The sequence below is a fragment of the Methylorubrum subtropicum genome (assembly GCF_038442325.1).
GTDB lineage: Bacteria > Pseudomonadota > Alphaproteobacteria > Rhizobiales > Beijerinckiaceae > Methylobacterium > Methylobacterium subtropicum.
Genome location: NZ_JBBXMW010000004.1, coordinates 227,313 through 283,836 on the forward strand (window position 1 = coordinate 227,313; position 56,524 = coordinate 283,836).

Sequence of the window (56,524 nt, forward strand, 5' to 3'; positions counted from 1 at the left end):
GGCCTGATCCAGCAGACGCTGCTGCCGACGCCGGTGCCGCTCGCGGGCTCGGGCGAGCACCGGCTGCCGGGCTCGCGCGCGGCAGCGGTCGCGCGGCTGAACGCGGCCCTCCACGACATGGCGGCGGGGGAGGGGATCGACGTGCTGGCGCTCGACGCCGCGGTCCAGCGCCACGGCCTCCCGGCCTGGCACGACAGCGTGTGGTGGTGGCGCGCCAAGCAGGAGGTCGCGCCCTCCGCCGCGCCCTTCTACGGCGACCTCGTCTCCCGGATGCTCGCCGCGCGCCGCGGCCTGTCGCGCAAGGCGCTGGTGCTCGATCTCGACAACACCCTGTGGGGCGGCATCGTCGGCGACGACGGCCCGGCCGCCCTCGTGCTCGGGCCGGGCAGCGCCGAGGGCGAGGCCTTCGCCGCGTTCCAGGCTTACACCCGCGACCTGTCGCGGCGCGGCATCGTGCTGGCGGTAGTCTCGAAGAACGACGAGGCCAACGCGCTGGAGGCGTTCGAGCGCCATCCCGAGATGGTCTTGAAGCGCGGCGACATCGCCGCCTTCCTGGCCAACTGGGACGACAAGGCGGAGAACCTGCGCCGGGTCGCCGCGCAGCTGAACCTCGGCCTCGACGCCCTCGTCTTCGCCGACGACAACCCGTTCGAGCGCGACCGGGTGCGCACGGCGCTCCCCGAGGTGGCGGTGCCCGAACTCCCGCCCGATCCGAGCGGCTACGCCGACCGGATCGCCGGGGCCGGCTATTTCGAGGCGCTGTCCGTCACCGCCGAGGACCGCGCCCGCGGCCGTCACTACGCCGTTCGCCAGGAGGTCGCGGCGCAGGGCGGCGATCTGCCGGCCTACCTCGCGGGCCTCGACATGCGGCTCTCGTGGCGGCGCTTCACCGCGCCGGACCTTCCCCGCATCGTCCAGCTCGTCAACAAGACCAACCAGTTCAACCTGACGACCCGGCGCATCACGGAAGGTGAGGCGCAGGCGCTCCTCACCGATCCCGACGCCCTGGCTTTGCGCTTCCGCCTCACTGACCGGCTGGCCGACAACGGCATCGTCGGCATCGTCATCGGGCGTAGATCGGGCCGCGACCTCGTCCTCGACACGTGGCTGATGAGCTGCCGGGTGATCGGCCGCGGCGCGGAAGCGGCGATGCGCGACGCCGTGGTCGCGGCGGCGCGGGATTTCGGCGCGGCCCAGCTCGTCGGCGTGTATCGGCCGAGCCCGAAGAACGGGATGGTGCGCGATCTGTATCCGCGGCTGGGGTTTAAGGAGGTCGAGGGCGAGGAGGCGGAAGAGCGGCGGTTCGTGCTTCCGTTGGATGGGGCGGAGCCGCAGGCCGTCTCGATCCGTATCGAGGCGGAGGCGTAGCGGCCCGACAGGATCGCCTCGGACTCGCACCGTCATGGCGAGGCGGAACTGACGCAATCCAGCGCTCCGCAGGTTCAGAAGACGACGCTTCTTCGATCCTCGTCCACCCCTGACCCTCATCCTGAGGTGCCGGAGCGCAGCGGAGGCCTCGAAGGAGGGCTCCAGGGATCGCGGAGACTTCTGGAGCCCTCCTTCGAGGCTGAGCTGACGCTCAGCACCTCAGGATGAGGGGGATGGGGTGGATGCGCACTGGTGAGAAAGCTGCGGCGCTTCTTTCATCAGTGTCGCGCCCTGGATTGCGTCAGTTCCGCCTCGCAATGACGGGGTTGGAGCGGAAGCCAAGAAGCGCGACCGGAATCCCAAAAAAATCAGCCCGCCGTCACCGGCTTCTGCGGGGCGGGCGAGCGGGTGAGGCTCTCGATCTCGCGGGGCGGGCGGCCGGCCTTCTGGGCGATCTCGGCCTCCTGCTCGGCGATGAGCTGGTGGGCCGGGAGGTCGCCGTCGAGGCCGCCGAGGATCTCCATCGGGACGCGCCGGTTCGAGGCGCGGGAGCCGTCGGCGAAGACGACGTCGAAACTCACGAACCCGCGTTGCTGCGGCAGAGACTTGATGCGCTTGGCCATGCGCGCTGATAGACGCGGGGCCTCATGCAGGGCAATCGTCGGCGACGCGGCCGGGGTTGCATCCAGCGCAAGCTTCAAAAGGTCACGATGAACGGCTGGGTCCATCTCGGCACCGGGCCCGTGCCCGGCGGCGGCAAGAGTCTCGACCTGATGCAGCGGGGACGCGAGTTCTCGATCGTGGTCGAGAACAAGGAGCTGATGAATTCCACGCGCGGCCACTCGGAGGAGGCTCTGGCCTCGCTCGCCTGCGCGCATCTCGCCGACCGGCCCGATGCCAGGGTGCTCGTCGGCGGCCTCGGCATGGGCTTTACCCTGCGCGCGGCTTTGCGGGCGCTCGGGCCTCACGCAAGGATCGTCGTGGCCGAACTGGTGCCCGCGGTGGCGGCCTGGGCCCGCGGGCCGCTCGCCGAGGTGTTTCGCGGCTGCCTCGACGATCCCCGCGTCGAGCTGCGCGAGATCGACGTGAACCGGCTGGTGCAGGCCGGCGCCGAGGCCTGGGACGCGATCCTGCTCGATGTCGACAACGGTCCCGAGGGGCTGATGCGGCGCGCCAACGACCGGCTCTACGACGAATGGGGCCTCAAGCGGGCGCAATGGGCGCTCAAGCCCGGCGGCGTGCTCGGCGTCTGGTCCGGCACGCCGGACCGCAAGTTCAAGGCCCGGCTCCAGCGGATGGGTTTTGCGGTGGAGGAAACCCGCATCCCGGCCAGCGGCACCAGCGGCCCGCGCCATGTGGTGTGGATCGCGACCCGGGGCTGAGGCCCTCTGCACGAAACCTGCACGAAACGCCTGAACCTCTGCGCAGAACCTCCGAACCGGCTGCCGGGCGCCGGGGCAATCTCATGAGACGGACGCCGCAGCCCAGACCGGGTGCGAGCGGCGCCGCGACCGAGGTTTCCCGATGCTCGCTTCACCCACCCTCTCCCTCGCGCTGCCATCCTTGAGGCCGGCGCGGTGGCTGCTGCTGCCCGCCCTGGTCGTGCTCGGCGACCGGCTGTTCTACGGCCACGCAATCGGCATATCGCTCGCCCTGTTCCTGGCCGCGCTCGCCGTCACCGTGCCGCTCGCCAACCCGGTGCGGCGGGATGCGCGCAGCTTAGGGCTCGCGTCGATCCTGCTCGTGCTGGGGCTGCTGCCGCTCATCGAGGATGCCGGCTTCCTCGCCGTCCTTTTCGGTGTCAGTGGCCTCGTCGCCTTCGCCGTGATCGTCACCGGCGGGCTCGCGCCGGGCTGGGCGGCGACGCTCGCGGCCATGCGGCGGATGCTGCTGGCCGGCCCGTTGCAGATCGGCTTCGATGCCGCCGCAGGGCTGCACCGTCCGGTCGCGACGGTGCGAGGCTGGCGGGACGCCTCGGTCGTCGGCTGGATCCTGCCGGTGATTCTCACCGGGCTGTTCGGCGCGCTGTTCGCCTCGGCCAACCCGCTGATCGACGCGTGGCTCCGCGACCTCCCGCGCCTGTCGCTTGATCCGAAGATCGCGACTGGGCGGCTCTTCGCCTGGGGCCTGCTGGCCGCGCTCGCGTGGCCGTTCGTGGCCGTCCGGCTGCGCCACCGCGCCCCCAAGATGGCCATCACGGCGACGCCCGCCCCCGCGACGCCGGCCCCGGTCGCCTTGCTCGGTCCGGCGGTGATCGGGCGCTGCCTCGTGCTGTTCAACCTGCTGTTCGCGGTCCAGAGCGGGCTCGATCTGCTCTATCTCTGGGGCGGCCTCGCCCTGCCCGAGGGGCTGACCTATGCGGCCTATGCCCATCGCGGCGCCTATCCGCTGATCGCGACCGCCCTGCTCGCCGCCGCCTTCGTCCTGATCGCGATGGGGCCGTGCTGGGCCGGGGAGCGCTCAGGCTCGATCCGCCGGCTGGTCTATCTCTGGATCGGCCAGAACGTCCTGCTCGTGGTCTCGGCGATCCTGCGGCTCGACCTCTACGTCGCGGTCTACTCGCTGACGCTGGTGCGCGCCGCCGCCTTCGTCTGGATGGGGCTCGTCGCCATCGGCCTGCTGCTCATCGTCGCCCGCATCGCCCTGCGGCGCTCGAACCGCTGGCTCGTCGCGATGAACGGGATCGTGCTCCTCGTCACGCTGTACGGCTGCGCGCTCGCCAACTTCTCCGCGATCGTCAGCAGCTACAACGTCGCGCACAGCCGCGAACTCGGCGGCACGGGCGAGCCGTTCGACCTCCGCTATGCGATGCAGCTCGGGCCGGAGGCGATCCCGGCGGTCGATCGGTTCTTCCCCGTCGCCTTCGGACGCGATTTCGACTGCCCGACGAAGTGGCGCGCAGCCCAGGTCGAGCGGGCCAAGGAGCCGGCGGACTGGCGCGGCTGGAGCTTCCGCCGGTACCGCCTGGAGCGCTACCTGGAGCGCCGCCCGTTCGCGCCGCTGACGCTGCACCCGATGTTCAAGGCGCCTAGCATCCGCTGAGCATCGGCCCGAAAGGTGGCCGCCGGCTTTCGGAAAGAGCCGATGCAACAAGAGAACCGATCGCATCGTCCGGGATGCGATATCCAGGACAATGCGATAGGGCGAGCCATGTCAGGTCCGATCCTCATCGTCGACGACGACCCGCATATCCGCGACGTGATCGGCTTCGCGCTGACCAAGGCCGGCTACGCTACGACGACCGCCCGCGACGGGCTGGAGGCGCTGGCCCGGATCGCGGCCCAGCCGCCGCGCCTCATCGTCCTCGATGTCGGCATGCCGGGCATGGACGGGCTGGAGCTGTGCCGACAGGTGCGGCGCACCTCGGAGGTGCCGATCCTGTTCCTCTCGGCCCGCGACGAGGAGATCGACCGGGTGCTCGGGCTGGAGATCGGCGGCGACGACTACGTCACCAAGCCGTTCAGCCCGCGCGAGCTGGTGGCGCGGGTCGGCATCATCCTGCGCCGCAGCGCCCCGCGCCTTCCGGCGGCGCCCGACCCGGTGCTGGCCCATGGCGGCCTCACCCTCGATCCGCGGCGGCACGAGGCGCGCTTCGGCGGAGAGGCGATGACGCTCACCGCCATCGAGTTCGCGATCCTGGCGGCACTCGCCGCGCGGCCCGGCCTCGTGCTGAGCCGCGACCAGCTGATGGACGCGGCCTATTCCGGCCGCGTCCACGTCTCGGACCGGACCATCGACAGCCACGTGCGCAACATCCGGGCGAAGCTCGCAGGCGTCGGCTGCCAGGACGGCGTCGCGACGGTCCACGGCATCGGCTTCCGGCTCGGCGCCTGCGAGACGCGGCCGTGACGGCCGACAAGTGGCGCCCGAGCCTCGGCCTCGTGGTGCTGGGCGTGCTCGCGATCGTCGCGACGCTGCCGCTGTTCGGCCTGTTCCTGATCCGGGTCTACGAGAACGGGCCGATCCGCGAGGCCGAGGCCGAGCTGATCGCGCAGAGCGCCGTGCTCGCCGCGGTGACGGCCCGCGCGATCGAGGCCTTGCCCGAGCCCGAACGCGTCCTCGGCGCCGCCGCGCCGCCGCCCGTGGAAAACGAGCGTTACCAGCCGATCCAGCCGAGCCTCGACCTCGCGACCGCCGACATCCTCGGCCGCCGCCCGGACGCGACCGATCCGGGCACGCCGCCCGATCCCGCCCTGCTGGCCATCGGGGCCGGCCTGCTGCCGGTGCTGGAACGGACCCAAGGCGTGACGCTGGCCGGCTTCCGCATCCTCGACCGGGACGGCACCGTGATCGCCGGCCGCAACGAGGTCGGTCGCTCGCTGGCCGACCTGCCGGAGGTCGCCGCCGCACTGAAGGGCACGTTCCGCTCGGTGCTGCGGCAGCGCGTCTCCGACGAGCCGGCGCCCGCGCTGACCTCGATCAGCCGCGGCACCCGCGTGCGCCTGTTCACCGCGATGCCGATCCGGGTCGGCGAGCGGGTCGCGGGCGTGGTCTACGCCTCGCGCACGCCGAGCAACCTCGTGCGCCATCTCTACGGCGAGCGGGTGAAGCTGGCGCTCGCCGCCGCCGCGGTGCTGGCGGCGGTGCTCGCTATCGCGGCCCTGTTCTCGCGGGCGATCACCCGGCCGATCCACGCGCTCGTCGCCCGCAGTCACGCCATCGCCCGCGGCGACCGCGCCGTCCTGGCCGAGCCCGGCCCGCTCGGCACCCGCGAGATCGCGCGGCTGTCGCGCGGGCTCGACCGCATGGCGCACGAGCTGCGCGAGCGCTCGGACTACATCGCCACCTTCGCGGCCCACGTCTCGCACGAGCTGAAGACGCCGCTGACCGCGATCCAGGGCGCGGCCGAGCTGATGCGCGACGCGCAAGCGAGCCCCGCCGACGCCATGAGCCCGGCGGAGCAGACCCGCTTCCTCGATAACATCCTGGCCGATACCGGCCGCCTCACGGCGCTGCTCGGGCGGCTGCGCGAACTCGCCCGCGCCGACAATCCCGACATCCGCGGCACGACCCGCCTCGACGCGGTGTGGGCGGGGCTGCGGCGCGCCCATCCGGGGCTGATCGTGGAGGCGGACGGGAATGACCGCACCGTCGCGATCTCGGCGGAGAATGCCGGCATCGTCTTCGCGCATCTGGCCGACAACGCGCGGCGCCACGGCGCCTCCCGCTTGCGGATCACGGCGCAGGCTTCGGGCGAAACCGTCGTGGTCCATGTCGCGGACGACGGCGAGGGCATCCCGGAGCGCAACCGGGCGCAGGTGTTCGAGACGTTCTTCACCACCCGCCGCGAGGCCGGAGGCACCGGCATGGGCCTCGGCATCGTCCGGGCGATGCTGCGGGCGCATAGCGGGACGATCGAATTGCTGCCCGCGGGCGAGAGAGGCGCGGCGTTCGCGGTCACGCTGCCGGCGGCAGGCGCGGTTTGAAGGTCCGTTTCACCGGCTCATCCCCCCTCATCCTGAGGTGCCGCGAAGCGGCCTCGAAGGAGGGCTCCAGGGATCGCTGAGCGAACTGGAGCCCTCCTTCGAGGCTTCGCTTCGCGAAGCACCTCAGGATGAGGGTGTGGGTGGGACGGGCAAAGGTTCAGGCGGCGTCGGCGGGCTTGTCCTTGGCCGCATCCGGCTTGGGGCCGCCCTTCGATACGCCGACGAGGGCGGGGCGGAGCGTCCGGTCGCCGATGACGTAACCGGTCTGCACCACCTGCACGACGGTGCCGTTGGGGACTTCCGTATTCGGCACCTCGAACATCGCCTGATGGCGGTTCGGGTCGAAGCGCTGGCCTTGGGGCTCCACCACCTTCACGCCGTGGCGCTCCAGGGTCTTGGCGAGATCGCGCTCGGTCAGCTCGATGCCCTCGATCAGGCCCTTGAACGCGCCCTCGGCGGAGCCGCGGGCGTCGGCCGGCACGCTTTCGAGCGCGCGGCGGATGTTGTCGGCGGCGTTGAGCATGTCGCGGGCGAAGTTGGTGACCGCGTAGGTGCGGGCGTCGGCGACCTCGCGCTCGGTGCGGCGGCGCAGGTTCTCCATCTCGGCCATGGTGCGCAGCAGCCGGTCCTTGAACTCGTCGCGCTCGGCGATGGCGCCGGCCAGGGCCTCGGCGTCGGCTCCCGCGTTCTGGACATCCGCCTTGGCCGCATCGGGGCTCGCCTCGGCGCCGTTCGTCCGGTTCTGGTGTTCCGTGTCGTCAGCCATCATCGTGCGATCGGTTGCGCTCTCGTGTCGGGATGGGCGGTGATATCATTCGGCGAAATGCCGAAATCAAGCTTTGGTGGAGCTTTGGGGGCTCGGTCACGGCTTGGGCCGACCCACCACCCCGTCATTCCGGGGCCGCGCAGCGGAACCCGGAATCCACCCGTGATGCGCGGCCAACCATACCGTCGCGGCCAGTCGTGGATTCCGGGTTCTCGCCTGCGACGAGCCCCGGAATGACGGGGGTGGGTTAGCGGCCCAAAGAACCTACTGCTCCCGCGGCGGCGGTGAATCTACCAGCGCGTCCAGCCCCTCCGCCCTGAGCGCCGCCACGTCGCTGGCAAACACCTCCATCACCGCGGCGCGGATCGTGGCCAGCCGGTCGGGCTGCATCACGCGGGTGCCGGTGAGGTCGGTCACGTAGAACACGTCCACCGCCCGCTCGCCGAAGGTCGCCACATGCGCCGAGGTGATGTTGAGGCTCAGGCGGTTAAGCGCCGTGGTCAGCTCGTAGAGCAGGCCCGGCCGGTCGAGGCCGGTGATTTCCACCACGGTCTCGCGGCTGGAGAGCGCGTTGTCAATCGACACGTCGGGCGGCACGAGGAAGGTCTTGGGCGGCTCCTTCGGGTGCTTGTCGGCCACGAGTTCGGCGATCTTGATCTCGCCCTTCAACGCGCGCTCGATCGCGGTGGCGATGCGCTTGGCGCGGCGCAGCTCGTCCTCGTCTCGCTCGAAGGCGCGGGAGATGAAGATCGAATCGAGGGCGAAACCGTCCGAGGTCGTGAAGATCTGCGCATCGACGATGTTGCCGCCCGCCGTGGCGCAGGCGCCGGTGATGATCGCCAAGAGCCGCGGATGGTCGGGCGAGTAAACCGTCAGCTCGGTCACGCCGCGCACCGGGTCTGTCTCGTAGGTGGTGGCGCTGGTGCGGTTCTCCTCCACGACGGTGCGCAGGAAGCGGGCGTTCTTGTACTGGCGCGTGCCGTCGACCTTAAGCCAGTAGGCCTGCCCGTGGCGCGCCGCGTAGGCGTCGAAGGTCTCGGCGTCCCAGTCGCCAAGCTGTTCGCGCAGCGCCATCTGGATGAGGCGCACCCGGTCGGTGCGGGCGATCTCGGAATGGCCGCCGGAGAGCACGACCTCGGTCTCATCGTAGAGGGTGCGCATCAGCGTGCCCTTCCACGCGGTCCAGACGCCGGGGCCGACCGCCTTGATGTCGGCGACCGTCAGGATCGCCAAGAGCTTCAGCCGCTCCAGGCTCTGGACGGTGCTGGCGAATTTCTCGATGGTCTTGCGGTCCGACAGGTCGCGGCTCTGGGCCGTCATCGACATCAGCAGGTGATGCTCGACGAGCCACGCAACCGTCTCGGTCTCGGCCTGGGAGAGGCCGAAGCGGGGCCCGAGCTTGCGGGCGATGGCCGCGCCCGCGATCGAGTGGTCCTCCGGCCGGCCCTTGGCGATGTCGTGCAGCAGGATCGCGACGTAGAGGGCGCGGCGGTTGTGGATCGTGTCGATCAGGCGGGAGGCCAGTGGATGCTCCTCGCGCACCCGGCCGGAATCGATCGCCGAGAGCACGCCGAGCGTGCGCAGCAGGTGCTCGTCCACCGTGTAGTGGTGGTACATATTGAACTGCATCATCGCGACGATGCGGCCGAAATCCGGGATGAACCGGCCGAGCACGCCGGCCTCGTTCATCAGGCGCAGGATCGTCTCGGGGGCGTTCTTCGAGGTGAGGATGTCGAGGAACAGGCGGTTGGCTTCCCCGTCGTTGCGCACCCCGTGGGTAATGAGCCGGAGCGAGCGGTTGGCGAGCCGGGTCGCGTCGGGATGGACCGGGAGGTTGTGCCGGTCGGCGAGCCAGAACATCCGGATCAGGTTGACCGGATCGCGCTCGAACGCGTCCTCGCCGCGCAGGTTCACCCGGCCGTTGTCGATCCAGAAATCCTCCGCCTCCATCGCGGTGGCGCGGAAGCGGTCGCGGAAGCGGCCGATCCAGCGGTCGAGCACCGGGGTGCGCTTGGCGTGGCGCGCCTCCAGCTCGGCGCAGACGATGGCCGTGAGGTCGCCGACATCTTTCGCGATGAGGAAGTAGGCCTTCATGAAGCGCTCGACGCCCGACAGCCCGCCGCGGGCGCCGTAGCCGAGGCGCTCGGCGATCTTCGGCTGGAGTCCGAACGACAGGCGCTCCTCCGGGCGCCCGGTGACGAAGTGCATGTGGCAGCGCACCCGCCACAGGAACTCGTCGCAGCGCTCGAACAATTTGTATTCGTCGGCGGTGAACAGGCCGGCATGGACCAGCTCGATCTGGTCGCGGACCCGGTAGGCGTATTTCGCGATCCAGAACAGGGTGTTGAGGTCGCGCAGGCCCCCCTTGCCGTCCTTGACGTTGGGCTCGACGAGGTAGCGCGAGGCGCCGGCCTTGCTGACCCGCCCATCGCGCTCGCGCAGCTTGGCATCGACGAATTCCGGCGCCGTGCCGATGACGAGCTCGGAATCGAAGCGCGTCACCAGCTCCTCGAACAGGGCGCGCGAGCCGAACAGGAAGCGCGATTCGAGGAGCGCGGTGCGGATCGTCATGTCGGCGCGGCCCTCGCGCAGGCATTCCTCGACCGAGCGGGTGGCGTGGCCGACCTTCAATTTCAGGTCCCACAGCACGTAGAGCATCGCCTCCACGACGCTCTCCGACCACGCGGTCTGCTTGTAGGGCAGCAGGAACAGCAGATCGATGTCCGAGCCCGGCGCCATCGTACCCCGGCCGTAGCCGCCGGTGGCGATCACCGAGAGCTGTTCGCCGGTGGAGGGGTTGTCGTTCGGGTAGAGCCGCCAGACCACCGCGTCGTAAATCGCGCGGACCACCGCGTCGGTGAGGCGTCTGATGCGTTTGGCGCAGGCGAGCCCGTCGCGCTCCTTCAGCAGGAGCCGCTCCGCGTCCTTGTGGCCGGCCTCCAGCACCTCACGGAGTTCGGGCACGAGCAGGCTTCGCAGCTTGGTCGGCTCGCGCGCATCGCGATCGAGGCCGTCGACGACCTTTTCCAGAGCGGTCACAGGATCGAACATGGCCGTTCCGTTAGCATGTTACGGGGCGTTCGGCAGCGGCGGGTTGTGCGCAGGGAACGCGTTCTGTTTTGCGAATTTTCGTTTGACGAAACGAACGCGGCTGTTCTAGCCATGCCGCGAGGGGCGCCGGCACGAACCGCGCCAGACCGTCAGGGAGAGAGCCGTATGCTGCACCGCCGCACCCTTCTGTCCGCATTCGCGGGCGTTCTCGGGCTGACGCTGGCGGCGCCCGCGGCCCGCGCTGCGGACCCGGCCGAGATCCGGCTCGACTGGGCGACCTACAATCCGGTCAGCCTCGTGCTGAAGGAGAAGGGCTTTCTCGAAGAGGCGCTGAAGCCCCGCGGCATCAAGGTGCGCTGGACCCAGTCGCTCGGCTCCAACAAGGCGCTGGAATTCCTCAACGGCGGCGCGATCGATTTCGGCTCCTCCGCCGGCGCGGCGGCTCTGCTCGCGCGCATCAACGGCAACCCGATCAAGGTGGTCTACGCCTTCTCGCGCCCCGAATGGACCGCCCTCGTCACCCGCAAGGACACGGGGATTTCCAAGCCCGCCGACCTCAAGGGCAAGCGCGTGGCGGTCACCCGCGGCACCGATCCGCACATCTTCCTGATCCGCGCGCTCCAGGGCGCGGGCCTGACCGAGAAGGACGCCAAGCTCGTCCTGCTCCAGCACGCCGACGGCCGCACCGCGCTGGAGCGCGGCGACGTGGACGCCTGGGCCGGCCTCGACCCGATGATGGCGGCCTCCGAGATCGAGGGCGGCGCCGTACTGTTCCATCGGAACGCGGCGGCCAACACCTGGGGCGTGCTCGACGTGCGCGAGGACTTCCTGAAGGAGCACCCCGATCTGGTGAAGACGGTGATCGCCGCCTACGAACAGGCCCGCACCTTCGCCCTCGCCAACCCGGATGCGCTCAAGAGCGCGCTGGTCAACGCCACGAAGCTGCCCGACGCGGTGATCGCCAAGCAGATCGAGCGCACCGACCTCAGCCAGCCGTCCGTCGGCCCGGCCCAGGCCGAGAGCATCAAGGCGGCGGGCGTGGCCCTTCAGCAGGCCGGCGTCGTGCCCGCCGGCACCGACGTGGCGGCGGCGGTGGATGGGTTGATCGACCCGCAGTTCAACCCGGCGCCGGGGCGCTGAGCCGATGCCCGACGCCGCCCATCTCGCCGCCTTCGCCCTGATCGCGCTCGGGATGGTGCTGACGCCGGGCCCGAACATGGTCTACCTCGTCTCGCGCACCCTGGTTCAGGGCAGGGCGGCCGGGCTGGTCTCGCTGCTCGGCGTCGCGGCGGGCTTCCTCGTCTACCTGCTCTGCGCGGCGCTCGGCCTCACCGCGCTCCTCGTCGCCGTGCCCTTCGCCTACGACGCGCTTCGGCTCGCGGGCGCGGGCTATCTGCTGTACCTCGCATGGCAGGCCGTGCGGCCGGGCGGCACCTCGCCCTTCGCCCCGCGCCGGCTCGCGCCCGACGGGCCGGGCCGGCTGTTCGCGATGGGGCTTCTGACGAACCTCCTCAATCCGAAGATCGCGGTGATGTATCTGTCGCTGCTGCCGCAATTCATCGCGCCGGAGCGGGGCGACGTGCTGGCGCAATCCCTGGCGCTCGGCTTCGTGCAGATCGCGACGAGCCTCGCGGTCAATGCCGGGATCGTGCTGGCGGCGGGTTCGGTCGCCGCCTTCCTCACCGGGCGCCCGCTCTGGCTGCGGGCGCAACGCTGGCTGATGGGCACGGTGCTGGCGGCGCTGGCGCTGCGGATGGCGACCGACGCCCGGCGCTGAGCCGTTTCGCGGCCCCGCTCCGGTGTGATAGCCCGCCCCGATGCCCGTTCTCCCCGACAGACTTGCATGAGCGGCCCCGCCCTCCTCACCGACGCCACCGCCGCACCCCGCCGCTCCGCTCTGCTGGGCGGGGGAGGGCGGGCCGTGCTCGGCCTTCTCCTGCCCGTGGTGCTCGCTGGCGCCTGGGAGATCGCGGTGGCGAGCGGGTTCGCCACCGGGCGCCTGCTGCCGCCGCCGAGCCGGATCGGGGCCGCGCTCTGGTCACTCGCGGCGTCCGGCGAATTGTGGATGCATGTCGAGGCGACGCTGATCCGCGTCGGGCTCGGCTTCGCCTTCGGGGCGGGCGCCGGCATCCTGATCGGCGCGCTCACAGCGACGCTCCCCCCGTTGCGCTGGCTGATCGATCCAAGCCTCCAGGCGCTGCGTGCGGTGCCCTCGCTCGCCTGGGTGCCGCTGTTCATCCTGTGGTTCGGCATCCTCGAGACGCCGAAGGTGGCGCTGATCGCGGTCGGCGTGTTCTTCCCGGTCTATGTCGGGGTCGCGGGCGCCATCGCCTCGGTTGATCGCAAGCTGGTCGAGGTCGGGCGCATCTTCCGCCTGTCGCGCCTCGCGCTGGCGCGGCGCATCCTGCTCCCCGCGGTGCTGCCCGCGACGCTGACGGCGCTGCGCACCGGGCTCGGCCTCGGCTTCCTGTTCGTGGTCGCCGCCGAGCTGATGGGCGCCTCGGAAGGCCTCGGCTACCTGCTGGTCGACGGTCAGCAGTTCAGCAAGCCCGACCAGATTCTGGCGGCGATCATCAGCTTCGCCGTCGTCGGCAAGCTCGCCGACACCGCGCTCGTCGCGCTGACGAACCCGCTGGTGCGCTGGCAGGACACGGCGCGCGACAGCCTTTGAAGGGGGTCCTCGCGTTCGCTCGGACCCTCCTCGTCATTGCGAGGCGAAGCCGAAGCAATCCAGGGCTCCGCACGCGCCGGAGGAGGCGCGCCCGTCACCGTTCCGTCGGCACGGTCTCGCCCTTTCCGAAGAGGTCGCGCCCTGGATTGCTTCGGCTCCGCCTCGCAATGACGGCGTGATCGACCCGGAATCGAAAAAACCCCGGCCGATGGACCGGGGCTTTCGAAGACCGAGGGTGCGCCGCTCACGCCGCTCGGATGGCCTCAAGGAAACCGTCCACCTCGCGCTTCACGCTCAGCGACTGCATCGACAGGTCGGCCGCCGCCGACAGCACCTGACCGGCGGCGTCGCCGGTCTGGACCGAGGAGGTGCGCACCCGCTCGATATGGGCGCTCACGTCCTGGGTGCCGCGGGCGGCCTCGGCGGCGTTGCGCGAGATCTCGTTCGTGGCCGCCGTCTGCTCGGCCACGGTGGAATGGATCACCCCGGCGATCTCGTTGATTGAGGCGATGGTGCCGCCGATCTGGCGCATCGCCGCCGCCGCCTTGGCGGTGGCCGACTGGATCGCCGCGATCTGACCCGAGATCTCGTCGGTCGCCCGGGCGGTCTGGCCGGCGAGTTCCTTCACCTCGGACGCCACCACCGCGAAGCCGCGACCGGCGTCGCCCGCGCGGGCGGCCTCGATCGTGGCGTTGAGGGCGAGCAGATTGGTCTGCGCGGCGATGCCAGAGATCAGCGTCACCGCGTCGCCGATGCGGCTCGCCGCCGCGTCGAGCTGGCTCATCGCGGCATCCGTCGCCTGCGCCTCGCGGCTCGCGCCGCCCGCGACCTCGCTGGAGCGCAGCACCTGCCGCTCGATCTCGCGCAGCGACGCCACCATCTCCTCGGCGGCCGCCGCGACCATCTCGACATTGCCCGCGGTCTCGCCCGCGGCCCCGCTCGACGCGTCGGCCTGATGGCTGGTGGCGTCGGCCACGCTCGTCATCGAGCGGGCGGTGGCGTCGAGTTCGGTCGCCGCCGCGGTCACGATGTCGAGCGAGCCGCTGATCGAGCGCTGGAACCCCTGGACCAGGGCATCGACGCGGTCGGCGCGGCGCTGGCGGTCGGATTGCTCGGCGACCTGCAGCGCTTCCAGTTCGATCCGGGCGAGCGCGTTCTGGCGGAAGACCTCCACGGCGCGGGCCATCTCGCCGATCTCGTCGGCGCCGCCGCGGCCCGGGACGACGATCTCGGTCTCGCCCGCGGCGAGCCGGTTCATCGCGCCGGTCATGCCGGCGAGCGGACGCACGATGCTGCGGGCGATGAGAACGGCGAGGCCGGCGCCGAGCGCCAGCACCAGCGCGATCAGGCCGAGTTGGACCGTCGCGGCGGTGTCGACGCTGGCCCGCGTCTCGGTGAGGATCTCGGCCATCCGGGCCTCGGCGATCTCGCGGGAGCGGCGGCCGACCGCCTTGATCTGGTCGGCCTTGGCCTTCACGCCGTCGGCGAAGGCGACGCGCCCGTCCTCGATCGCCGCGGAGGCGGCCTGGAAGGCGGCATCGTAGGCCGCGAGTGCGCCCTCGGCGGCCTTCAGCGCGGCAGCGAACTGCCCTTCCGAATCCGAGGCCCGCACGACCTTCAGGGCAGCTTGAGCCTTGGCGACGTTGTCCGCGAAGGTCTTGGGGCCCTTCGGATCGAGGGTGGCGAGGAAGCGCCAGTTGGCCACCCGCACCAGCAGCACGGCGGCCTCCGCCGACTGCACCTGGCTGAGCTGAGTCTGGCTGCCGTCCACGCGCACCTCGCGCACGAGGGCGCCGGTGAGCTTCGTCAGCTCGTCGCCGCCGGAGAACAGCCGCGCCCGCGTCTCGGCGATGGCGGTGCCGCTGCGGCCGAGCCGGTCGAGGTCGCCCTTCATCGTCTCGGCCAGCACGGTGATCTGGCCGTAGAGCTTGCGCCGCTCCTCGTTGATCGTGTTGCGCACCACCTCGCCGCTCAGCGTCAGGAGCTGTCCGCGGGTCGTCTCCATCGCCTGGAGCGTCTCGGGCTTGGGGTCGGCCCGGAAGTCGAGGGCCTCGGCCATGAAGCGCTCGGCCAGCCCGTTCACCGTGAACAGCTTGCGGGTGTTCTCCTCGATCCGCCCGCGGTTGTCGTACTGCTCCACCACGCGGCCGAGCCCGTGATAGGAGAACGCGCCGAGCGCGGCGCCCATCAGCATGAGGCTGCCGAAACCGGCGTAGAGACGATGGCGAAGGCCGAGCTTCATGGCAGGGGAACCGTCAAACCCGAAACGGGCATCGACTTAACCCATGACAAGTCCGGCATAAGGAGCGGTTAAAGCGGCGAACCACCGCGTGGTATCGCGGACACTATGGCCGTTTCGTCACTCCGTATCCCGGGCCTTGCCCCTGATAGGCTTCCGTGCATCGTCCTCCCGCCATGCTGAGCCTCCAGAGCCTGTCCAAGACCTATGCCGACGGCACCCGCGCCCTCGAATCGATCGATCTCGCCGTGCCGAACGCCGAGATCGTCGCGCTGATCGGCGGCTCCGGCTGCGGCAAGACCACGTTGCTGCGCCTGATCGCCGGGCTCGACCGGCCGAGCGCGGGCCGCATCGCCCTCGACGGCGAGCCGATCACCGGCCCTCATCCCGGCGTCGGGCTGGTGTTCCAGGAGCCGCGGCTGCTGCCCTGGCTCGATGTCGCCGGCAATGTCGGCTTCGGCATCTCCGATCTGCCCCGGCGCGAGCGGGGGAGCCGCGTCGCCCACGCCCTGGAGCGGGTGGGCCTCTCCGAGCATGCCGGGCGCTGGCCGCGGGAACTCTCCGGCGGGCAGCAGCAGCGGGTCTCGATCGCCCGCGCGTTCGTGGCCAACCCGCGGGTGCTGCTCCTCGACGAGCCGTTCTCGGCGCTCGACGCCTTCACCCGCAAGGACCTGCACCGGCATCTCCTGGCCCTGTGGGAGGAGGTGCGCCCGACGGTGCTCATCGTCACCCACGACGTCGGCGAGGCGGTGGCGCTCGCCGACCGGGCCATCGTGATGCGCCCCAAGCCCGGTCGCCTCGACGAGAGCGTGGCCCTCGACCTCGCCCGCCCGCGCGAGCCGTCCGCCCCCACGAGCGAAGCCGCCACGCGAAAGATCCTGGGGGCGCTCGACCGCTCGCTGCGCCCGCGCGACGCCGCGCGCACGCCGGAACTGGCCGGCGGCTCCTCGTTCTGAGCTGTCGCGCCCGCGCGAAACCCGTTAAGCGCAGCGCATCAAGAAACGAATGAGGAAAACCCCATGGACGCCAACGCCCTGCGCGCACTCCAGGCCCCGCTGAAGGGCCAGTACCGCGAGAACCCGGATTCCGCCGTCATCACCCTGAAGGCCAGGGGCGCGCTCGACGACGCCAACATCGCTTGCAAGGTCGAGACCGGCCGCGCGCTCGCGGTGGCGGGCCTGCACCCGGCGACCGGCGGCTCCGGCGCCGAACTCTGCTCGGGCGACATGCTGCTCGAGGCGCTGGTCGCCTGCGCGGGCGTGACCGTGAAGGCGGTGGCGACCGCGCTCGAAATCCCGATCAAGGCCGGCACCGTCAGCGCCGAGGGCGACCTCGACTTCCGCGGCACGCTCGGCGTGGACAAGGAGGCGCCGGTCGGCTTCCGGGCGATCCGCCTGAAGTTCGACCTCGACACCGACGCCCCGCAGGAGAAGCTCGACCAGCTCCTCAAGCTCACCGAGCGCTACTGCGTCGTGTTCCAGACCCTCAATCACAAGCCCGAGCTGACGGTCGGCGCCTCCCGCTCCTGAGCGCGCCACATTACATCGTAAGGCAACGGACTTGGTCCGTTGCCTTACGCCCGCGCGACGGCGCGGCGGCGGGCGTCCGCCGGACGCGCCGATCCCGACCCACGGTCGGGTTCGGCGCACATCATTGACCGAATCCCCATGCGCCTGCTCATCATCGAGGACGACCGCGAGGCCGCCGCCTACCTCACCAAGGCCTTTCGCGAGGCCGGCCACACCGTCGATCACGCGGACGACGGCCTCGACGGCTACGCGCTCGCCCGCGAGGGCGCTTACGACGTGCTCATCGTGGACCGGATGCTGCCCAAGCTCGACGGGCTCTCGCTGGTGCGCTCCCTGCGCGAGCAGGCCATCGCCACGCCGGTGCTGATTCTTTCCGCCTTGGGCCAAGTCGATGACCGGGTGAAGGGCCTGCGCGCGGGCGGAGACGACTACCTCCCGAAACCCTATGCCTTCTCTGAACTGCTCGCCCGCACCGAGGTGCTGGCCCGCCGCCAAGCCGGCCCCGCGGGCACGGCCGAGCCCACCGCCTACCGCGTAGGCGAACTCGAACTCGACCGCCTGTCCCACCGGGTCAGCCGGGCCGGCCGTGAGATCCCGCTCCAGCCGCGCGAGTTCCGCCTGCTCGAATACCTGATGCGCCATGCCGGCCAGGTCGTGACCCGGACGATGCTGCTCGAAAACGTCTGGGATTACCACTTCGACCCGCAGACCAACGTGATAGACGTCCACGTCTCCCGCCTGCGCGGCAAGATCGACCGCGGGTTCGAGCGGCCGATGATCCACACCGTGCGCGGTGCCGGCTACGTGGTGCGGACGGAAGAGCCGTGACGGCTCGGACCGAACCGCCCCGCGAAAGCCTGCGCGCCCGCCTCCAAAAGATCTTCCGCACGACGGCGTTCAAGCTGTCGCTCGCCTATCTCGTGCTGTTCGCGCTGCTCGCCAGCGTCGGCCTCGGCTACGTCGCCTGGAATGCGCGTCGCGTCCTCGACGACCAGATCGTCTCGACCATCGAGGCGGAGATCAACGGGTTGTCGGAGCAGTACACGGCGGGGGGCCTGCGCCGCCTCATCGCCGTGGTCGAGCGCCGCGCCAAGGAGCCCGGCGCCTCGCTCTACCTCGTCACCACGCCGGCCGGCGAACACATCGTCGGCAATGTCAGCCGCGTGCCCGTCGGTGTGCTGTCTTCGCCCGGCCAGTACGAGGGGCCCTACGGTCGCGGCGCGGAATCCGACCATGCCGAGCACCGGGCGATCATGCGGGTCTACACGCTCGCGGGCGGCTTCCGTCTGCTGGTCGGCCGCGACACCGAGGAGCGCGACCGCCTGCGCGACGCGATCGGCAACACCTTCGGCTCCTCGCTGGCGCTCGTCCTGGTGCTCGGCGTCGTCGGCGGCTGGTTCGTGGCGAGCCGGGTGCTCAAGCGCGTGGACGACATGACCGAGACCACCCGCACCATCATGGCGGGCGACCTCGACGGGCGCCTCAAGGTTTCGGGCAGCGGCGACGAGCTGGATCGGTTGGCGCAGAACCTCAACCTGATGCTGGAGCGCATCGGCGAGCTGATGCGCGGCATGCGCGAGGTTTCGGACAACATCGCCCACGACCTCAAGACCCCGCTGACCCGCCTGCGCAACCGCGCCGACGAGGCCCTGCGCACCGCGCGGACGCCCGACGACCTGCGCGCCGCGATCGAGGGCATCGTCGAGGACGGCGACGGGCTGATCCGGGTGTTCAACGCACTCCTCACCATCGCCCGGCTGGAGGCCGGCAGTACGCCTGAGCAGGCGGGCACGACCTTCGACGCGGGCGAGGTCGCGGGCGAGATGGCCGAGCTCTACGAGGCGCTGGCCGAGGAGCGCGGCCTGCATCTCCGCTTCACGGCCGAGCCGAACCTGCCGCTGCGGGGCAACCGTGAGCTGGTGGGTCAGGCGCTCGCCAACCTCATCGACAACGCCATCAAGTACGGCGAGGGCGGCGCCCCCGAGATCACGGTCGCGGCCCGGCGCGAGGGCGACCACGTGACCTTACGCGTCGCCGACCACGGCCCCGGCGTGCCGGAGGCCGAGCGCGCCCGCGTCCTCGACCGCTTCGTGCGCCTCGACGCCGCCCGCACCCGCCCCGGATTCGGGCTCGGCCTCAGCCTCGTCGCCGCTGTGGCGCGGATGCACGGCGGCCACTTGAGCCTCGGCGACAACGCGACGGGATTGATCGTCACCCTGACGTTGCCGGCGGCCGAAGTCTGAGAATTTTTTTCGCCCGGTCGATCCCCCCAAATCCCCTCATCCTGAGTGAGCGTCAGCTCAGCCTCGAAGGAGCCCTCCAGGGATCGCGCGACTTCTGGAGCCCTCCTTCGAGGCTGCTTCGCAGCACCTCAGGATGAGGGGTTTTGATGGGATCAGCCAGTCAAGCGAGCTCCGGCTGCGAAAAGCATACCGTCTGTCAACCGGCTGAAACTTCAAAAGTTTTCGGAAGACACCTTTGCAGCACCTGGCACGACGGCTTGGACCGCGCCCGACGACTGTCCGAAAGCGGACACAGCAGTAACGAAGCCTTAAGAAACCGGGCGAATAAAATATCTCATGCTGCGTTTCCGGCGGAACCTTTGCCGGATTGTGTCCTCGACTTGAGCCTGGGCCATGCCCGCACCCGTCGCCCCCCCTGAGCCCGCGCCCTGGCTGCTGCCGGGTGCCCTGCTCGCGGCCAGCCTGATGGCCTCCGTCTGGCTCGGCCTGCCGGCGGCGAAGGCGGGCGAGCCGGTCGCGGCGATCTTTCCGCCGTGGTGGAGCGCCGCCGAGCGCCTGTCCGCCGCCGTCGCGGCGGGCGGGGCCGTGCTCCGGGCCGGCCCGTCCGGCCTCGTCGTCGCGCAATCCGCAAGCCCCGGCTTCGAGGCCCGCCTGCACGCGGCGGGCGCGTGGCTCCTGTTCGATCCGAGAGGCCTCGGCCTCTGCACCCCCGCCGGAACTCGCCGACCATGACGACAGCCTCGCGCGATCTCGACAGCCTGCGCCGCGCGGCGAGCCGCGGGCTGATCGCCCTGATCTGGCTCCACGTGCCGCTGATCGCCGGCATCGCCCTGTGGCGCGGCGGCGGGGTGATGGCCGAGGCGCTGATGGCGCTCGGCCTCGCGGCGGTGGCGACCGCGACGTGGCGGATGCGCGGCGAGGTGCTCGCTACCCGCCTGACGGTCGCGGTGGCGCTGATCGGCATGGTCGCCCTGCTGCTCCAGGCGATGGCCGGCCATCCCTGGCAGCTCGACCTGCATATGTACTTCTTCGCCGCGCTCGCCGTGCTGTCGGTCTATTGCGACTGGCGCGTGCTGCTCGCGGCCGCCGGGGCCACGGCGCTGCACCACCTGACGCTGAACCTGCTGCTGCCGGCGGCGGTCTATCCCGACGGGGCCGATCTCGGCCGCGTGGTGCTGCACGCGGTCATCGTCGTGCTGGAAACCGCGGTGCTGGCGTGGCTCGCCGCCCAGCTCGTCGGGCTGTTCGCCCTCTCGGCCCGCTCGATCGCGGAAGCCGACGCCGCGCGCACCGCCGAGACCGAGGCCCATGCCCGCGAGATCGCGGGCGAGGCCGAGGCGCTGACCGAGCGCCGCCGCACCGCCGACGCGCTGGCCGAGCGGTTCGAGGGCAGCGTCGATCACCTCGTCCGGCAGGCCGCCGAGGCGGCCGCCCGCGTCCGCCTCTCCTCGCAGGATCTCTCGAACGCCGCGAGCGACACCGCGCAGCGGACGGCGGCCCTGTCGGCCGCCTCGCAGGAGACCGCCGACGACGTGCGCAGCGTCGCCGCCGCCGCGGGCACGCTCTCGGCCTCGGTGCGGGCGATCGGCGCCCACATGGCGCAGGCCGCCGAGGTGGCCGGCCGGGCGACCGGCGAGGCGGGCCAGACCGACGAGACCGTGCGCTCGCTGGCCGACGCCGCCCAGCGCATCGAGCAGATCGTGACGCTGATCGGCACCATCGCCGAGCAGACCAACCTGCTGGCCTTGAACGCCACCATCGAGGCCTCCCGCGCGGGCGCGGCGGGCCGGGGCTTCGCCGTGGTGGCGGGCGAGGTGAAGGCGCTCGCGGGCAAGACCGCGCGGGCGACCCAGGACATCGAGGCGCAGATCCGCGCGATCCAGGGCCAGACCGATCAGGCGGTGGCGGCGATCGCCCGCATCGGCGGCACCATCGGCGAACTCGACGCCATCACCCGCTCCGTCGCCGACGCGGTCGAAGGGCAGGGCGCGGCCACCCGCGCCATCGCCGAGAACGCCGAGCGCGCGGCGCGGCGCAGCGGCGAGGTCTTCTCCACCCTCGACGGCCTGACCCGCTCCGCCGACCTCACCGGCACCGCCGCGGCGTCCGGCCTCGACGCCTCCTCGCGGCTGGCCGGCGAGTGCGAGACCCTGGCCGACACGGTCCGCCGGTTCGTGGCGACCCTGCGGGCGGCGTGAGCGTCGTACCCCTCCGTCGAGACGCGGATCAGCCGGCGGCCTCCGCGAGAACCTTCTGAAGCTGCGCGTCCAGATCGCGGGCGACCGCATCGACCTCCGGCCGTCCGAACTGGCCGAAGGTGCTGGCCGGGCGGTCGTACTCGAACGCGACGCCGCCCGCTTCGTCCTCGCGCAGCAGCACCCGGATCGGCGCGTAGAGGGCGGCCGAGAGGACGTGCCGAGTCGTCCGCGCCGCCGTCAGCGGGTTGCCGATGTCGTACTGGACGGCCTTGCGCGTCAGCCCGGCGGTGAGCAGGAGGCCGCCATGGTCGCGGCTGCCGAAAATCGAGAGCGGCGCCTGCCGTTCGAGCAGATCGCGCGCCGCGTCCACGTTCCCGTCCCGCAGCAGTTCGGCATAGGCATGGTCGAGGGGCGGCACCGCAGCCTCCAGGGCGGCACGCACCGCCTCGAAGGACTTTTGCGACCGCAGCGTCACGTGCTCGACCGTGATGGGGGTCGAGGTCATCGGTTCGGACATGGATTCGACCTCTCTTCTCCGGGGGATGTCGCGCGGGCCGTCAGCCGACGGCCGAGAGCTTCGGCTTCACCGTCCGGGCGAGGATGATGTCGGCCCAGGCCTGGGGACGCTCCAGGGCGCTGAAATGCCCCGTCCGGTCGAGGGTCACGACCTCGGGCGAGGGCAGGGCGGCCGCCACGCCGGCGCGGTCGCGCAGGTTCGCCCAATCTCCGTCGCCCCAGACCAGCGTGACGGGCGCGGTGACGGAAGCGTAGCGGGCGCGGGCCGCGACGAAGCTCGGCAGCGCCTTGAGCAGCGCCCGAGCCGCCCTGCTGTAACCGGACCGCGCGCCGACCCGGGCGTACTCGTCCAACAGGTCGGCGGGCAGGCTGCGGGGATCGTGAAAACCGCCCTTCATGATGCCGCCGGTGATGGCCCGGTTCTCCAGAGCGGCGAAGACCGGTCCGACGACCGGCGCCCGCACGCTCTTGATGATGATGGAGGCCAGAAGGTTCGAGCGTTCCAGGCCCGGCAGATAATCGTAGGTGTTGAAGGCGAAGACCCGCTCGACCGCGTCGCCGAGTTCGGCGGCGAGCGAGAGCGAGAGCGTCGCCCCGATCGATTCGCCCGCCAGGATCGGACGCTCGATGCCGAGGGCGGCGATGAACTCTCTCAAGGCGGCCCGCAGGGTCGGCTCGTCCTTCGGGGCGTCGGGCTTCAGGTCCGACCAGCCGAAGCCGGTCAGATCGAGGGCGTAGACCGTGAAGTGCGGCGCCAGCAGCGGGATCACCCGCTGGAACAGGTCGAGCTGCGTGCGCACGGTGTGGGTCAGGACGAGGTTCGGCCCGCGTCCCGCCCGGACGTAGCGGAGGCGGGTCCCGTCCCGCAGGGTCGCGACGGCGATCTCCCCGGAGCCGAACCAGCGGCGCGTGTAATCCTGGGCCTCCTGGCCGAGTGCGGCGATGCTGGGCGTGGTCATGGGTACGGCTCCGGGGCGAGTGGTCCGGCGCGGGGTGTCGCCCACGCCTGTCGTGATCGAACCTAGACGCGCCCCGCCCTATCCCATATGTCGAACATCCAACGTTTTCGGACATTCGAGCCAGGGGTCTGCCGTGCCGTCCATCGGTGTCGTCCTGTTCCCCGGATTCCAAGTGATGAACCTCGCCCCCCTGACGGCGTTCGAGTTCGCCAACCTGGAACTCGGCCGCGACTTCTACGACGTGACGTTCCTGTCGGAAGGCGGCGGGCCGATCAGGACCTCCATCGGGATGGTCATCGACACCGAGCCCTTCTCGGGCCGGCGCTTCGACACGGTCCTCGTCGTCGGCTCGGTCAGGGTCGATGCCTCGCCCCCCGGCCTGATCGAGCGGTTGCGCGAGACGGCCTCGACCGCGCGGCGCGTGGCCGCGACCTGCACCGGGGCGTTCCTGCTGGCCGAGGCGGGCCTGCTCGACGGCCGGAGGGCCGCGACCCACTGGGCCCATGCCCGCGACCTGCAGCGGCTGCACCCGTCGATCAAGGTCGATGACGACCGCATCTTCGTCGCCGACGGCAACGTCTGGACCTCGGCCGGCATGACCGCCGGGATCGACCTGACGCTGGCGCTGGTCGAGGACGATCTCGGCCCCGAGATGTCGAAGGGCATCGCCCGGATGCTCGTCGTCTACCACCGCAGGACGGGGGGCCAGTCGCAGTTCTCCGCCCTGCTGGAGCTTCAGCCGCGCTCCGACCGGGTGCAGAAGGTCCTGGCCTATGCGCGGGCCAACCTGAGGAACGAACTTTCCGTCGAGGAACTGGCCGAGGCCGCCCGCCTCAGCCCGCGCCAGTTCAGCCGCATCTTCCGGGAGGAGACCGGCCAGTCGCCGGCGAAGGCCGTCGAGAACCTGCGCCTCGACGCCGCCCGGACCATGCTGGAAGACGGGCGGCATTCGCTGGACATGGTCGCGCAGGAGACGGGCTTCGCCGACCGGGAGCGGATGCGGCGGGCCTTTCTCCGGGCGTTCGGCCAGCCGCCGCAGGTCATCCGGCGCAACCTGCGCCACCACGCGGCGCCGGAGCCCGCCGTTTGAGCCGATGCGACCGTCAAGCTTGAGCTGCGATCCCGGCGCCGCCTGTGCTATGGCGGCCGGAGGGGTCGTATCGTCGCCAGGGCGACGGTCCCCCAAAAGGCGAGGCGAAAGCGAATTCGGTGCGTGACCTCCTGACCGCGCTCGCGGGCGTCGTCGTGCTGATCCTCGTGGCGGCGCTCGCGGTGCCGCCCTTCATCGACTGGTCGGGCCAGCGCGCGCTGATCGACCGGGCGATCACGCAATCCCTCGGCACCCCGGCCCGCAGCGAGGGCGCGGTCGATCTGCGGCTGCTGCCCTCGCCGCATCTGCGCCTCGACCGGCTGATCCTCGGCGCGGAGGACGGGCCGGCGCTCGACGCCCATGCGGTCGATGCCGAGGTCGCGCTGTCGCCGCTGCTCAAGGGCGAGGTGCGCTTCACCGCCACGATGATCGAGCGCGCCCGGATCACCCTGCCGGTGGCGCAGGACGCGCTGCTGCTGCCGCGCTCCGGCGAGGCGCCCCGCCGGGACGTGGTGATCGAGGCGTTGACCGTGCGCCGCCTCTCCGTCGCCACCGTCCACGACGGCGCCGCGCCGAGCGAGATCCTTGCCGCCGACGACGTGCGGCTGAAGGCGCCCGCGCTCGCCGGGCCGTGGCTCGCCGAAGGGATGGTGGCGGGCAGCCCGTTCCATCTGGCCACCGGCACCGTGAGCCCGGAGGGCGCGCTCGCCCTCAAGCTCACCGGCGGCGGCGACGCGCTGCCGCGGCTGGAGGCCGACGCGCGCCTCTCGTTCAAGCCGGAATCCATCGAGTCCCGCCGCGGTCTCGTGCCGGAGGCGGAGGGTTCGGCCCGGCTCACCGTCGGCCCGCCGGTCCAGGCCGCGGGCGATTACCTGCCGCTGACGCTCTCGGCCAAGTTCGAGGCCCGTGGCACCCACGTCACCGCCAAGACCGTCGAACTCGAACTCGACCCCGGCGGCAAGGCGGTGCGCCTCTCGGGCACCGGCCGGATCGACCTGCGCACGCCGCGTGCCGGGCTGGAGCTTCGCACCCGCCGGCTCGATCTCGACGGGCTGCTGCTGACGCCCGGCGGCCGGGCGCTGCTCTCGCGCGGCACGGGAAGCCTCGCGCCCTCGCTGCCGATGATGCTCGACCTCGATCTGCGGGCCGAGAGCGTGGCGCTCGGCCTCGACGACTGGTCGGAGGTGACCTTCCGCGGCACCTTCGACCGATCCGGCGGGCTGGTGCTGCGCCGCTTTTCCGGCACCGCGCCGGGCGCCGCCACGATCGCGGCGACCGGCGAGATCGACCTTTCGACGGCGGCCCGCTTCAACGGCCATATCGACGTCGCGGCGCGCAATTCCGAGGGGCTGGGGCGCTATCTCGGGCGGCTCGGGGCCGAGGAGGCGGTCGCCGCCCTGCTCGACGGACGGGCGCTGGAACTCGGCGCCGACGTGTCCTCCACCGCCGCCGACCTGTCGCTGCGCAACCTGCGCCTCGGGCTCGGATCGCTGAAGGTCACCGGCAACGCCGCCTACACCCGCCCGCAAGGCGACCGGCGCGGGCGGCTGGAGGCGCAGATCGCGGCGAGCGGCCTCGACATCGCCGAACTGCCGCCCGCGAGCCGCCTGATGGAGGGGCTCGACCGGCACGATCTCGGCCTGACCTTGAGCGCCCGCGACGTGCGCTACGGCGCCACCTCGGGGGCCGGCGGCACCATCACGGTGCGGCTGCAATCGGACGGGGCGAGCCTCGTCGTCGACAGCCTCGACATCGAGAACCTCGCGGGCGCCAGCGCGCGCCTCGCGGGCCGAATCGCCCCGGACGGCTCGGGCCGGATCGAGGGCCGGGTCTCGGCGCCGCGGGCCGCCCCGCTGCTGGCGCTGCTGGAGCGCGGCTACCTCGCCGAGGCGCGCCTCGTGCCGCCCGCCTTCCGCGAGGCCGGCCTCGACCTCGCCCTGACCCTGGAGCGCGAATCCGGCGAGGCCGATGCGCTGCGCGCCCAGGCCCGCGGCAAGGCGGGAGGGGGCGAGATCGAACTGTCGGCGCTCACCCGCGCGGGCCGGATCGACAACCTTTCGGCCAGCCTCGACACCCCGCGCGCCGGCCTGTGGTTCGGCCGCGACGACATCGCCGGGCTCCGCCAGCCCGCCCGCCTGCGCCTGACCGGCACGCGGGCCGCGGACGCCTGGACACCGGAGCGCGGCGCGCCGCCGCTCGCGGTCACGGCGGACGGCACGTTTCCGGGTTTCGGCCTCGCCACGCGCAAGCCGATCCTGATCGATTCCGCCGACCGGCCGCCGCTCGGCGGCGAGGTTACAATCGAGGGCGCCGACCTCGGCCCCGCCCTCGCGCTCGCCGGCGTGCCTGTCTCCGCACCCCTTCCGGCCGCGCTGACGCTCGCGCTGTCGCGCCGCACTGACGCTCCGCATCTCGACCTATCGGGTCGGGTCGCGAGCACCGATCTCACCGCGGGGCTCGACCACGGCCTGGACGGCGCGTGGTCGGGCTCCGCCACCCTCGGACAACTCGCGCTGCCGACGCTGACCGCGGCGCTGATCCTGCCGACCGACGCCCGCGGCACGCGCTTTACCCCGGCGCCGAGCCTGCCGCTGGCGGGCCTCGATCTGCGGGTCGGGCGGCTCGATCTCGGCCGCGGCTTCGTCGCCGAGGCCGCGACCTTCCGGCTCCAGCGCGAGGGCGACGCCCTGAAGATCGCCGACCTCGCGGCCGGCCTCGGCGGCGGGCGCATCGGCGCGAGCCTCACCCTGACGCGACCGGCCGGCGGAGCCGCCGTCGCGGGCGAGGCGCGGCTCGAGGGCGTGAGCCTGTCCCGCCTCCTCGACGGCGGACGCGTCGCCGCCACGATCTCGGGCGCTCTGCGCTTTAGCGCGTCGGGCGCGAACCCGGCCGCGCTCGCCGACGACCTTTCGGGCAACGGCGACATCCGCCTGTCCGACATCCGCCTGCCCGAGGCCGATCCCGCCGCCCTCGACCGGGCGCTGAACCGCGCGCTCGCCGAGGACGATCCGCTTCGCGACGGTCGCCCCCAGGCCCTGGTGACGGAAGAGTTTTCCGCCGCCCCGCTCATCGCCAAGGGGCCGGTGAGCGCCGCCGTGACGCTGGTCGGCGGCGTGCTGCGCTCCGCGCCGCTCACCCTCGATCTCGGCCCCGGCCGCTGGACCGGCACGGTCGCGGTCGATCTGCGCCATGGCAGCCTCGACGCCCGCGGCACGCTGACCGGCACGACCGCGCCCAAGGGCTGGTCCGGCGCGCCGCCCGCCGTACAGCTGGGTTTTTCCGGCCCGCTCGCCTCCCCCGAGCGCCGGGTCGATGCCGCGCCGCTGACGACCGGCCTCGCCGCCCTGGTGCTGCAACGGGAACTCGAAAAAATCGAGCTGTTCGACGCCGATGGCGCCGAGCGCCAGCGCCGCCGCGCCCGCATCGAGATGGACCGCACCCGCGCCGCCGCGGAAGAGGCCGCGCGACAGGCCAGGATCAAGGCGCAACAGGCCGCCGAGGAAGCGGCCAAGCGCCAGCGCGAGGCGGAAGAGGCAGCCCGCCGCCAACGCGAAGCGGAGGACGCCGCCCGCCGTGCGCGGCAGGAGGCGGAACCGACGCCGGAGGCACCCGCGCCGCCGCTCGACATCACGCCGCCAGGCGTGCGGCCGTAGTTTTTCGGGCGTTGGCTCGGCGCCTTTTTCGCCCCTTCCTCCCACCCAACCCCCTCATCCTGAGGTGCTGAGCGTCAGCTCAGCACCTCAGGATGAGGGGGTTGGGTGGGAGGGGCCGATGGGTGGCTCCCTCACGCCGCCGCTACGCCCTTCACCCGCACCGGCCCGACCGTGGCATCGCCGATACGCAGGCGCAGGCGTTCCACGTCGTCGGGGTTGTTGGAGATCAGATCGGTGATGTCGCCGTCCACCAGCGCGTCGACGTGGCGGCAGCGGCGGCGGTGGGTGCCGGCGGGGCAGGAGCAGCGCAGGTAGGGGCCGCCGGTGCTCTCCTCCAAGACGACGACGTAGCGGTTGCCGGTGCTGCCGCGCAGCGAGAAGCGCAGCTCCGCCGGGGCGGCGGCGACGCCCGCCACGCGCAGCGCGCGGGCCGAGGTCGAGCGCACGAGGTCGCGGCGCGGGGCGTTCACCGCGCGGATCGGCGTCAGCCCGAGGCCGCTCACGAGGTCGGGCACGTCGCGGGCGCCGGTCTCGCGTACGGCCGCGAGCGCGATCTCGGCGCAGGCATAGGCGTCCTCGCCCGCGTCGTGGTGCTCGAAGCGGATGCCGAGCCGGCCCGCGACCTTCGACAACCCGCAGCCCGCCGGATCGGGGAAGATGCGCCGGGCGATCTGAAGGGTGCAGTGGCCGGTGAGCGTCGGCACCGGCTCGCCGTAGGCCCCGAGCGAGGCGGCGAGCACGCCCATGTCGAAGCCGGCATTGTGGGCGAGCACGATGCCCCCCGCGAGGTCGGGCAGGAACGGCGCCATCGCCTCGGGGAAGGTCGGCGCGTCGCGCACGTCCGCCGGCAGGATACCGTGGATGCGGATGTTGCCGGGCGAGAACCGCATCTGCGGCGGCCGGATCAGACGGGATTCGCGCCGCACGACGCGGCCCCCCTCGATCCAGGCGAGCCCGACCGCGCAGGCGCTGTCGCGCCGCTCGTTGGCGGTCTCGAAATCGATCGCGACGACGCTCATCGGGGGAGATTAGGGGGTGGGGCGGGGTGCCGGCAAGGCGCTGTCCTTCACCCGGCTTCACCGAGGCGCCGGTCGAAGATCGCCCGCACCGCCTTCCGCTCGGTCTCCAGTTGCGCCGCGAGCGCCTTGGCGTCGGGGAGGTTGGCCGCGCGGGCAAGCCGCGCCATGGCGACGGGGGAGGCTTCGGTCGGGTCGCCCTCGACCATCAGGCGCTGCCACTGATGCACGTCGTCGAGGAGGCGGTAGGCGTGGGCCAGCCGCTCCGCCTCGCCGCCGTGGAGGAGGCCGATTTCCGCGGCGCGGGCGAAGAGCGCCGGGGCGTCGAGGCCGACGAGATCGGGGTGGTCGTGCGCGTGGGCGAGCACCAGGGCCTGGCCCAGGAAATCGAGATCGAGCAGGCCGCCGGAAGCGAGCTTGAGATCGAGCGGGCCGTGGTCGCCCTTCTCGCGCTCGACGGTGGCGCGCATGTCGCGCACCGCCGCATAGACCGATTTCGCATCGCGCGGCCGGCGCAGGGCCTCGCCGATCACCTCTGAGACCTCCTCGGCGAGGCTCGTGTCGCCCGCGATCACGCGGGCGCGGGTCAGCGCCATGTGCTCCCACAGCTCGGCTTCCTCGCTCTGATAACTGCGGAAGCTCCTGAACTGCGTCGCCGTCGCGCCCTGGCCGCCGCCGGGACGCAGGCGCAGGTCCACCTCGTAGAGCAGGCCGCGGCGGGTGGGGGCGGTGAGGGCGGCGACGAGGCGCTGCGTCAGCCGGTTGTAGGCCACCGCCGCGTCGAGCCGCTTCGGGCCGGCGCTGGTGCGGTCCTCAGCGTCGAAATCGTAGAGCACGACGAGGTCGAGATCGGATTCCGCCGTGAGTTGCCGCGTGCCGAGGCGCCCGTACCCGATGACGACGAGCCGCCCCGCCGGCACCGCCCCATGCTCGGCGAAGAATCTTTTCGAGACCGCTTCCAGGGCAGTGGCGACGGCCGCGTCGGCAATCGCCGAGAACGCCTCGCCCGCGCCCTTGGGCGTGAGGATGCCCGACAGGAGCCGCGCGCCCGCGACGAAGCGGAGTTGGCGCGCGGCGTCGCGGCTGCGGTCCAGAAAGATCTCGTGGTCGGTCGGTTGGCCAAGCAGCGCGCGGTAATGCGCGGCGATTGCCCCGGGGTCGATGACCGGATCGCCGAAATCCGGGTCGATCACCGCGTCGAGCACATGCGGGCTGAAGGCGACGGTGCCGGCGAGCCGCGGCGCGCTCCCCAGCAGGTCGGCGAAGAGCAGGCGCAGGCGCTCGTGCTCGCGCAGGATCGTCAGCAGCTCGACCGCCGCCGGCATCCGGCCGAAGGCGCGGTCGAGGTTGGCCAGCGCCGCGTCCGGGTCGGGCGTGCCGGCGAGCGCCTTGAGGAGCGCGGGCACGAGTTCGGTCAGCACCTCGCGGGCGCGGGGACTACGCACGGCGGCACGCCGCCCGAAATGCCAGCCGCGCACGGTCTCGGCCACCGTCTCCGGCTCGCGGAAGCCGAGGCTGCGCAGCGTCGCGAGCGTCGCCGGATCGTCGGCGGCGCCGCTGAAGACGAGATCGCCGACTTCCGAGGAGAGATCGGGCCCGGCCTCGAACAGCAGGGCGTAATGCGCCTGCACCCGCCGGGCGTGGTGCAGCAGGGCCGCCTCGAAGGCGGGACGGTCGGGGAAGCCGGCAAAGCGGGCGAAGGTGTCGAGTTCGCTGCCGTCGGTCGGCAGGCGCTGGGTCTGCTCGTCGCGCACCATCTGCAGGCGGTGCTCGATGGTGCGCAGGAAGGCGTAGGCTTGCGCCAGCTCGTCGCGGGCTTGCCCCGAGATCCAGCCGTCTTCGTGGAGGCGGTCCAGCATCGGCACGGTCGAGCGCCCGCGCAAGGTGAGGCGGCGCCCGCCGAAGACGAGTTGCTGGGTCTGGACGAAGAACTCGATCTCGCGGATGCCGCCGCGCCCGAGCTTGATGTCGTGACCCGCGACCGCGAGCGCCTCGTGACCGCGCACGGCGTGGATCTGGCGCTTCATCGCGTGCACGTCGGCAATCGCCGCGAAATCGAAATACTTACGCCAGACGAAGGGCGTCAGCTCGGCCAGGAATTTTTGGCCCGCCGGAATGTCGCCCGCGATGGGCCGGGCTTTGATGAAGGCGGCGCGCTCCCAGTTCTGCCCGGTCGTCTCGTAATAGACGTAGGCCGAGGCGAGGCTGAGCGCGGTGGGCGTCGAGCCGGGATCGGGCCGCAGGCGGTAATCGACCCGGTGGACGTAACCGTCGCGGGTGCGCTCCTGGAGCAGCTTCGCGGCGCCCTGCGCGAGGCGCGTGAAGAACGGCGTCGGCTCCAGGCCCTGCTTCAGCGGCGCGGTCTCGGGATCGAAGAACACGATCAGGTCGATGTCGCTCGAATAGTTCAGCTCGCGCCCGCCGAGCTTTCCCAGCCCCAACACCATGAGGCCGGAGCCGGCCTGCGGATCCTTGAGGTCGGGCGGCAGGAAGCGGCCGGCCGCCGCGGCCTGGAGCAGGAGCGCGTCGAAGGCGGCGGAGACCGAGGCGTCGGCGAAGTCGGAGAGCGCCGCCGTCACCCGCTCCAGCGGCCAGACGCCGCCGATGTCGGCGAGCGCCACGAGCAGCGCGTGTTCCGCGCGGTTCCGGCGCAGCGTCCGGCCCAGCGCGTCGAGATCGGGGGCGGCGCGCCCGGCCGCGCGCTGGTCTGCAAGGATGCGGGCATCCGACGCCTCGGGCGATGCTTGGAAGAGCCGCGCGAGCCAGTCGGGCTCGCGGGCGGCGAGCGACCAGAGGAAGGGCGAGTGGTCGGCGAGCGCCAGGAGCAGATCGCGCGCCGGCCCGTCGCGCAGGTCGGCGGGAAGCGCTTCGGCGATCTCGGCGAAACGCTCTTGCGCGCGGGGGCGGTCCGAGAGCGGCGGGGCCGGTCCGAGGCGAGCGGCCAGCGGCCCGTCGTTGCCGGCGGCTTGAGCATCCTGCCTGTTCGTTGCTCTGTCCATGCCGGTCCGCAGCGTTCGCAGCGCCGCCCGATCCGCGGCGCTGCCAATGAAACGCGCAATCGGCGCGCCTTCAAGGTGTCCGGGCTGCGATCACTCGACCTCCGTCATTCCGGGGCGCGAAGCGAACCCGGAATCCACGACTGGCCTCGACCCCTTGTGTGAGCCGCGCATCACGGGTGGATTCCGGGTTCCGCTGCGCGGCCCCGGAATGACGGTCGAGAATGAGAGGCCCCGTTGGCATTCCTGCCTTCGCGCCTCCGCGATCAGAAAGCGCGCGATCCGCCGCTCACCGCCGCGGCGCGAAGCTCGGGCCGGTCGGCGGCGGTTGGTTGAGGGGGGCGCGCTGGATCTGGTTGCGCACGGCGCTGTTCTCCAGCGTCTGGCGCTGCTGGAAATTGCGGTTCTGGTTCTGGACCTCGAAATTCTGGTTCATGCGGCTGGTGCCGCTGTTGTGGCCCTGGCCCAGCACCTGAGCCTCGGAAGCCGTGAGGCCGGCGAGCAGCGTGAAGAAGGCGATCGTCAGCACACGGAGTATCGGGGCGCGAACTTTGAGGGCGCTCATGGCCTCGCTTGTCCTTTGCGGAGGGAGGGTGTTTCGGGGAGTGACGCCCGAGGGCAGGCGACGGTTCCGGGCCGGGTCTCGACGGCGTTCGCCTTTTGGTCCAGGGATGCGCGCATGATGGAAGATCGTGACACCGCGGCGGGCGCGCCCGCGTCGATCGCCGCCCGCGCGATGGCGGCCCTGCGGCCCGAGGGCGCGTCCTACCTGTCCGGCCTCAACCCGGAGCAGCGCCGCGCCGTCGAGGCCACCGAGGGCCCCGTCCTCGTGCTGGCGGGCGCGGGCACCGGCAAGACCCGCGTGCTGACGACGCGCATCGCCCACCTGATCGCGACGGGGAAGGCGCGCCCCTACGACATCCTGTCGGTGACCTTCACCAACAAGGCCGCCCGCGAGATGAAGCACCGCATCGGCGCGCTGATCGGGCCGGCGGGCGAGGGTATGCCCTGGCTCGGCACCTTCCATGCCATCGGCACCAAGATTTTACGACGCCACGCCGAACTGGTCGGGCTGAAATCCGACTTCACGATTCTCGGCACCGACGACCAGATCCGGCTGATGAAGCAGGTGATCGCCGACCAGAACATCGACGAGAAGCGCTGGCCGGCCCGCTCGCTCGCCCACACCATCGACGGCTGGAAGAACCGCGGCCTGTCGCCGGAGCAGGTGCCGCCGGGCGAGGCGCAGGCCTTCGCCTTCGGCAAGGGTGGGGCGCTCTACAGCGCCTATCAGGCGCGGCTCGCGACGCTGAACGCGGTCGATTTCGGCGATCTTCTGTTGCTGTGCCTCAAGCTGTGGCGCGAGAATCCGGACATCCTGGCCAATTACCAGGACCGCTTCCGCTACATCCTCGTCGACGAGTATCAGGACACCAACGTCGCCCAGTATCTCTGGCTGCGGCTGCTCGCCCAGGCGCGAAAGAACGTCGCCTGCGTCGGCGACGACGACCAGTCGATCTACGGCTGGCGCGGCGCCGAGGTCGACAACATCCTCCGGTTCGAGCACGACTTTCCCGGCGCCACCGTGGTCCGCTTGGAGCGCAACTACCGCTCGACCGGCCACATCCTGGCCGCCGCCTCCGGCCTCATCGCCAAGAACGAGGGCCGGCTCGGCAAGACCCTGCGCACCGAGGACGAGGCGGGCGAGCCCGTCACCGTCTCCGGCTCCTGGGATTCGGAAGAAGAAGCGCGCCAGATCGCCGAATCGATCGAGTCGCTCCAGCGAAAGCAGCACCCGCTCTCCGAGATCGCGGTGCTGGTGCGCATCTCGGCGCAGATGCGCGAGATCGAGGATCGCTTCGTGCAGGTGGGCCTGCCCTATCGCGTGATCGGCGGCCCGCGCTTCTACGAGCGGGCCGAGATCCGCGACGCGCTGGCCTATCTCCGCGTCACCATGAACAGCGCCGACGATCTCGCCTTCGAGCGCATCTTCAACACCCCGAAGCGGGGCCTGGGCGATGCGACGCTGCAGACGCTCCACGCCTTCGCCCGCGCCGACCGGATTCCCCTCCTGAGCGCGGCAAAAAAGCTGATCGAGACCGACGAGCTGAAGCCCCGCGCCCGCTCGATGCTGCGCGGCCTCGTCGAGAGCTTTTCGCGCTGGACCCGGCTAATCGAATCGAAGCCGCACCCGGAGGTGGCGCAGACCATTCTGGAGGAATCCGGCTACACCGAGATGTGGCAGAAGGACCGCTCGGCGGACGCCGCCGGGCGATTGGAAAACCTCAAGGAATTCGTCCGCTCGATGGAGGAATTCCCGGATATGGCCGGCTTTCTCGAACACGTCTCGCTGGTGATGGAAGCGAGCGAAGCCGAGGGCGCCGATCGCGTCTCGCTGATGACGCTGCACGCCGCCAAGGGCTTGGAATTCGACACCGTGTTCCTGCCCGGCTGGGAGGACGGCCTTTTCCCGAACCAGCGCGCCATCGACGAGAGCGGGCGGGCCGGGTTGGAGGAAGAGCGGCGGCTCGCCCATGTCGGCCTCACCCGCGCCCGCAAGCGCGCGAAACTGTCGTTCGCGGTCAACCGGCGCATCCACGGGCTGTGGTCCTCGACCATCCCCTCGCGCTTCATCGACGAGTTGCCGCCCCAGGCCGTGGACGTGATCGAGGCGCCCGCCCACTTCTCCGCCGGCGCCTCGCGGTTCGACCGCAACCCGGCTCCGTTCGGCTCGTCCTACGGCACGCCCGGCTGGCAGCGGGCGCAGGCCAACACGTCGGGCGGCTTCGGTGCCGGGAATCGCGGCGGCGGGCGCTCCGGCGGCCCGCGGGAGATCGAGGGCGAGCTGGTGGCCAAATCCACCGCCACGGCCTCGTCCTTCACCCACGGCGCGCGGGTCTTCCACACCAAGTTCGGCCCCGGCACGGTCGCGGGCATCGACGGCAACAAGCTCACCGTTGACTTCGACAAGGCCGGCCGAAAGATGGTGCTGGAGAGCTTCCTCCAGCCCGGATGAAGCCTGCGGCGAGGGGCTTTGCCCCTCGCTCCCGCTCGCCCGAGGAGGGCGACGCCCGCGATGACGATGCCTGGATCGTCCCGATCCGCCGGCTCCGGCCCCCAGAGGGCCGCGTCATCGCTTCTTCGCTCCCCCGTCACGCCCCTGTCGCCCGCGGCTGAAAAGCTTTGCGCGAGGGGCAAGCGTGGCTCCGGGGACGCATCCACAACGATTCATCGCGAGCGTGGAACCGACTCGGCAGGGTTGGCTTTGCTCTTGCAATCACAGCACTGGCCTTGGCCGAAGAGCTGTTCAGTTCTCAGGAGGTTTTGAGACAGTCGAGGCTTGTCAACATATCGAGGCTGCTGAGTCACGCACGAGTCAAGGTGGAGTGTTGATCCATGAAGAGACGACGCGCACGGCTTGAACTGGTTGAGGACCGACCGATCCGCATGCATCGGACCCGGTTCGACGAGGAACGCAATCCCGCCCCGATCCAACCCCTGACCGACCGGCAGGGCCAATACCTCGACGCTCTCGCTTCCTCGCCCCAGGTCATCGTCCTGGGGCCCGCCGGCACCGGCAAGACCTACATCGCCGGCACCCGCGCAGCCGACCAGCTCCGCCAGCGCCGGATCGCCAAGGTCGTCATCACCCGCCCCAACGTCCCCTCCGGCCGCTCGCTCGGCTTCTTCCCCGGCACGCTGGAGGAGAAGATCGCCCCCTGGGTCGCGCCGCTCACCGAGACCATGAAGGAGCGCATGGGCGCCGGCGCCTTCGACGTCGCGGTCAAGGCCGGCGACATCGAGGTGGTGCCGTTCGAGGTGATGCGGGGCCGCACCTTCAAGAACTGCCTCGTGATCTTGGACGAGGCGCAGAACACCACCACGGCCGAGATTAAGATGTTCCTGACCCGCATCGGCGACGATTGCCAGGTCATCATCAACGGCGACGTCTCGCAGACCGACCTGCGCGAGACCTCGGGGCTGCGCACCGTGATCCATCTGGTGAAGAGCCGGATGATGAACATCCCGATCGTGGAGTTCACCCTCGACGACATCGTCCGCTCCGGCATCTGCGCCGAGTGGGTGCGGGCGTTCGAGGAAGCGAGCCTGTAGGGAAGGGCGCCTCTCCTCCCCCTTGCGGGGAGGGGAACGCGTGCTCCCTCGCCTTGACCCGGCGGCACCGGCGGGCCAGAGAACGCCCCTTCGAACGGGATGCGAGATCGCCTCGGCCCGGCCTGCACCTGGGACCCGAGCCGATGGCCGCGTTCAACGAACTCGTCTTCTCCGGCGTCCAGCCGACCGGAAACCTGCACCTCGGCAATTATCTCGGCGCGATCAAGCGCTTCGTCGAGATGCAGGAACGCGACGCGCAGTGTCTCTACTGCGTGGTCGATCTGCACGCGATCACCCTGTGGCAGGACCCGCAGGCGCTGCGCGGCCAGATCCGCGAGGTCACCGCCGCGTTCCTGGCCGCGGGCATCGATCCGAAGCGCTCGATCGTGTTCAACCAGTCCCAGGTGCCGCAGCACGCCGAACTCGCCTGGATCTTCAACTGCGTGGCCCGTCTCGGCTGGCTCAACCGCATGACGCAGTTCAAGGACAAGGCCGGCAAGGACCGCGAGAACGCCTCCATCGGCCTCTACGACTATCCGGTGCTGATGGCCGCCGACATCCTGGCCTACCGGGCGACGCACGTGCCGGTCGGCGAGGACCAGAAGCAGCACCTCGAACTGACCCGCGACATCGCGCAGAAGTTCAACAACGACTTCGGCGCGTCGATCCAGGCACACGGCCACGGCGAGCAGTTCTTTCCGATCACCGAACCGCTGATCGGCGGCCCGGCCGCCCGCGTCATGTCCTTACGCGACGGCACGAAAAAAATGTCGAAGTCGGACCCGTCCGAGTATTCGCGCATCGCGCTCACCGACGACGCCGATGCCATCGCCCAGAAGGTGCGCCGGGCCAAGACCGACCCGGAGGCGCTGCCCTCCGAGGTCGAGGGCCTGAAGGGCCGCCCGGAAGCCGACAACCTCGTGGGCATCTTCGCGGCGCTCCGCGGCATCACCCGCGAAGAGGTGCTGAAGGACTTTGGGGGCGCGCAGTTCTCGAGCTTCAAGCCGGCCCTGGCGGACCTCGCCGTCGAGACCCTCGCGCCGATCAACGCCGAGATGAAGCGGCTCTTATGTGACACGGCCCATATCGACGCGGTGCTGGTCGACGGCGCCGCGCGCGCCGAGGCCATCGCGGCACCGACTCTGGATGCCGTCAAGGACATCGTCGGCTTCGTCCGGCGCGGGCCCGCCTTGCGGGCGGTCTGAACCGCACGACGATCTGGGCGCCCGCCTTCGATAGATTCGGAGCGCGGATTGATGGGCGCTCGGGCGGCGCCCTGGAAAGGCTCGGAAGCCGGGCCGAGCTTCAGGAGAAGCCAAGCGAAAAAACCGTCAGAGCGCGCTCAAGCGCGGCAGGCCGATCAGCCGCTCGCGGGCGCGCGCGATCAGCGCCGGGCGGATGCGGGACACGTCCTCGCCGTCGAGCATCGGCGAGGTCGAGAGCGCGGCGAGATACGCGGCTTCCGGCTCGCGGCAATGCGAGACCGCCTTGGTCGCGGCATAGCTGCGGCTCGTGGTGCGGGCCTGCTCGGCGAAGGTCTCATCGAGGCAGGTCTGCCAGGCGGCGTGGCGCGTGCCGGCGCTCTCGTCGGCCCGGGCGGGGGCGGCGAGGAGGGCGAGGGCGATCAGGGGGAGCACGCGACGCATAGGCGAACCGTAGGCGGGACCAGGGTTTCCGGCGCCGTGGGCGAAGAGCGAAAACCTTCCGTCAACCTTCGCCGCCGACCCGTTAAGACCGGATAACGCGCGTGCCTGCGATCCGGTCCCGAAACGGGACCCTAAAATTCTCAGCGGTTGGCGGCGGTGACCGGCGAGGCGTCGCGGCCGAGCGCGACCCAGCCCACGGCGTCCTGGCTCTCGCGCTTGACGAAGGTGTAGCCGGTCTGAGTCCAGGGCAGGACCGTGCCGGTCTTGTTGTCGAGGATGAGGTCGCCGCGGTTGGTCACGACGGTGAGGACGGCGTGGCCCTCGCCCTTCTCGTCGATGACGACGGTCATCCGCAGGGCCCGGCGGGGCAGGCCGGCCTGGACCAGCAGGCGGCGCTTGAGCAGCTGGAAGTCCTCGCAATCGCCCCGGCCGTCCTCGGCGAGGTCCCAGCGGTCGGCGGAGCGCCAGTGCTCCTGATCGGTCACCGCCTCGACCGCCCGGTTGATGCGGCGGTTGACGGTGTTGATGGTCTGCCAGAGCGCCGGGGTGAGGGTGACGGACGCCGCCTCGGTGCGATCGACGGCGCATTCGCCGGGGTAGCGCTCGCAGAACTCGGCCCAGGCGGCGATCGGACGGGCCGCGCCCGTGGTGACCGCCGAGAGGCCCGGCGCCGGCAGCGCCTGGGCCAGGGCGCCGGTCGCCCCGAGGCCGGCCAAGGCGAGGGCCGCGATCACGCTGCGGCGGAGGGTGGAAAAGCGGCGCTGGGCGAACTCGTTACGCATGACCCGACCCGAACTCTTAAGCTCACGTTAATAAGCTCTCACAGGCGGCGGGCAGGGGCAATCGGAAGGTTAAAGATCGGTTAACGCCTTCCGTCGCATTCGAGCGATCGACGGGGCGGATGAAGCAAGGCATGGGAACTGCTACGCTTTTCCCGACGACGCCGAGTCCAGAGCCGCTGATGACCCTTGAGACGCCCACGCCGCCGACCGAGCACGGCCCACCTGTGATCCGCACCATCGCGATGCCCGCCGACACCAATCCGGCGGGCGACATCTTCGGCGGCTGGCTGATGGCGCAGATGGATCTGGCGGCGGGCAACGTCGCGGCCCGCCGCGCCAGGGGGCGCTGCGCAACGATCTCGGTGGAGGCGATGACCTTCCACCGCCCGGTCTTCGTCGGCGACGAGGTCAGCCTCTACGCCTGGATCGTGCGCACCGGGCGCAGCTCCATGGCGATCCAGGTCGAGGTCTGGCGGCGCGAGCGCGAGGGCGAGACCACGATGAAGGTGACGGAGGGGCTGTTCACCTTCGTCGCCATCGGGCCGGACCGGCGCCCGCGGCCGATCCCGGAGGCGTGAGCCGAACCTCAGTGCATCGTCAGCGTCGTTAGGCGCTTCGCGCCTGCGTGCTGGTGCAGGAAGGCGCTCATCTCGGCGAGCACGGGGGCCTTGCGGCGGAAGGTGACCGAGAGGGCGAGCAGCGTGTCGGAGTGGTCGAGGCCGGGATAGACCCGCTCCTGCACCGGCACGCGGGCGGTGCGCAGGCGCGCCGCGAGGCTCTCGGTGTTGCGGGGGCGGACCACGGTGTCGGCGTCGCCGGTCGCCAGGAAGGTCGGCGGCGAGTGCGGGCCGGCGAAGTTCACCGGCTGGGTCGCGGGCGCGTCGGGGGCCTGCCCGAACACGTCGATCGAGGTCTTCTGGTCGAAGGGCAGGAAGTCGTAGGGGCCGGACAGGCCGGCAATCGCGCGGATGGAGCGCGGATCGACGCCGGCGCGGCGCAGGTATTCCGGGTTCAGCCCGAGCATGGCGGCGTTGTAGGCGCCCGCCGAATGGCCCGCGAGCACGATGCGGTGGGCGTCGCCCCCGTAGGCCGCGATGTTGTCGCGCACCCAGGCGATGGCCGCCGCGCCGTCGTCCAGGAAATCGGGGAAGCGCACCTTCGGATAGAGCCGGTAATCCGGCAGCACGGTGACAAAACCCTGCGCGGCGAGCGCCTGCGCGGCGAAGGCGTAGTCGGCCTTGCTGCCGCTGTTCCAAGAGCCTCCGTAGAAGAACACCAGCACCGGCGCCCGGTCGTGGGGCACGCTCGGCACGAACACGTCGAGGCGCTGGCGCGGGTCCTCGCCGTAGGCGGCGTCCTTGAGGACGAGGCGCCCGCCCTTGTCGCGCGGGCCCAGCGCATCGAACAGCGCCAGCGGCGAGCAGCCGCTGAGGCCCACCGTGGTGAGCCCGAGGCAGATCAGCGAGACGAGGGAGACGAACGCTTTGATCATGTCGTCCTTGGATTGACGCGGCGGGCGCGGCGGATTCATGGCGCGCTCGCGGCGAAACCGGAGAGGCTCGGAAAACAGCGGCTCACGTGCGCAACACGATGCAGGCGCCGCCGACATTGCGGATCTTCTGGCAGACGGCGTCGGCCGCCCCGCGGCTCTCGGCGGGGATGCGCACGCGGTAGAAGGCGCGGGTGCCGCGGAAGCGCAGGCGCGTGCCGATGATCATCGGCCGCACCTCGCCGATTACGCTCGCGTAGCTGGAGCGGGCCCGCTGGAAGCTCGCCAGCGCCAGCGACTTGGAGAAGTTGCCGGCGAGCTGGATGCCCCAGGGGGCCGCCGGGCCGCCCTCGACGGGCAGGGCGAAGCGGTCGCCGCGCGACGGGATGCGGAGCGCCGCGGTGACCTGAAGGCAGCTCTGGGTCTCGGCCTCCGGCGCGGGCGGTTTCTTGTCGTCCTTCTTGGTCTCGCCTTCCGGCAGCTCGACCGTGGCGCCGGGGCGCCAATCCTCCGCCGGGCGGCCGGTGATGGCGATGACGTAGGCCCGCGTCTCGGCGGGCAGGCCGCCCGAGCCCGCGAGCCAGTTCGTCACCCGCCCCGGCCCGCCATTGTAGGCCGCCGCCGCCAGCCCGAGATTGCCGAATTGCCGCTTCAGGTCGGACAGGAAGTGGGCCGCGTGCGGAATCGCCTGCTCGGGATCGAACGGGTCGGTCAGCCCGCGCTCCTTGGCGGTACCCGGCATGAACTGCGCCACGCCCTGAGCGCCCGCCGGGCTGACGACGCCGACGCGAAAACTGCTCTCGCGCCAGATCAGGCGGGTCAGGAACGGCACCGGCAGGTTCTGCGCCTTGGCCGAGCCCTCGATCAGGCGGCAGAGCGCCTGCTCCACCGTCTCGCTCTCGGGCGAGGCCACGGCGAAGGCGGGGCCGGCGAGCGCGAGGAGCGCGGCGAGGGCCGAGGGGAGGGAGCGGAGGACGCGGGACACGCCGGCCCATGTAGGACACGGGACGCCCATGCGTAGCCGTTCGCTGTGCATTGCACACAAGCGCCGCCGCGCTTGCGGCGTCCGGCGCGATTCGCGTGTCCGGCCCCGCGCGCTATAACCCCTCCCGACCCGCACCTGAGCCGAAGGGGCGGTCCGTCCGTTTCCGCCGGGGCCCGATGAGCGACATCCTTCTGACCGTCGAGGATCTCTCGGTCGCCTTCCGCACCCGCGAGGGCGAGACGCTGGCCGTGGACCGCGTGTCGTTCTCGATCGGTAAAGGCGAGACGCTGGCGCTGGTGGGCGAATCCGGCTCGGGCAAGTCGGTAACGGCGCTGTCGATCCTGCGGCTCCTCGACGGGGCGGCCCACCATCCGGGCGGGCGGATCGTGTTCAAGGGCCGCGACCTCCTCACGCTGCCCGAGAAGGAACTGCGCAAGGTGCGCGGCGCGGACATCACCATGGTGTTCCAGGAGCCGATGACCTCGCTCAACCCGCTCCACACCATCCAGCGGCAGATCGGCGAGGTGCTGGAAATTCACCGCGGCTTGAAGGGCCGGGGGGCGCGCAGAAGAATCCTCGAACTGCTCGAACTGGTGGGCATCCGCGATGCCGAGCGGCGGCTGGGCGCCTATCCGCACGAACTCTCCGGCGGCCAGCGCCAGCGGGTGATGATCGCCATGGCGCTCGCCTGCGAGCCCGACCTGCTGGTCGCCGACGAGCCGACGACGGCGCTCGACGTGACGGTTCAGGCGCAGATTCTCGCCCTGCTGGCCGATCTGCGAGAGCGGCTCGGCATGGCGATCCTGTTCATCACCCACGATCTCGGCATCGTCCGGCGGCTCGCGGGCGAGGTCTGCGTGATGCTGCGCGGGCGCATCGTCGAGGCCGGGCCGGTGGCGACCGTCTTCACCCGGCCGCAGCACGAATACACCCGGCGGCTTCTCGATTCCGAGCCCTCGGGCCGGGCCAACCCGGTCGATCCGACCGCCGAGCGGATGGTCGAGGCCGGGCCGCTCAAGGTGTGGTTTCCGTTGAAGGAAGGTCTGCTCCGGCGCACGGTGGGACACGTCAAGGCGGTCGACGGCGTCAAGCTCGTCGTGCGGGCGGGCGAGACGGTCGGCGTCGTCGGCGAGTCGGGTTCCGGCAAGACCACGCTCGGCCTCGCCCTGCTGCGGCTGACCTCGTCCGAGGGGCCGATCGTCTTTTTGGGCCAACGCATCGAAGAGTTAGGCGCCAAATCGATGCGGCCACTACGAAAAAACATGCAGGTCGTCTTTCAGGACCCCTACGGCTCGCTCTCGCCGCGCATGTCGGTGGGCGACATCGTCGCCGAGGGGCTGGAGGTGCAGGGGCAGGTGAAGTCGGCCTCCGAGCGGCGGACCCGCGTCGCCAAGGCGCTGACCGATGTCGGGCTCGATCCGGCGGCGATGGACCGCTACCCGCACGAATTCTCCGGCGGCCAGCGCCAGCGCATCGCCATCGCCCGCGCCATCGTGCTGAACCCGCGCTTCGTCGTCCTCGACGAGCCGACCTCGGCGCTCGACCGCTCGGTCCAGGCGCAGATCGTCACTCTGCTGCGCGACCTCCAGCGCGAACGGGGGCTCGCCTACCTGTTCATCAGCCACGACCTGAAGGTGGTGCGCGCGCTCTCGAACTACGTGCTCGTCATGCAGCACGGGCAGGTGGTGGAGGAGGGGCCCGCCGACCGCATCTTCGAGGCGCCCCGGACCGAGTACACCCGCACCCTGTTCGCCGCGGCGTTCGAACTCGACGCGCAGACCACCGCCGAGCCGGTCCCGGCCTGAACATGGCCCGGGCCCTCCTCATCGTCCTCGATTCCGTCGGCATCGGCGGCGCCCCGGACGCCGACCGCTACGGCGATGCCGGCTCCGACACCGTCGGCCACATCGCCGAGGCCTGCGCGGCGGGCCGCGGGGACCGGCCGGGTCTGCGCGCCGGGCCGCTCCGTCTGCCGAACCTCGCAGCCCTCGGGCTCGGCCTCGCCTGCGAGGGTGCCACCGGCCGGGTGCCCCCGGGCCTTGCGCCGATGGGCGCCGTGCGGGCGCTGTGGGGCCACGCCGTCGAGATCGCCGCCGGCAAGGACACGCCGTCCGGCCATTGGGAGATCGCGGGCGTGCCGGTGCGGGAGGCCTTCGGCCACTTCCCCGACACGCGGCCGGCCTTCCCGCCGGAACTGGTCGCCGCGCTGGTCGCGCAAGCCGACCTTCCGGGCATCCTCGGCGACCGGCACGCCTCGGGCACGGTCATCATCGACGAACTCGGCGCCGAGCATGTCCGCACGGGCCAGCCGATCTGCTACACCTCCGCCGACAGCGTCTTCCAGATCGCCGCCCACGAGGAGGCTTTCGGGCTGGAGCGGCTCTACGAGACCTGCCGCATCGCCCGCCGGCTCTGCGACCCGTACCGCGTCGGCCGCGTCATCGCCCGGCCGTTCGTCGGCGATGCCGAAACGGGCTTTCGCCGCACCGGACGCCGCAAGGATTTTTCTGTGGCGCCCCCGGCCGACACCCTGCTCGATGTCGCGCAGGCCGCGGGTCGAAAAGTGGTCAGCGTCGGCAAGATCGGCGACATCTTCGCCCACCGCGCGACCGGCGAGGAGATCAAGCCCGGCGGCAACGCCGCCTGCCTCGACGCGGCGCTGGCAGGCCTCAACAAACTGCCGGACGGCGGCCTCGTCTTCCTCAACCTCGTGGATTTCGACACCGAGCACGGCCACCGCCGCGACGTGCCGGGCTACGCCGCCGAGTTGGAGGCGTTCGACGCGCGGCTTCCCGATATCCACGCGGCGCTTCGAGCCGGCGACCTCGCCATCGTCACCGCCGACCACGGCAACGACCCCACGTGGCACGGCACCGAGCACACCCGCGAGCAGGTGCCGATCCTCGCCTTCGGGCCGGGGATCGCGCCGGGCCCGCTCGGCCGGCGCGAAACTTTTGCGGATATCGGCGCCGCGGTCGCGGCGCATCTCGGCCTGCCGCCGCTCGGGGCCGGCACGGCGTGGTGACGATGCCGAAGCTGCTTTCCTGGGCGCGCCGTCGGTTACAGGCTCTGGCGCCGACAAAGCACCGCCCGGACGCCGCGAGTGCCGCGATCCTGCCGCCGGCCGCGACGACGCTGGTCGCCATCGCCAAGACCGAAGGGCGCTACCTGCCCGAATGGATCGCGTTCCACCTGTCGATCGGCATCGACCGCATCCTCGTCTACGACAACGACAGTTCCGACGACGGGGCGGCGATCGTGCGGGCGCTGGAAGGCCGCTTTCCCGTCCACGGCGTGTCGTGGCCGAGCGGCGAGCATGAATCGCCGCAGCTCGCCGCCTATGCCGACGCCCTGAAGCGGGCCGCCCGCAGCGAGTGGGTGCTGTTCATCGACATCGACGAGTTCGCCGTTCCGTTCGGCTATTCCGACTGGCCCGCCTTCCTCGCGACCCTGCCGCCCGACGTCTCCTGCGTCGGCCTCAACACCCGCGTCTTCGGATCGTCGGGCCGCGTCGCGGACGATTACGACCTCGTCCTGAAGACCTTCACGCGCTGCTCGGCGCCGGGCTTCGCCTTCAACCGCCACATCAAGACCCTGGCGCGGCCGGGCGACGTGGCGGAGATGTTCATCCACCACGCCGTCCTGCGGTCCGGGCGCGCCGTCGATTCGGCCCTCGCCGACCTCGTGCTGCCCCTGCCCGGCCGCACGGCGATGCCGGTCTTCGACGGCATCCAGATCAATCACTATCAATCGAAGACGTACGACGAGTTCGTCCGACGCCGCGGCAAGGGCGACGCCAACGTCAATCCGGCCCACGCCGCGAAGATGGCGCGACGGGCGACCCGCGAGGGGTTCGACTACATCGACCGCAACGATGTCGAGGATCGCTCGCTCGCACCGTTCCTGGCGGCGTTCGAACGACAATATGCCGAAGTCCGGGCCGTGCTGGACCGGTGATTTTTTCGATGATCGGTGGCGCAGGCCGCGCGGCTGCGGTTGCGGCCGTCGTGGCGGCGCGATGTTCATCGGGTCGCACGAAGCGTCGGGTGGCCGATGCTTCGTGCGACCGCGGATGTCCGGGCCTCAGGCTTCGTCCTGATCCTCGTCCTCGTCGTCGATATCGACGAGGAACACGATGTCGGCCTCGTCCTCCTCGTCGTCGGCCCCGTCGTTCGCGTGCTGCGGATCGGGCTCGAAATCGCCGTCGCCCTGGTCGGCGGCGATGGCCTCGTCGAACTCCTCGATCTCGTCCTGGCTGGCCGCGCGCACCTTCAGTTCGGAGGTGCCGTTCCAGATCGGCTTGCCGTCGACGGTGAGGGTGCGGATGTCTTCCTTGAAGCCGTCGCAGGTGAACAGGTCGCGGGCGGTCGCCTCGTCGCCGTTGATGACCGCGATCGCCGTGCCGTCGATCTCGAGCGTGAACATGGGCTTGCCTCTCTGCATGGAGCCGCCGGCTTGTAGGCCGAGCGAGGCGGATTCGTCGATTGGCCGCGCGACGATTTCGGAAGGGTCATCGCTCGAAACGAGCGGAGACACCGCATGTCGGGCGCGAAGAGCGCCCCGCTTGAGCGGCCTCGGCTCTGCCGAGGCGTCTAGCGGAGCGAGAAGCCTAAAGCCGCGGACGCGGCTGCCGGCGCTTGAGGCCGCAATCAACCATTGCTTCCCCGCGCGATGGCGCGCTTCACCACTCCCTGAACCTCCTTGTTCGTCAGGAAGAGGTCGTGGTTGAAGATTCCACCGCCGTAATCCGAGGCGTCGGCCACGCGCACGCCGAGCGCTTCGAGCCGCTCGCGGTCGGCCGCGCCCGCGCGCACCACGCCGCCCGCGATGGCGCCGGAGAGTTCGAGCGCCCGGTCGTTGGTGGCCGAGATCACGGTGATGCGCTTGGCGTCCGGCCCCAGCCGCTCGACGCCGTTGGCGAACAGATCGATGTCGATGTCGGGCGCGGCCAGCACCACCGCGCCGATCCGCGCGACCGCCGCCTCGCCGGCCTCGGCGCGCAGCATCCGCAGCGTCTCCAGCGTCAGCAGCGTACCCATGGAGTGGGCGACGATGTGGATGCGCCCGCCGCTCGGCGAGGTGGCAAAGGCCTTGAGCAGGTCCTGGAACGCGTCGCGCGACCACAGCGCGCTCTCGCGGTCGTAGCCGTAATCGAAGGTCGCGGCGGCGGACGGCCACGTGAACAGGGCCGAGGCGCCGGGAAAGCGCACGCCGTCGGAGAGCCGCGCGGCGCTGATCGCCGCCGATTCGAAGGTCTCGCGGTAGCCGTGGACGTAGATCAGCACGTCGCGCCCGAAGGTGGCCTGGGCGAAGGCCCCGGCCGCGGCGGGGCCGGTCGTCACGTCGCCGACCGAGCGCACGCCCCAATCGCCCGAGACCACCGCCGAGACCTTGCCGATCAGCGAGCGGTCGGGGGCCGACATGCGGGCTTCGGTGAAGCTGAGGCCCCGGCCGCGGTCCGAGCCGAAGAACGGCGCCCGCGGCGGGTTGCCGACCGGCTTGCGGGTGGTGGCGACGAGCAGCACCGGGCTGACGTCTAGCGCCGATTGCGTCTCGGCGACGGTGCCGGTGGCGAGCCCGTCCATCACGCATCCCGACAGGGCGGGCGCGAGGCCCGCGGCAGTCGCGAGGCTTAAGAAAGAGCGGCGGGTCGCGTCGGTCGTCATTGCGTGGTTCGTCCCCCGGCAAGGCGGCGGGTTTCGCGCACGATCTTGGCCTTGGCGGGGCAGGACCGCGCTTCCCCTCTCGACGCCCGCCCCGGGGCCCGGCATGAAAGACCGCATGAGCGCCGTCCTCCCCGATCTCGATCAACTCCGCGAACGCCTGCTCGCGGGCGACCGCGCCGCGCTCGCCCGTTCGATCACGCTCGCCGAATCCCGCCGGGCCGATCACCGCGCGGCGGTGCGCGACCTGATCGACGCGGTGCTGCCGCAGACCGGCCGGGCGATCCGCGTCGGCATCACCGGCGTGCCGGGGGTCGGCAAGTCCACCACCATCGATGCGCTCGGCTCGCTGCTGACGGAGGCCGGGCACAAGGTGGCGGTGCTCGCCGTCGATCCGTCCTCGACCCGCACCGGCGGCTCGATCCTCGGCGACAAGACCCGGATGGCGCGGCTCTCGCACGACCGCAACGCCTTCATCCGGCCCTCGCCCTCCTCGGGCACGCTCGGCGGCGTGGCCGCCAAGACCCGCGAGACGATGCTGCTGTGCGAGGCGGCGGGCTTCGACGTGATCCTCGTCGAGACGGTCGGCGTCGGCCAGTCCGAGACGGCGGTGGCCGACCTCACCGACTTCTTCCTCGTGCTGATGCTGCCGGGCGCGGGCGACGAGTTGCAGGGCATCAAGAAGGGGATTCTCGAACTCGCCGACATGATCGCGGTCAACAAGGCCGACGACGGCGAGGGCGAGCGCCGGGCCAACGCCGCGGCCTCCGAGTACCGCGCCGCGCTCCATATCCTGACGCCGCCCTCGTCCACGTGGACGCCGCCGGTGGTCACGATCTCGGGGCTTCACGGCAAGGGACTGGACGCCCTGTGGTCGAAGATCGAGGACCACCGCCAGAAGCTCACCGCCACCGGCGAGATCGAGAAGAAGCGCCGCGAACAGGACGTGAAGTGGATGTGGGCCCTGGTTCACGAACGCCTGCACCAGCGCCTCGTCGGCACGGCGGAGGTGAGGAAGGCGACCGCCGAGGCCGAGAAGTCGGTGGCCTCGGGCGAGCACTCCCCGGCGGCCGGGGCGCAGGCCATCGCGGAGCTGATCGGGTTGTGAGGGGCGCCGCTTTTCTCCTCCCCCTTGCGGGGAGGAGGTAGGAGGTGGGGGTGGTTCAGGATGAGGCGGGAACGGTGCCTTCTGCTCGACCCCCACCCCTGGCCCCTCCCCGCAAGGGGGAGGGGAAGGCCCTCGGCACCGTCTCGGGCTCTCTCCTCATCACCGGCTTCGGCCCGTTCCCCCGCGTGCCCGACAACCCGAGCGCCCGCGTGGCGCGGCGGCTGGCCGGGCTGCCGCATCTGCGGCGCATCCTCGGGCAGGCGCCGGACTGCCTCGTGATGGATGCCCGCTACGCCGCCCTCGACACGCAGCTCGCCCCGGCGTTCGCGAACAATCCGGCGGCTGTGCTGATGATCGGCGTCGCAGCGAGCCGGCGGCGGGTCTGCGTCGAGACGCGGGCGGTCAACCGGGTCAGCCGGCTGTTTCCCGATGCGGGCGGCGCCGTCTCGCATCGCCTCGCGCTCGAACCGGGGGCGCCGGCCCTGCGGCGCAGCCCTGCGGCGCAGGCCGTGCAGGTGGCGCTGGAGCGGGCGGGGCTCGATGTGGCCGCCTCGCGGGATGCCGGGCGCTATCTGTGCAACGCCTCGTATTTCCGCGTGCTGGCCCAGGGCCGTCCGGCCGTGTTCCTGCACATCCCGATGCCGCCGCGGACGAAGCGCCCCGTGCGGGCGGGGCGACCGCACCACGACCCTGAGGCCTGGGTCGCGGCCTTCGCCGAGGCCGCGCGGGTGCTGATGATGCGGGCGCGGCGAAGTTAGCCTATTGTGCCGCGTCGGCTTTTTCCGAAAGCCGGCGGCCACCTTGTCAGACCGATACTCTATGGCGTCGGCACGGACTCGGTCAGGCGATCGACCGACAGCAGGTAAGCGACGAGCGCCGTCTGCTCGTCGTCGGAGAAACCGGCCTGCCGGTCGGCCCAGATGGCGTGGCCCTCGCCCGTCACGCGGGCCGTGCGCGCTTTTTCGGAGGCGGCATTGGCCGCGACCACTTTGGCGCGCAGATCGCGGTCCACCAGGGCGCGCAGGCTGTTGGCGGGGTCGGGCAAGAGGCCGGCATCGACCGTGCCGGGCACGCCGAACTGCGTCGCGGCATCCGCGCCGACCGCGACGCCGGAATCGTGGAGATAAGGCGCGGTCCAGGCGAGGCCGACGAGGTTCGGCACCTTGTAGCCGCCCTCGGTGCCGGCGTGCGCCCAGCCGAGTTGCACCTGCTTGAGCGCGTCGCCTTCGAGCGGGATCGGCACGATCTTCGGGTCGGCGGGGAGTGGGAACGGCGTATCGGTGGCAAACATCGCGGGCGGCGACAGGCGCGCCTCCATCTTGGCCCCGGCCTTGGCCCGCGTCGGCTCGGTGCCGATCTCCTCCACCGGCAGGATGCGGTTGTTGGTGAGCGCGGGCCCCGAATGGCAGCCGGCGCAGCCCGCCCGCTCGAACACCGCGCGGCCGGTCTTCAGCACCGCCGCGTCGGCCGGCTTCGCGTCGGGTGCCCTCAAGAGGTTCTGGAAGGCCGACATAGCGTTGTTGGCGTGGTTGGCCGGCTCGCCCAGCACCGAGGCGAACAGGCCATTGTCGGTCATGTAGTTGGTGGCCGGGAAGCTCGGGAGCACCGCGTAACGGTTGAGGCCGGGCGATTCCGGCGTCGGGTCTGAGGCCGCCAGCACCTCGGTCGGGCGCTTGCCCCCGGCGGGGTCGTGGCGAAATGCGTCGCGGGCCGCGCCCTGGAGGATGGTGCCGAGGTAGAGTTCCGGATCGAGCCCGAACAGCGTCTTGGCCGCGGCCGTCTGCTGCGTCGTGTCGGAATTGGCGGCGTGGACGTTGTTGTTGAGCGAGGACAGGCCCTTGAACGGCCCCACCGCCTCGCGCCCGCTCCAGCTATAGGGCTCGCCGTAGGCGGAAAAGCTCGACGGGATCGAGGTCGGGTTGGTGATGCGGTCGGCCGACGAATCGAAGCTGCCCGGCGGCCAACTCGCCACCTGCACCTTGGCGGCGGCCTCGAATTTCTCCGGGTCCGGCAGCGCGACCTTGGCGCCGTCTTCTTGCGTGACGGTGCGGGTCGGGTCGCCTGGATGGGCGGCGAGGTCCATGTTGCCGTGCATGAAGTAGGCGCTGGCGTTCTTCGACAGGGCCATCAGCAGGCCGGCGTTGAGGTCGATGTTGGGCGCGCCCTCGACCACCTTGCCGGAGGCCGGATCGACCGCCGCGTGGCAGAGCGCGCAGGTGATGCCCATCCGCAGCGTGCCGCGGTCGTAGAAGGTGCGGATGCCGATGATGGCGGGCGAGCCCTTGGCGACGTCGAGCCCGGTCGGCACCTCCTCGCCCTTGCGCCACGTCCGGTCGCCGACGGTCATGTCGCGGCTCATGCGGACCTTGAGGTTGGTGGTGGCGCCGCCGCCGAGCGCGATCACCGCGCGGGCGACCTCGAACGGGCCGACGCCGCCGTCGAGCATCCCCATCACGTCGGACAGGAACACCTCGTTGCCGAAGGTTTCTTTGTAAAATGCCTCGCGCCCTCGCTGGACCAATGCCGCATCGATCGCGACCGCGCCCTTGTCGGGCGAGAGCGCGGCACGCCCTTCCGGCGTCGCCTTCATGCGCTCGGCCTCATCCGCGGCGACGCGGCGTCCGAGCAGGTCGTAGGCAGTGGTGAGCGCATAGCGATCCCGGTTCAGCACGTCGGCCTCGGCCGGCATCGGCGCGTAGCTGAAGCGGCTGAGCGCCCCCACAGTGAGCACGGCCCCGGCCGCGATCCCGGACATGACGACGACGCGCAGCGGCCAGCCCATGGATTTTCATCGACTCCAGACTTGCGACGGTCCGGCCGTCCGCCGACAACGATGCAGTGCGGAAATCGTTCGATCACGGCTAACAAATATTAGGCTGGCCTCAAGTCGGATCGGATCAAGATGCGCGGGGGCGATTATCTTGGTGCGCGATGTCGCAGGACTCGCGAGAGACCGTCGGGAACGTGGGGCGGAAGCGTCGAATCGCTAATCTATGTTGGCGCAGGCGCCGGACATTCGCGGGACAAAAGTTGCCGTGGGGGCATGCGCCCTTGCGCATGTCCGTGACCGCCACAGGACCTGATGCCTAAGACTGCCCTGACTGACGCCACCCTTTCGATGGGCGAGCCGCCCATCATCGCCCTCGACGTCCAGCACCGACTCGGTTCCCTGCTCGCCGAAGCCTATGCCCGAATGCCGGGCAGCCCGGCGACCGACGCGGACCGTTTCGGCGACCTGCTCGCCAAGCTCGGGACCGTCCTCGTCGCGCAGGAAGGGCGTGACGAGGAGTCGTTCCGCGCCGAGATCATCGCGATGACGCCGCGGCTCTACAATTTCGCGATGTCGCTGACCAAGAACCCGTCCGCCGCCGACGACCTCGTGCAGGACACCTTCCTGCGGGCGTGGCGCAGCCGGGCGCGCTTCACGGTGGGCACCAATCTCGGCGCGTGGCTGTTCACCATCATGCGCAACGCGTTCTACTCGCGCCACCGCAAGGAGGTGCGCGAGATCGCCGACAGCGACGGCGACTACGCCGACCGGCTGGCCGCCGCCCCCGAGCAATCCGGCCACGTCGATCTCCTCGACGCGCAGACGGCGCTGACCAAGCTGCCGCTGCCGATGCGGCAGGCGCTGATCCTCGTGGCCATCGAGAACCTCAGCTACGAGGAGGCCGCCACCGTGATGAACTGCCGGATCGGCACGGTGAAGAGCCGCGTCTGGCGCGCCCGCGAGCAGCTGGCGCAGATCCTCGGCTACGACGCCAACGATGTCGGCTCCGACAGCATGACGCTGTCGGCGGTGGGGAATCAGGCTTGGGTTTCGTGACGACGGAGTGACGAAAATTTCCCGCCGTCATTTCGGGGCTCGCCAAAGGCGAGAACCCGGACCCGAAGGGGCGCGCCGGAGGCGTGCAATCCACGACTGGCCGCGACGGTCCGACTTCAGCCGGGTATCCCGCATTACGGGTGGATTCCGGGTTCCGCTTCGCGGCCCCGGAATGACGGTGGGGAGGCTTCAGGCGCTCATCGGCAACTGCAGCCGCGGCAACCCCGAGCGCCGGGCCAGCCCGAACTCCTTGAGCGAGATCACCTCCACCGGCTCGTCCCGGCGCGCGACGACCACGCTGTTGTCGGGCACCGGGGTCCAGCTCTCGTGCTCCTTGTCGAGGGGCTCGGAGACCACCACCACGCCGTCGGCCGACTGGCGGTAGTACATGCTGTTGGCCGCATCGTTCGCAGCATAGCGGAAGGCGTAGAGGTCGCGCCCATCCGCCAAAGCCGCGGTGAAGCGGAACGGATGCCCGTCATCGATGCCGCCGACGAGGTCGGTTACCCGAGCCAGCGCGCGGGCCGTGGCGGTGATCGGGTCGCGGGGCTCAGGCGAGGCCATCAGGCCCTGGCCGAGGATCGCCAGGAACAGCGCTTCCGAATCGGTGGTGCCGGAGCGCGAGGGGTACAGCTCGTCCGGGATCAGCGCCTCGATCGGCCGGCGTAGCCGCGCCCAATCGCCGACATAGCCGTTGTGCATGAACAGCCACGGGCCGCAGGCGAAGGGGTGGCAGTTCGGCCGGGTGATCGGCGTGCCGGTCGCCGCCCGCACATGGGCGAAGAACAGGTGCGAGGTGAGATGGCGGCAGAGGTAGCGCAGGTTCTCGTCCGACCACGCCGGCTGGACCTCGCGGAACCGGCCGGGCTCGGGGTGGTCGCCGTACCAGCCGAGCCCAAACCCGTCGCCGTTGGTCGCGGCGGTCGATTCGAGCGCCTTGATGCTCTGCGAGACCAGCGAATGCGCCGGCTCGGTGATGTAGTGCTCCAGCGGGATCGTGCGGCCTCGATAGGCGATCCAGCGACACATCGATTCGGTGCTCCAGCCCGTGCGCGTTTCTTAGTCCCGGCGCATCGGCGACGATCGTGGAGAATCCGCGTCACCTTGAGCGCAATTCGGTGGCGTCGTCAGACCCCGTGCGATTGCAGCCACGCCTCCAGCAGCGCCACCTGCCACAGCTTGGAATTGCCCTTCGGCGTCAGCGTCCCATCGGGATCGGCCAACAGCTTGTCGACGTAGGCGCGGTTGAACAGCCCGCGCTCGCGCGCCACCGGCTTGTCGAGCACGTCGCGCACGAAATCCATGAACGGGCCGCGGATGTGCTTGAGCGCCGGGACCGGGAAGTAGCCCTTCGGCCGGTCGATCACCGCCGCCGGGACCACCTGACGGGCGGCTTCCTTGAGGATGTACTTGCCGCCGTCGCGCACCTTCAGCTCGGCCGGGATGCGGGCGGCGAGTTCGACCAGTTCGTGGTCGAGGAAGGGGACGCGCGCCTCCAGGCCGCAGGCCATGGTCATGTTGTCCACGCGCTTCACGGGGTCGTCCACCAGCATGATCTGCTGGTCGAGTTCCAGCGTCTTGTCGATGGCGCTCGCGCTCTTCGAGTCGCCGAAGAAGCGGGCGAGGTAGTCGCGGCTGTAATCGGCGCCGATCAGGTCGGGCGCGAGCGCTTCCTTCATCTCCGCATGGTCGCGGTCGTGGTAGGCGCGGGCGTAGTCGGCGACCGGATCGGTCGAGCTCATGAGCTTGGGGTACCAGTGATAGCCGCCGAACACCTCGTCGGCGCCCTGGCCGCTCTGGATCACCTTCACGTGCTTGGCGACCTCCTGCGACAGGAGCAGGAAGGCCACCGCGTCGTGGCTCATCTGCGGCTCGGCCATGGCGTGGATGGCGAGCGGCAGGGCTTCCAGCGTGCGCGAGCCGTCGACCACGAGCTTGGCGTGGTCGGTCTCGAATTCCTGGGCGATGATATCGGAATACTTGAACTCGTCGCCCTCGACGCCGTTCACCGCGTCGAACCCGACCGAGAAGGTCTTCAGGCCCTTCTGGCCGTTGCGGGCGAGCAGCGCGACGATGACCGAGGAATCGAGGCCGCCCGAGAGCAGCACCCCGGTCGGCACGTCGGCGATCTGGCGGCGGGCGACGGCTTGGCCCAGCGAATCGAGCACCGCCTCGCGCCAATCGGCCTCGCTCATGCCGCGGTCGGCGTCGCGCGGGCCGATGACCAGCGACCAGTAGGTTTCCTTCTTCTTCGTACCGTCCGGCTCCAGCGTCAGGATCGTCGCCGGATGGATTTTTCGCACACCTTTCAGGATGGTGAGCGGCGCCGGCACGCCCGCGTGCCAGCTCATGTAGTGGTGCAGGGCTTCCGGATCGATCGAAGTGTCCACGTCGCCAGCAGCCAACAAGGCCGGCAAGGACGAGGCGAAGCGGAAACGCTTGCCCGACTCCGAAAAATAGAGCGGCTTGATGCCGAGGCGGTCGCGGGCCAGCACGACGCGGCCGGAATCGCGCTCGTGCACCGCGAAGGCGAACATGCCGAGGAAGCGCTTCACGCAATCCTTGCCCCAGGCATGGTAGGATTTCAGCACGACTTCGGTGTCGCTGGTGGAGAAGAAGCGGTAGCCCTTCCCCTCCAATTCGGCGCGCAAGTCCTTATAATTGTAGATGCAGCCGTTGAAGACGACTGTCAGGCCGAGTTCGGGATCGACCATCGGCTGCTGGCCGGCCTCGGACAGGTCGATGATCTTGAGCCGGCAATGGCCGAACACCACCGCGCCCTGGCCGTGGATGCCCGAGGCGTCCGGCCCGCGCGGGCTCAGAACCGCCATCATGGCCCGCACCGCGCCGGCATCGGCCGCGCCGCCGTGGCTGATCTCTCCGCAGATTCCGCACATGCCGGGGGGTGGTCCTCGTCGTCTGGGGCTTTCGCCGACCTTGACCGGCAGAACGGGGGTAGGGCCAGCCCGTTCCCCGAAAGTCCGGAAAACTTCGCCGTCAGGGGCGGCGAAGCGATTTCCGAGCCAGCGCCGGATGGACGCGCAGCAGGGCGATCCCCACCGCCATCCAGGCCAGCACGACGAGGGGCCAGAGCGGGCCGGGCCAGCCGGGGAGGGGATAGAGGCTGTTGAACAGCGGCCAGGCGAGCATCAGGCTCCCGGCGAGCCCCACCGCGCACCAGCCCCAGGCCCCGGCGCGGGCGGCGAACACGGCCTGGGCGAGGCCGACGCCCATGTAGACGAGGATCAGCGCTAGCGTCGCGACGGTGGCGAAGGCCTCGCTGAAGGCGCGCGGGCTCACGAAGGTGCCGAAGCCGACGAGGAACACCAGCGTGAGCCCGCCGACGAAGCGCAGCGCCCGGGCCGGGACGCCGTGCACTGGATCGAGCCGGGCGAAGCTCTTGCCGATCCCGCGCGAGGCCAGCGCGTAGAGGACGCGGGCGGCGGCAGCCGCGGTGCCGAGCGCGCAGGCGAGCGAAGAAATGCCGGCCGCCGCGTCGAGGAAGATGCCGTAGCCGCGCGAGACGTAGCGGATCGCGAGCGTATCAAGCGGCGCCGGATCGCGGGCCAGCTCCGCGGTCCGGTCGAGGCCGTAGCCCAGCACCTGCGCGTAGGAGACGAGGCCGTAGAGCAGCGTCGCGACTGCCAGCGAGCCGAGGATCGCGACGGGAATCGCCCGGTGCGGGTCGCGGGTCTCTTCGGCGACGGTCGCCGCGCCCTCGAAGCCCGCGAGCGAGAGCACGGCGAAGACCATGCCGTAGCCGAGCCCCGACAGGCCCCGCTCCGGATCGGGCCGCAGCGGCGCGGCATCGAGCGGCACCTGCACGAGGATGACGATGGCGAGTGCCACGATCGCCAACACGGCCAGCGCCTCGATGACGAGCATCACGGTCGTGGCGAGCCGGATCTCGCGCCCGCCGAGCCCGATCACCGCGACCCCGCCGAGGAAGGCGAGGACGAGCCAGAGCCGCGGATGGTCGAGCCCGAGATGCGCCAGCGCGACCGCCAAAAAACCGCCGACCAGCGCCGTGGCGGAGGCCAGGAACGCGAGGTAGGCGAGCAGCAGCCCCCAGCCGGCGAGAAAGCCGAGCCGGTCGCCGAGCACCGCGCTCACGTAGGAGGCCGCCGAACCGGCGCTGGCGATGCGCCGACTGAAGGCGACGAAGGACAATCCGATCAGCGCCATCGCGGCCCCGCCGACGAGGAAGGCGAGGGGGGCTGCCTGCCCCGCGGCCTGCGCGGCGAGCGGCACGTTGAAGGCCATGGCCAGCGTCGGCGCGATGATCGCCAGCGACAGGACGAAGGCCTGGAAGGCCGAGAGGGTGGGGCGGAACGTCGTCATGGGCGACGAGGCTCGCAAGGACGGCGCCGTGGGGCAAGGTTGCATGGCTCGATTGTGACACGCACCGCCGCCGTCATTCCGGGGCCGCGCAGCGGAACCCGAAATCCACCCGTGATGCACCCTGTACGAAGCGTCGCGGCCAGTCGTGGATTCCGGGTTCGCTTCGCGCCCCGGAATGACGGTGAGGGTCGAATTCGTGGTTCCAAAAACAGATGAAGTCGATTGACGCGGGCTCTCACATCGCTTAATCCGCCCGCCTCACTTCGCGAGACAACCGGCAACGGAATCGACGATGCGCACGGGTCTTATCGTAACGGAAGCGCCACGGAACGGGCGGGCCTGATCGCAGGCCCGAAACACCCGGTCGGTGGCGCATGCAGGGTCCCTTCGGGGCCCTTTTTTGTTGCCGAAACCCAGACGCCCCGAGACATGCAGACAGCGTCACAAAAAACGGATTGATGGAGGAGTCGATGAGCGGCGAGGTCATGACCGGAGCCCAGATGGTCATCCGGGCGTTCCAGGATCAGGGCGTGGACACCCTGTTCGGCTATCCGGGCGGCGCGGTGCTCCCGATCTACGACGCGCTCTTCGACGAGACCACGATCAACCACGTGCTCGTGCGCCACGAGCAGGGCGCGGTCCACGCGGCGGAAGGCTATGCCCGCTCGTCGGGCAAGGTCGGCGTCGTCCTCGTCACGTCCGGCCCCGGCGCCACCAACATCGTCACGGGCCTGACCGACGCGATGCTGGATTCGATCCCGCTGGTCGCCGTCACGGGCCAGGTGCCGACGCACCTGATCGGCTCCGACGCATTCCAGGAATGCGACACGGTCGGCATCACCCGGCACTG

General features: G+C 70.9%; 46 protein-coding genes (2 of these 46 only partly in view). 27 read left to right on the plus strand and 19 right to left on the minus strand.

Annotated features, from left to right (window positions below; translation table 11 throughout):
• Positions 1-1,368, plus strand: partial view of an HAD-IIIC family phosphatase gene (locus tag AAHG03_RS08010; protein WP_342150033.1) — the 3' portion only. It extends 504 nt beyond the left edge of the window; 1,368 of the gene's 1,872 nt are visible here — the last part of the coding sequence; its start codon lies off the left edge, out of view; its stop codon occupies positions 1,366-1,368.
• Between the two features lie 368 nt (positions 1,369-1,736).
• Here AAHG03_RS08010 and AAHG03_RS08015 read toward each other — a convergent pair whose 3' ends face one another.
• Entirely contained in the window at positions 1,737-1,991 is a 255-nt protein-coding gene (locus AAHG03_RS08015; protein ID WP_342150034.1) for a hypothetical protein, read from the minus strand.
• An 87-nt stretch (positions 1,992-2,078) separates the two neighbouring features.
• Between AAHG03_RS08015 and AAHG03_RS08020 the strand changes: the two genes are divergently transcribed.
• From AAHG03_RS08020 to AAHG03_RS08035, 4 genes are all read left to right on the plus strand, one after another.
• Positions 2,079-2,750 carry a spermidine synthase gene (locus AAHG03_RS08020; RefSeq protein WP_342150035.1) on the plus strand — a complete coding sequence of 224 codons (672 nt, stop codon included), beginning with the start codon at positions 2,079-2,081 and terminating at the stop codon, positions 2,748-2,750.
• Positions 2,751-2,892: 142 nt separating this feature from the next.
• Entirely contained in the window at positions 2,893-4,410 is a 1,518-nt protein-coding gene (locus AAHG03_RS08025) for a DUF4153 domain-containing protein (RefSeq protein ID WP_342150036.1), read from the plus strand.
• A gap of 108 nt (positions 4,411-4,518) precedes the next feature.
• Positions 4,519-5,217: a response regulator transcription factor gene (locus AAHG03_RS08030; RefSeq protein WP_342150037.1), complete on the plus strand. Its 699-nt coding sequence runs from the start codon at positions 4,519-4,521 to the stop codon at positions 5,215-5,217.
• Entirely contained in the window at positions 5,214-6,794 is a 1,581-nt protein-coding gene (locus AAHG03_RS08035; RefSeq protein ID WP_342150038.1) for a sensor histidine kinase, read from the plus strand. Before AAHG03_RS08030 ends, AAHG03_RS08035 begins: the two co-directional genes overlap by 4 nt.
• A gap of 157 nt (positions 6,795-6,951) precedes the next feature.
• Here the strand turns inward: AAHG03_RS08035 and grpE are convergent, their stop codons facing one another.
• Together grpE and AAHG03_RS08045 are read right to left on the minus strand one after the other, a co-directional pair.
• Entirely contained in the window at positions 6,952-7,563 is a 612-nt protein-coding gene (grpE, locus tag AAHG03_RS08040; protein WP_342150039.1) for a nucleotide exchange factor GrpE, read from the minus strand.
• A 261-nt stretch (positions 7,564-7,824) separates the two neighbouring features.
• Positions 7,825-10,611, minus strand: coding sequence for a [protein-PII] uridylyltransferase (locus AAHG03_RS08045; protein WP_342150041.1), 2,787 nt, complete (start codon positions 10,609-10,611; stop codon positions 7,825-7,827).
• A 165-nt stretch (positions 10,612-10,776) separates the two neighbouring features.
• Here AAHG03_RS08045 and AAHG03_RS08050 point away from each other — a divergent pair, with 165 nt between their 5' ends.
• From AAHG03_RS08050 to AAHG03_RS08060, 3 genes are all read left to right on the plus strand, one after another.
• The gene (locus AAHG03_RS08050) at positions 10,777-11,751 is read left to right on the plus strand and encodes an aliphatic sulfonate ABC transporter substrate-binding protein (protein WP_342150043.1); all 975 of its coding nucleotides are present in this window, start codon (positions 10,777-10,779) and stop codon (positions 11,749-11,751) included.
• Between the two features lie 4 nt (positions 11,752-11,755).
• Positions 11,756-12,388, plus strand: a complete 633-nt coding sequence (locus tag AAHG03_RS08055; RefSeq protein ID WP_342150044.1) for a LysE family translocator — start codon at positions 11,756-11,758, stop codon at positions 12,386-12,388.
• A gap of 66 nt (positions 12,389-12,454) precedes the next feature.
• On the plus strand, positions 12,455-13,282 hold the full coding sequence (locus tag AAHG03_RS08060; RefSeq protein WP_342150046.1) for an ABC transporter permease: 828 nt from the start codon (positions 12,455-12,457) through the stop codon (positions 13,280-13,282).
• A gap of 244 nt (positions 13,283-13,526) precedes the next feature.
• On the opposite strand, the gene AAHG03_RS08065 is transcribed toward AAHG03_RS08060, so the two are convergent.
• On the minus strand, positions 13,527-15,524 hold the full coding sequence (locus AAHG03_RS08065; protein ID WP_342150047.1) for a methyl-accepting chemotaxis protein: 1,998 nt from the start codon (positions 15,522-15,524) through the stop codon (positions 13,527-13,529).
• Positions 15,525-15,697: 173 nt separating this feature from the next.
• Here AAHG03_RS08065 and AAHG03_RS08070 point away from each other — a divergent pair, with 173 nt between their 5' ends.
• The 6 genes from AAHG03_RS08070 to AAHG03_RS08095 all read left to right on the plus strand — a co-directional run bounded on the left by AAHG03_RS08070 (position 15,698) and on the right by AAHG03_RS08095 (position 21,491).
• Positions 15,698-16,477 carry an ABC transporter ATP-binding protein gene (locus AAHG03_RS08070; RefSeq protein ID WP_342150285.1) on the plus strand — a complete coding sequence of 260 codons (780 nt, stop codon included), beginning with the start codon at positions 15,698-15,700 and terminating at the stop codon, positions 16,475-16,477.
• 63 nt (positions 16,478-16,540) lie between these two features.
• Complete coding sequence (locus AAHG03_RS08075) at positions 16,541-17,050, plus strand: OsmC family protein (protein ID WP_091946695.1); 510 nt, start codon at positions 16,541-16,543, stop codon at positions 17,048-17,050.
• 138 nt (positions 17,051-17,188) lie between these two features.
• The gene (locus AAHG03_RS08080) at positions 17,189-17,878 is read left to right on the plus strand and encodes a response regulator transcription factor (protein WP_342150048.1); all 690 of its coding nucleotides are present in this window, start codon (positions 17,189-17,191) and stop codon (positions 17,876-17,878) included.
• The gene (locus AAHG03_RS08085; RefSeq protein WP_342150050.1) at positions 17,875-19,293 is read left to right on the plus strand and encodes a sensor histidine kinase; all 1,419 of its coding nucleotides are present in this window, start codon (positions 17,875-17,877) and stop codon (positions 19,291-19,293) included. The genes AAHG03_RS08080 and AAHG03_RS08085 overlap by 4 nt, the downstream gene beginning before the upstream one ends.
• A gap of 393 nt (positions 19,294-19,686) precedes the next feature.
• The gene (locus AAHG03_RS08090) at positions 19,687-20,025 is read left to right on the plus strand and encodes a hypothetical protein (RefSeq protein WP_342150053.1); all 339 of its coding nucleotides are present in this window, start codon (positions 19,687-19,689) and stop codon (positions 20,023-20,025) included.
• Positions 20,022-21,491 (plus strand): methyl-accepting chemotaxis protein, encoded by a 1,470-nt coding sequence (locus AAHG03_RS08095; protein WP_342150054.1) that lies wholly within the window; start codon positions 20,022-20,024, stop codon positions 21,489-21,491. Before AAHG03_RS08090 ends, AAHG03_RS08095 begins: the two co-directional genes overlap by 4 nt.
• Before the next feature lie 28 nt (positions 21,492-21,519).
• Here AAHG03_RS08095 and AAHG03_RS08100 read toward each other — a convergent pair whose 3' ends face one another.
• Together AAHG03_RS08100 and AAHG03_RS08105 are read right to left on the minus strand one after the other, a co-directional pair.
• On the minus strand, positions 21,520-22,008 hold the full coding sequence (locus tag AAHG03_RS08100) for a DUF302 domain-containing protein (protein WP_342150055.1): 489 nt from the start codon (positions 22,006-22,008) through the stop codon (positions 21,520-21,522).
• A gap of 40 nt (positions 22,009-22,048) precedes the next feature.
• Complete coding sequence (locus AAHG03_RS08105) at positions 22,049-22,966, minus strand: alpha/beta fold hydrolase (RefSeq protein ID WP_342150057.1); 918 nt, start codon at positions 22,964-22,966, stop codon at positions 22,049-22,051.
• 133 nt (positions 22,967-23,099) lie between these two features.
• Here AAHG03_RS08105 and AAHG03_RS08110 point away from each other — a divergent pair, with 133 nt between their 5' ends.
• Both AAHG03_RS08110 and AAHG03_RS08115 read left to right on the plus strand, forming a co-directional pair.
• Complete coding sequence (locus AAHG03_RS08110; protein ID WP_342150059.1) at positions 23,100-24,056, plus strand: GlxA family transcriptional regulator; 957 nt, start codon at positions 23,100-23,102, stop codon at positions 24,054-24,056.
• A gap of 119 nt (positions 24,057-24,175) precedes the next feature.
• Positions 24,176-27,709 (plus strand): AsmA family protein, encoded by a 3,534-nt coding sequence (locus AAHG03_RS08115; RefSeq protein WP_342150060.1) that lies wholly within the window; start codon positions 24,176-24,178, stop codon positions 27,707-27,709.
• A 131-nt stretch (positions 27,710-27,840) separates the two neighbouring features.
• Here AAHG03_RS08115 and AAHG03_RS08120 read toward each other — a convergent pair whose 3' ends face one another.
• From AAHG03_RS08120 to AAHG03_RS08130, 3 genes are all read right to left on the minus strand, one after another.
• Positions 27,841-28,728, minus strand: coding sequence for a 3'-5' exonuclease (locus tag AAHG03_RS08120; protein ID WP_342150061.1), 888 nt, complete (start codon positions 28,726-28,728; stop codon positions 27,841-27,843).
• Between the two features lie 47 nt (positions 28,729-28,775).
• Positions 28,776-31,724: a bifunctional [glutamine synthetase] adenylyltransferase/[glutamine synthetase]-adenylyl-L-tyrosine phosphorylase gene (locus AAHG03_RS08125; protein WP_342150062.1), complete on the minus strand. Its 2,949-nt coding sequence runs from the start codon at positions 31,722-31,724 to the stop codon at positions 28,776-28,778.
• A gap of 286 nt (positions 31,725-32,010) precedes the next feature.
• Complete coding sequence (locus AAHG03_RS08130; RefSeq protein WP_342150063.1) at positions 32,011-32,286, minus strand: hypothetical protein; 276 nt, start codon at positions 32,284-32,286, stop codon at positions 32,011-32,013.
• A 114-nt stretch (positions 32,287-32,400) separates the two neighbouring features.
• Between AAHG03_RS08130 and AAHG03_RS08135 the strand changes: the two genes are divergently transcribed.
• From AAHG03_RS08135 to trpS, 3 genes are all read left to right on the plus strand, one after another.
• The gene (locus AAHG03_RS08135) at positions 32,401-34,737 is read left to right on the plus strand and encodes an ATP-dependent helicase (protein ID WP_412759727.1); all 2,337 of its coding nucleotides are present in this window, start codon (positions 32,401-32,403) and stop codon (positions 34,735-34,737) included.
• A gap of 380 nt (positions 34,738-35,117) precedes the next feature.
• Entirely contained in the window at positions 35,118-35,834 is a 717-nt protein-coding gene (locus AAHG03_RS08140; protein WP_342150065.1) for a PhoH family protein, read from the plus strand.
• A 143-nt stretch (positions 35,835-35,977) separates the two neighbouring features.
• Positions 35,978-37,039 carry a tryptophan--tRNA ligase gene (gene trpS / locus AAHG03_RS08145; protein WP_342150067.1) on the plus strand — a complete coding sequence of 354 codons (1,062 nt, stop codon included), beginning with the start codon at positions 35,978-35,980 and terminating at the stop codon, positions 37,037-37,039.
• Positions 37,040-37,165: 126 nt separating this feature from the next.
• Here trpS and AAHG03_RS08150 read toward each other — a convergent pair whose 3' ends face one another.
• Together AAHG03_RS08150 and AAHG03_RS08155 are read right to left on the minus strand one after the other, a co-directional pair.
• Positions 37,166-37,480: a hypothetical protein gene (locus tag AAHG03_RS08150; RefSeq protein ID WP_342150068.1), complete on the minus strand. Its 315-nt coding sequence runs from the start codon at positions 37,478-37,480 to the stop codon at positions 37,166-37,168.
• A 140-nt stretch (positions 37,481-37,620) separates the two neighbouring features.
• The gene (locus AAHG03_RS08155; protein WP_342150070.1) at positions 37,621-38,262 is read right to left on the minus strand and encodes a transglutaminase-like cysteine peptidase; all 642 of its coding nucleotides are present in this window, start codon (positions 38,260-38,262) and stop codon (positions 37,621-37,623) included.
• Positions 38,263-38,441: 179 nt separating this feature from the next.
• Here AAHG03_RS08155 and AAHG03_RS08160 point away from each other — a divergent pair, with 179 nt between their 5' ends.
• Positions 38,442-38,840 carry an acyl-CoA thioesterase gene (locus tag AAHG03_RS08160; protein ID WP_342150072.1) on the plus strand — a complete coding sequence of 133 codons (399 nt, stop codon included), beginning with the start codon at positions 38,442-38,444 and terminating at the stop codon, positions 38,838-38,840.
• Positions 38,841-38,848: 8 nt separating this feature from the next.
• On the opposite strand, the gene AAHG03_RS08165 is transcribed toward AAHG03_RS08160, so the two are convergent.
• Together AAHG03_RS08165 and AAHG03_RS08170 are read right to left on the minus strand one after the other, a co-directional pair.
• Complete coding sequence (locus tag AAHG03_RS08165; protein WP_342150074.1) at positions 38,849-39,754, minus strand: alpha/beta hydrolase; 906 nt, start codon at positions 39,752-39,754, stop codon at positions 38,849-38,851.
• An 82-nt stretch (positions 39,755-39,836) separates the two neighbouring features.
• Positions 39,837-40,766, minus strand: a complete 930-nt coding sequence (locus AAHG03_RS08170) for a lytic transglycosylase domain-containing protein (RefSeq protein ID WP_412759728.1) — start codon at positions 40,764-40,766, stop codon at positions 39,837-39,839.
• A 146-nt stretch (positions 40,767-40,912) separates the two neighbouring features.
• On the opposite strand from AAHG03_RS08170, the gene AAHG03_RS08175 reads away from it, so the two are divergent.
• From AAHG03_RS08175 to AAHG03_RS08185, 3 genes are read left to right on the plus strand one after another with little or no spacing between them, the layout of a single operon-like run.
• Positions 40,913-42,541: an ABC transporter ATP-binding protein gene (locus tag AAHG03_RS08175; RefSeq protein WP_342150076.1), complete on the plus strand. Its 1,629-nt coding sequence runs from the start codon at positions 40,913-40,915 to the stop codon at positions 42,539-42,541.
• A 2-nt stretch (positions 42,542-42,543) separates the two neighbouring features.
• Positions 42,544-43,761, plus strand: a complete 1,218-nt coding sequence (locus tag AAHG03_RS08180) for a phosphopentomutase (protein WP_342150078.1) — start codon at positions 42,544-42,546, stop codon at positions 43,759-43,761.
• A 2-nt stretch (positions 43,762-43,763) separates the two neighbouring features.
• A complete protein-coding gene (locus AAHG03_RS08185; protein WP_342150080.1) occupies positions 43,764-44,693 on the plus strand; it encodes a glycosyltransferase family 2 protein in 930 nt (309 codons plus the stop codon).
• 126 nt (positions 44,694-44,819) lie between these two features.
• Here the strand turns inward: AAHG03_RS08185 and AAHG03_RS08190 are convergent, their stop codons facing one another.
• Both AAHG03_RS08190 and AAHG03_RS08195 read right to left on the minus strand, forming a co-directional pair.
• Entirely contained in the window at positions 44,820-45,161 is a 342-nt protein-coding gene (locus AAHG03_RS08190) for a hypothetical protein (RefSeq protein WP_342150082.1), read from the minus strand.
• A gap of 224 nt (positions 45,162-45,385) precedes the next feature.
• Positions 45,386-46,402, minus strand: coding sequence for an alpha/beta hydrolase (locus tag AAHG03_RS08195; RefSeq protein ID WP_342150083.1), 1,017 nt, complete (start codon positions 46,400-46,402; stop codon positions 45,386-45,388).
• Between the two features lie 115 nt (positions 46,403-46,517).
• Between AAHG03_RS08195 and meaB the strand changes: the two genes are divergently transcribed.
• Positions 46,518-47,507 (plus strand): methylmalonyl Co-A mutase-associated GTPase MeaB, encoded by a 990-nt coding sequence (meaB, locus tag AAHG03_RS08200; protein ID WP_342150084.1) that lies wholly within the window; start codon positions 46,518-46,520, stop codon positions 47,505-47,507.
• 98 nt (positions 47,508-47,605) lie between these two features.
• Positions 47,606-48,265, plus strand: coding sequence for a pyroglutamyl-peptidase I family protein (locus AAHG03_RS08205; protein ID WP_342150287.1), 660 nt, complete (start codon positions 47,606-47,608; stop codon positions 48,263-48,265).
• Between the two features lie 59 nt (positions 48,266-48,324).
• Here the strand turns inward: AAHG03_RS08205 and AAHG03_RS08210 are convergent, their stop codons facing one another.
• Complete coding sequence (locus tag AAHG03_RS08210) at positions 48,325-50,289, minus strand: cytochrome C oxidase Cbb3 (protein WP_342150085.1); 1,965 nt, start codon at positions 50,287-50,289, stop codon at positions 48,325-48,327.
• A 300-nt stretch (positions 50,290-50,589) separates the two neighbouring features.
• Here AAHG03_RS08210 and AAHG03_RS08215 point away from each other — a divergent pair, with 300 nt between their 5' ends.
• Positions 50,590-51,333, plus strand: a complete 744-nt coding sequence (locus AAHG03_RS08215; protein ID WP_342150086.1) for a sigma-70 family RNA polymerase sigma factor — start codon at positions 50,590-50,592, stop codon at positions 51,331-51,333.
• Between the two features lie 189 nt (positions 51,334-51,522).
• Here AAHG03_RS08215 and AAHG03_RS08220 read toward each other — a convergent pair whose 3' ends face one another.
• From AAHG03_RS08220 to AAHG03_RS08230, 3 genes are all read right to left on the minus strand, one after another.
• Positions 51,523-52,362: a class II glutamine amidotransferase gene (locus AAHG03_RS08220; protein ID WP_342150088.1), complete on the minus strand. Its 840-nt coding sequence runs from the start codon at positions 52,360-52,362 to the stop codon at positions 51,523-51,525.
• A gap of 98 nt (positions 52,363-52,460) precedes the next feature.
• Positions 52,461-54,230, minus strand: coding sequence for an N-acetylglutaminylglutamine amidotransferase (locus tag AAHG03_RS08225; RefSeq protein ID WP_342150090.1), 1,770 nt, complete (start codon positions 54,228-54,230; stop codon positions 52,461-52,463).
• Between the two features lie 100 nt (positions 54,231-54,330).
• Positions 54,331-55,674, minus strand: a complete 1,344-nt coding sequence (locus tag AAHG03_RS08230; protein ID WP_342150091.1) for an APC family permease — start codon at positions 55,672-55,674, stop codon at positions 54,331-54,333.
• A gap of 470 nt (positions 55,675-56,144) precedes the next feature.
• On the opposite strand from AAHG03_RS08230, the gene AAHG03_RS08235 reads away from it, so the two are divergent.
• A protein-coding gene (locus AAHG03_RS08235; protein ID WP_342150092.1) for an acetolactate synthase 3 large subunit crosses the window boundary here: on the plus strand, positions 56,145-56,524 show its beginning. It continues 1,396 nt past the right edge of the window; 380 of the gene's 1,776 nt are visible here — the first part of the coding sequence; the start codon lies at positions 56,145-56,147; its stop codon lies off the right edge, out of view.

What these genes read in the sequence shown, in the direction of transcription:
- AAHG03_RS08170 (WP_412759728.1), bottom strand. Translation starts at nt 40,766, where the DNA reads ATGGGCGTCCCGTGTCCTACATGGGCCGGCGTGTCCCGCGTCCTCCGC.
- meaB (WP_342150084.1), top strand. Translation starts at nt 46,518, where the DNA reads ATGAGCGCCGTCCTCCCCGATCTCGATCAACTCCGCGAACGCCTGCTC.
- AAHG03_RS08030 (WP_342150037.1), top strand. Translation starts at nt 4,519, where the DNA reads ATGTCAGGTCCGATCCTCATCGTCGACGACGACCCGCATATCCGCGAC.
- AAHG03_RS08190 (WP_342150082.1), bottom strand. Translation starts at nt 45,161, where the DNA reads ATGTTCACGCTCGAGATCGACGGCACGGCGATCGCGGTCATCAACGGC.
- AAHG03_RS08130 (WP_342150063.1), bottom strand. Translation starts at nt 32,286, where the DNA reads ATGAGCGCCCTCAAAGTTCGCGCCCCGATACTCCGTGTGCTGACGATC.
- AAHG03_RS08055 (WP_342150044.1), top strand. Translation starts at nt 11,756, where the DNA reads ATGCCCGACGCCGCCCATCTCGCCGCCTTCGCCCTGATCGCGCTCGGG.
- AAHG03_RS08230 (WP_342150091.1), bottom strand. Translation starts at nt 55,674, where the DNA reads ATGACGACGTTCCGCCCCACCCTCTCGGCCTTCCAGGCCTTCGTCCTG.
- AAHG03_RS08135 (WP_412759727.1), top strand. Translation starts at nt 32,401, where the DNA reads ATGATGGAAGATCGTGACACCGCGGCGGGCGCGCCCGCGTCGATCGCC.
- AAHG03_RS08075 (WP_091946695.1), top strand. Translation starts at nt 16,541, where the DNA reads ATGGACGCCAACGCCCTGCGCGCACTCCAGGCCCCGCTGAAGGGCCAG.
- AAHG03_RS08060 (WP_342150046.1), top strand. Translation starts at nt 12,455, where the DNA reads ATGAGCGGCCCCGCCCTCCTCACCGACGCCACCGCCGCACCCCGCCGC.
- AAHG03_RS08140 (WP_342150065.1), top strand. Translation starts at nt 35,118, where the DNA reads ATGAAGAGACGACGCGCACGGCTTGAACTGGTTGAGGACCGACCGATC.
- AAHG03_RS08045 (WP_342150041.1), bottom strand. Translation starts at nt 10,611, where the DNA reads ATGTTCGATCCTGTGACCGCTCTGGAAAAGGTCGTCGACGGCCTCGAT.
- AAHG03_RS08185 (WP_342150080.1), top strand. Translation starts at nt 43,764, where the DNA reads ATGCCGAAGCTGCTTTCCTGGGCGCGCCGTCGGTTACAGGCTCTGGCG.
- AAHG03_RS08155 (WP_342150070.1), bottom strand. Translation starts at nt 38,262, where the DNA reads ATGCGTAACGAGTTCGCCCAGCGCCGCTTTTCCACCCTCCGCCGCAGC.
- AAHG03_RS08015 (WP_342150034.1), bottom strand. Translation starts at nt 1,991, where the DNA reads ATGGCCAAGCGCATCAAGTCTCTGCCGCAGCAACGCGGGTTCGTGAGT.
- AAHG03_RS08220 (WP_342150088.1), bottom strand. Translation starts at nt 52,362, where the DNA reads ATGTGTCGCTGGATCGCCTATCGAGGCCGCACGATCCCGCTGGAGCAC.
- AAHG03_RS08150 (WP_342150068.1), bottom strand. Translation starts at nt 37,480, where the DNA reads ATGCGTCGCGTGCTCCCCCTGATCGCCCTCGCCCTCCTCGCCGCCCCC.
- AAHG03_RS08090 (WP_342150053.1), top strand. Translation starts at nt 19,687, where the DNA reads ATGCCCGCACCCGTCGCCCCCCCTGAGCCCGCGCCCTGGCTGCTGCCG.
- AAHG03_RS08215 (WP_342150086.1), top strand. Translation starts at nt 50,590, where the DNA reads ATGCCTAAGACTGCCCTGACTGACGCCACCCTTTCGATGGGCGAGCCG.
- AAHG03_RS08210 (WP_342150085.1), bottom strand. Translation starts at nt 50,289, where the DNA reads ATGGGCTGGCCGCTGCGCGTCGTCGTCATGTCCGGGATCGCGGCCGGG.
- AAHG03_RS08120 (WP_342150061.1), bottom strand. Translation starts at nt 28,728, where the DNA reads ATGAGCGTCGTCGCGATCGATTTCGAGACCGCCAACGAGCGGCGCGAC.
- AAHG03_RS08065 (WP_342150047.1), bottom strand. Translation starts at nt 15,524, where the DNA reads ATGAAGCTCGGCCTTCGCCATCGTCTCTACGCCGGTTTCGGCAGCCTC.
- AAHG03_RS08070 (WP_342150285.1), top strand. Translation starts at nt 15,698, where the DNA reads ATGCTGAGCCTCCAGAGCCTGTCCAAGACCTATGCCGACGGCACCCGC.
- AAHG03_RS08025 (WP_342150036.1), top strand. Translation starts at nt 2,893, where the DNA reads ATGCTCGCTTCACCCACCCTCTCCCTCGCGCTGCCATCCTTGAGGCCG.
- AAHG03_RS08125 (WP_342150062.1), bottom strand. Translation starts at nt 31,724, where the DNA reads ATGGACAGAGCAACGAACAGGCAGGATGCTCAAGCCGCCGGCAACGAC.
- AAHG03_RS08225 (WP_342150090.1), bottom strand. Translation starts at nt 54,230, where the DNA reads ATGTGCGGAATCTGCGGAGAGATCAGCCACGGCGGCGCGGCCGATGCC.
- AAHG03_RS08100 (WP_342150055.1), bottom strand. Translation starts at nt 22,008, where the DNA reads ATGTCCGAACCGATGACCTCGACCCCCATCACGGTCGAGCACGTGACG.
- AAHG03_RS08195 (WP_342150083.1), bottom strand. Translation starts at nt 46,402, where the DNA reads ATGACGACCGACGCGACCCGCCGCTCTTTCTTAAGCCTCGCGACTGCC.
- AAHG03_RS08160 (WP_342150072.1), top strand. Translation starts at nt 38,442, where the DNA reads ATGACCCTTGAGACGCCCACGCCGCCGACCGAGCACGGCCCACCTGTG.
- AAHG03_RS08105 (WP_342150057.1), bottom strand. Translation starts at nt 22,966, where the DNA reads ATGACCACGCCCAGCATCGCCGCACTCGGCCAGGAGGCCCAGGATTAC.
- grpE (WP_342150039.1), bottom strand. Translation starts at nt 7,563, where the DNA reads ATGATGGCTGACGACACGGAACACCAGAACCGGACGAACGGCGCCGAG.
- AAHG03_RS08020 (WP_342150035.1), top strand. Translation starts at nt 2,079, where the DNA reads ATGAACGGCTGGGTCCATCTCGGCACCGGGCCCGTGCCCGGCGGCGGC.
- AAHG03_RS08175 (WP_342150076.1), top strand. Translation starts at nt 40,913, where the DNA reads ATGAGCGACATCCTTCTGACCGTCGAGGATCTCTCGGTCGCCTTCCGC.
- trpS (WP_342150067.1), top strand. Translation starts at nt 35,978, where the DNA reads ATGGCCGCGTTCAACGAACTCGTCTTCTCCGGCGTCCAGCCGACCGGA.
- AAHG03_RS08165 (WP_342150074.1), bottom strand. Translation starts at nt 39,754, where the DNA reads ATGATCAAAGCGTTCGTCTCCCTCGTCTCGCTGATCTGCCTCGGGCTC.
- AAHG03_RS08050 (WP_342150043.1), top strand. Translation starts at nt 10,777, where the DNA reads ATGCTGCACCGCCGCACCCTTCTGTCCGCATTCGCGGGCGTTCTCGGG.
- AAHG03_RS08180 (WP_342150078.1), top strand. Translation starts at nt 42,544, where the DNA reads ATGGCCCGGGCCCTCCTCATCGTCCTCGATTCCGTCGGCATCGGCGGC.
- AAHG03_RS08080 (WP_342150048.1), top strand. Translation starts at nt 17,189, where the DNA reads ATGCGCCTGCTCATCATCGAGGACGACCGCGAGGCCGCCGCCTACCTC.
- AAHG03_RS08095 (WP_342150054.1), top strand. Translation starts at nt 20,022, where the DNA reads ATGACGACAGCCTCGCGCGATCTCGACAGCCTGCGCCGCGCGGCGAGC.